The organism is Dyadobacter jejuensis, assembly GCF_003149085.1.
Classification (GTDB): domain Bacteria; phylum Bacteroidota; class Bacteroidia; order Cytophagales; family Spirosomataceae; genus Dyadobacter; species Dyadobacter jejuensis.
In genome coordinates this window covers 57672-115342 of sequence record NZ_QGDT01000003.1, presented here as the reverse complement: position 1 = coordinate 115342, position 57671 = coordinate 57672, and the positions used below count along the sequence as shown (strand labels likewise).

The following is a 57671-nucleotide window of genomic DNA, read 5'->3' as shown; positions in this document are numbered from 1 at the left end:
TGTGGAGCCTTAAACAAGGTCTGAAAATCGTCTACCAGGCCATATCCGAATCGGTCCTTATTGTCGATGACCCATTTGGCCTCGGTATAAGCTTGGGCATAGTCTTGGCGAGTGAGATGAACGGATGCCAAGTAGGCTCCCGCCGTTCCTTTGGTGGCTCGGGCCCTTACCGACGCCGGCTGGTGGTCGGGGAGCCATTGTTTGGCATATTCCAGATCGGCAATTATCCCTGAATACACCGTTGCCTCCGGGGTCTTAGAGATCTCTTTAACAGCACTTGGATTGGTTACGAAATAATCGACATAGGGAATATCGCCGAATAATTGTACCAAATGGAAGTAACTAAAAGCACGTATAAAACGTGCCTCCGCAATTAACGGGTTCACCTCTGCTTCGGAAAGCCCCAGCGACTCGGCACCGGCTATCGAGGCATTGGCCGCGCTAATAACCCGGTACCAATAGGGCCAAAACTTAATGAGCATACCATTATTATCGTCCATATTAAAGTCGTTGACTTGTTGACGCTCGGCAGGCGTCCCTCTGTCACCAATGTCGACCATATCGCTGCGCAACATCAGGGCCGACACATACTGCCTTCCGTAAAGACTTTCGGTGGCGATGAGCCCATAAGCCCCAAATATGGACGTCTCCACGTCGGTGGTGCTCTTAAAAATTGATTCTGGAGCCAACAGTCCTACTGGTTTTTCTTCCAGGTCTTCACATCCTGTAAAAACCAGGGCTGCAGAGGCGATAAGGTATTTGAATATATTAGTGTATTTCATGAGTATCTTCGTTTTGAGTGGCTGATGTATTAGAAACCAATATTAAGACCTACCGTATAGGACTTCGCATTAGGATAACTTCCATAATCCAAGCCAAGATTCGTATTGCTGTTGGTATCACCGGTTGATGAGTAATTAACTTCAGGATCGTAGCCTTCATACTTGGTCATCGTCAGGATGTTTTGGGCACTGAAATAGACCCTTACCTTCCTTATTTTAGACCCTTCAAGTAATGCAGCAGGCAGATTATACCCTAAGGATACATTCTTTAGGCGGACGAAACTACCATCGGACACCCAGCGAGTAGATACCCTTCTGGTACGTCCTAGCTGCGCCTTGGGAACATCTGTATCGGTATTGGTGGGCGTCCAGCGGTCAAGCGCCGCAGTCGTAGCGTTATTGATGCCCGATAGCAAATTAAGCTCCATCAGCGTATAACTAAGCATGTCGTTGCCCTGCGATCCTTGCAAAAAGATATTCAAATCAAAACCCTTATAACTAAAGTCATTATTTAATCCCCAAGTAAATTTCGGATGTGGATTACCAATTATAGTCCGGTCATCGCTATTGAGCTGCCCGTCGGGAACGCCAGTCAGCTGTCCATTACTATCCTTGGTACCATCGATATCCCTGAATTTCTCTCCTCCAGCCTCTGTCTCAAAGCCACCGCCAGGAATAAAGTCGTCTCCTTCCTGATAGACCCCATCATAAATCCAGCCAAAGAAACTCCCTACAGGATAACCTTCACGCAGGATTTGGGTTTGATTCAGCCCCACTAAATGCCCAGGGCCCGAACCGTACATAATATCGGTGCCACCGGGAAGCTCTAAGACCTTGTTACGGTTGATAGACAGGTTAAAATCGGTGTTCCACTTAAAGTTGCCCACCAGATTTCGGGTACCCAATGTAAATTCAAAACCTTTGTTTTCAACAGCACCAATATTTTGCAGCTGGGTCGAAAAACCCGAGTACTGCGGAAGCTGTACGTTAAAAAGGAGATCTCTGGTAACCATCCGGTAATAGTCGGCCGTTACATTCAAGCGGTTATTGAACAAGGAGACATCGGTCCCCACATCAAGCTGAGTGGTGGTTTCCCAGGTCAAGTCATTATTGGCGACGGTGGTAGGCCATATCGCATTCACAGCTGTCCCATTAATAACGGTAAAGATATTTGAAAAACGCGCCATCGTCTGGTAGGGTGCAATGGCCTGATTGCCCGTTAACCCATAACTTACCCGCCATTTCCATTGGCTAACGGCCGTTACATTCTGCATAAACGCTTCATTCGACATTTTCCAAGCGAAGGCTCCAGAGGGGAAAGTGGCCCATTTGTTATTCTTGCTAAAGTTGGATGATCCATCGCGACGGATATTGGCGGTAAACAAATAGCGATCGGCGATAGAATACGTGGCACGAGCATAGTATGAGGCAATTTGCCATTCGGTCAAGCCCGAGGTTGGACTCTTCCATACCGATGAACCCCCAAGATTCCAATAAGAAACGGCATCGGTAATAAACGATTGTCCCGTTCCACCCCAGGACTCATTAGAAGAGTTTTGGATGGAGTACCCGCCAAGAACGTTAAAATCATGCACCCCTATTGTTTTGCTATAAGTCAGGTAATTCTCATTTAACAGCAGGGTGTTTTTAGCTCCCGTCACGGTAGCGGATCCACCCACCGTCCGTCCGGTGTTTAGGGTTGTAGGATCGAAGGTACCCGTCCGGCTGCTATAAGTCGTTGCACCAAAGGTAGTCTTAAACTTCAGGTCATTTACGATATCATATTCAGCGAAAAAATTGGCTTGAAGCCTATCCGACAAAGTGCTGTTCTGTAATTGAGTCGCAATGGCATAGGGATTGTCTATCGGGTCATTTAACCGAGCCACCGTGAAAGCACCCGCTGCGTTCCTAATCGGCTGGTCGGGCTCAAACTTAAAAGCGGAGGCAATTACGCCGGGTGTCAGCCCACCCGAACTCTCCTGGGTTTTCGATTGGTTGCGGTCTACACGCTGAGCGAAGATATTAAGACCCAATTTCAATTTCGACGAAGCCTGAATATCGATATTACTCGTTAATGAATACCGCTTGTAGTCCGAATTGATAATGATCCCCTTTTGGTCATATAAAGATCCTGACACATAATACTTCACCGCCTCGTTACCTCCTGCAATAGAAAGCTGATGATTCTGAATCCCCCCTTTTCGAAGTACTTCGTCCTGCCAATCGGTATCGGCCCCCATAGACTGTACCGTTGGTTTTATTTCTTGAATGTAGTCCAAAAACTGTTCTGAATTGAGCAGATCGAGGCGATTAATTTCTTTTTGAGAAGAAAAGGAGGTATTAAATTCTATCCGTGGTTTTCCCGATTTTCCTCTTTTGGTGGTTACCATCACTACTCCGTTGGCACCCCTAGATCCGTAAATGGCCGTTGCCGAAGCATCTTTTAATATTTCAATAGACTCTATATCCTCGGGAGGAGGCATGGTCCCACCTACAAACCCGTCGACTACATAAATGGGGTCGCTGTTAGCGTTGATAGAAGTCCCTCCACGAATCCGAACTTTATACCCAGCCCCGGGCTCCCCGTTGGTGGCTTGGATCTGCACGCCGGCAGCACGGCCTTGCAGGGCCTGAACGGTCCCCAATGCTGGATAAGCAGTCAGTTCACCCGATTTTACAGACGATACCGATCCCGTTACATCACTTTTCTTGACGGTACCATAGCCTACCACCACCACTTCTTCTAGCGACTTTAGATCTACTGTCAGACTTATATCCAAGCGGTCACCAGAGCCAGCAGGGGCTTCTAGGGACTCGTAGCCTACAAAACTGAATACCAAAATGGAACTAGCACCAGGAACTTCTAATTGGTAATTGCCATCGGCATCGGTAGTCGTACCCGTCTGAGTGCCTTTTATCAAAACATTTACTCCCGGTAAGCCTTCGCCGCTAGCCACATCGCTCACCCTTCCTTTGATGACCCTGTCGACGGCCATGGCTTTTATCGATGCAGAAACCTTTGGTTCGCTGGAACTGGACTCGACCACTTTAGGCCGTATCACGATGTTCTTGCCCGATACCTCGTAGCTAAGCCCCAATGGAACTAGCAGATCGTTGAGCACGTCGGCCAAGGCCCTGTCCGTCTGATCCATAGAGACCTTCCTACCACTCTGTATCAATTTAGAACTAAATACGAATCGTACGTTGGCTTGTTTTTCTAGTCGGTTAAGCAGCGATTTCACATCCTGATTCTCGGCATGTAATGTTATTTTTTTGCGTAGTAATTCCTGAGCACGTACGTCTACCGCTGTAGCTGTACTTATAAAGCACAGGGAAATAAAGAGTTGAATAAGGCTAATGCGCATAAAAAGTAACAGTTGTCGGTTGAACTGTAAGGGTATTTTCATAGTTTTGATTGGTTTTTGTTAATACTACTTGACACAAACTCCCCCACCCATACCCATGGGAACGTTGGTCGCAAAACCTTAGGGGCACTCAGGTCAGTGATGTTGGCGCATCACTGACCTATTATTTTTAGGATTATTTACATCCCTTTCCTTCTATTATTATTTTTCCATCGATGCTCTCATAGCGAACTCCAATGGCCCTACACACCAGGTCTACTTTCTCAAAAAGAGACATACCCGATAAATTGGCCGATAAGGGGCAGTCATAGCTGACCGTCCTATCCGTGATAATCTCTACGCCATAAGCTGAAGAAATAATTGCAAAAACATCTTTTACCGGTATTTCATCGAAATCGAACACTGGAGTCTCCTCGGGTAGGTGGACCATTTCGGGAATAGGAATCAACGATTTTACCATCTTAACAGATTTTCTTTCTACGATAATTTGCTGATTAGGATCCAAGATGGTCCCCGAAAGCCGATTCGCATCTTCCGCATTGCCGTCTTCCGGGTCATTATGTGCAAATACCGCCACCCGTCCTGTTTTGACTCGTACCGACACCTCTTGCTCTTCAGAAAATGACCGTACTACAAAACTCGTCCCAAGGACCTTGGTAACCACCTCATTGGCATATACATAAAATGGTCGTGACGCATCCTTACTGATCTCGAAAAATGCTTCTCCAGAAAGAAATACCTCCCGCTTCCCGCCATCAAATTGCCGAGGATAACTTATTTTACTCTTAGGTTGCAGCTCCACTCGGCTGCCATCGGCCAGCCTAATGCTTATTGCTGTATCGCTAGCATTCTGGCGCTCGAGCAGGGGCTTTGCCGCTTGAGATACCAAAGCCTGATAGTCGATCCCTACTGGGCGTTGATGTAGATTATAGGCCCACAGAATACCAAATCCCAAAACTAGGCAAGCTGCAACGGCCATCGCGATACGGGGGTATATTTTGTGTGGATTAGCAGCTGGCTGATTACCAGACTCCTGACCCACCGAGCTGATAATATTCTTGATGGCCTGCCTCTTTTCAAAAGGTGATAAAGAGCCCTCATCAGGAGTAATATGAAGGACCATGGTGCGTGCTTGACGTACTACCTCCCTCTTTTCGGGATGATCCAGTAGCCACCCTTCCCATAGCTGGTGGTCTTCTCGGGTTGGGCTAAGTACCCAGTTCCGAAAGGAAACGTCCCAAACGAGCTCTTCGACAGTATATTGATTGTAGTGATCCATTAATAAATAGTCCTATTTATATATCATTAGACCGAACCCACCATTAGATACTGTATATATTCAAATTTTTTTTGAAAAAGTTTAATTTAAATCAAGAACACATGGAAGCGCCAATACTAACGGTCTATAAGCGACCGTCGAAGGCCGACAGTAGGTAACCGAAGGTACTGACGACAAACACCCATTTTGTTTTAAGCCATTTAAAAGCCGTTTGGAGGAGATTAGAAACCGATTGAGGGTGTATCTCCATGATTTCAGCTATAGCGTAGCGGTCGAGTCCCTTAAAAAATCGCAAATATATGGCCTCTTGCTGGCGGGAAGGAAGTTGGTGGAGTAGTGCGGTCATTTGAGCGGCTAATAATCGATCCTTCTCCCGCTCTATATGTTGGTATTCTGCACTGAATTCTACCATAAAATCGGACTGGGTATCGGAAGGATCTGTAAAAAGAAGGGGCCAACTCTTCTTTTGCATCCGGTGTAGACGGCGGCGCAGACAAGCCAATAAGTATGCTTTAGGAGGTATACTGGAGTCGATTTTCTGTCGTTTTTCCCATATTTCTAAGAACACATCCTGAATGGCATCCTTGACGAGCTCCCGGTCTGCAACAAACTTCTGCCCATACTGAAACAATAAGTCATAACATGAGGTGATCAAGGCTTCAAAAGCGAGGGCGTCTCCTTGCAATAAGGAGTCCCAAAGCCTAGTTTCCTCGTCACGAAGGTCCTGAAATACCTTTTGAGTTTTCATTGTTTCTGTATTAGTTATAATGTCACAGCTCAAAAATACCTCATATTTTAACCAATAAATACCAATTGCCTACTTGCAATTTAGGACGCTAATTTCATTATCCACCCCTGAAGGCATCTTAATTGAGGAACATCTCATCGACCAATAGGAGTGCTTTATTGCCTTTTCTCCGACTCCAGGACGGAATAGAATAAACAGGCTTGGCTATAATTTTTAAGTAAGCGACCTTGGTCGTATTAAAACGGCCCTCCACCAATCGGATACTGGGGGTCTCTCCTTTGCTTGTTTTGGGTGCTTGGAATCGAGATAGTATCTTCCAGGCTCCCGGTTGTGTAGCACCCCACACCTCTATTTGATCAGGAGGGAAAATCCCCGTATCTTCTTCCACCATATAGTGGACCCCCACCGACGAAAGAGCCACAGGCTTCTTGAATTCGGCATAAAGCTCCAGGTCGGTATCCCTTACTCCAGCCCAATAATTGGCCCAGGCAGGGTTATTAGCCCCAATTTGACCCAATTTACCATCAAAAAAGGTATGTGCCCCAGCGGCCTTATGAACCCTATTGAGCACATAGGACAGTCGAACGCTGTCGGGAATGTAGGTATTCTTAAGGAAATCGAAGCTGGAGGTTTCGCTACCATACCAACCCTTTTTAAATGCTCTAGCCTTTATAAAAGTATTTTTATCGATTACCAGCGTTTTATAAACATCAGACGTAACACTATCGGGCACCGATCCGTCGGTGCTGTATCGAATTTCGGTACCCTTAATGGGATGAAAAAGCTGAACCTCCAAATTATCATTAAACACCATCGAAGCATTGTTTACCTGAATAGGGTTTAACTGTAGGGGGCTTGCGCCATCGTCCTGGAACCCTTTGATAAAAGTGATAGCCACAAACTTTTTCTCCAGATTTTCTAACGCCCCTACATCAAGTCCGGTATCCCAAACGGTGAGCTGCTTCAGCGCCTTTAGTCCAGCCAATTGTTTTTCTAGTGGGCCAATCTCCAGTTGCGTTCCAGAAAGTGAGAGCGTATGCAAATGCCCCAGTGCCTGCAAATGGCTTAACCCAGAGGCAGTAATATCAGTAAAATTCAGATCCAATCTCCGTAAATTTTTCAGTTTGGCCACCGCAGCCAGATCAGCATCTTGGATCGGCAGCTTATTCAGGTTCAGGGCCACCACCTGTTGGGCTATTGGCGCCAACTCTTCTATCTGTTTGACGGTGTATTGACTCTTATTATAGATATTGACCGTCAAGGCTGGAGAGTCACTCGCCAAATGAGCCACTGTTCTATAATCACTATTGAGGTCCTTCACCAAGTCTGGATCGGCCTCATCGAAGTCAAAACGATCCACTTCCACGGCCTTGGGCTTAAGGAAGGCCATGGCCAATATCCTTAATGAATCGGAAAGGGGGAGGTCTACTACCTTCGCTTTAGAGCTACCATAGGTACTCACCCAATGGTAAAGCATCCTGCTCTCGGCTTTTGTAAGCTGCACTTTTCCTGAAGGAGGCATATGTTTCTTTTCTTCCATGGGCATATGAATTCTTTCTAAAAGCAGGCTCATCTGCGGATTTCCTGGAATAAACAGCTTACCAGATTTACCCCCCTTCAATATGGAAGAAAGATCCGTCAACATCAACTCCCCTTTTACCTTGTCTTCGTTATGGCAGCTCACACATTTTTGTTGTAAGATAGGCTGAATAATATGCTCAAAGACCAGAGCCGAATCCAAGGGTACCGTGGATATTTCTTTACCAGTCGTTAAGGGATCCAAAAGGAAATTTTCACCATGGGTCAAAGAGGCCCCAAAATGACCCGTCATCATCAGCAAAGCGACTCCAAGAACAGATACCCCTTTCTGGAGTTTATTCCGAAACAAAGGCCAGTAGTTCAAGAAGTAAAGGACTGTTCCAAAATAATAAATAGCAACTCCAGTCCATTTATGCCAAAAGAGCAACTCCCCTTGATAGCCCTGCTCTTGGGCTAAAAAAATGCCCATTAGGACGGTAATCCCAGAAAGCCCTACTGCGAGGCATAGGATGCTCCGCTGGAACCTATGGTAGTAACTTTGAAATTCAGTAGTATCCTTTGGTTTAAAAATAGCCATCAGAAAGGCCATCAATAATAAAACTATCGGAAAATGTAATAAGAGAGGATGCAACCGTCCCGCAGCCTGAGCCCAAGGAGGTAATACCAACTCTTTTTCGAAAAGGATAATAAAGCTAGTAAAAATCAATTGGGCCAGCAGGATCTGTTCCGCCAGCAACCTGTATTTTTTATTCATAAAAGACAACTAATAATAGGGGCACAAAATAATGTCGCCGAAGTAAAATGCTCATAATTAGCTAAGAATATCCTTTACCACATGCCCCGATATATCGGTGAGGCGATAGCGACGTCCCAAATGCTTGTAGGTTAGCTGCTCATGATTCAAGCCTAACTGATGTAGTAGCGTCGCTTGAAAATCATGGACATGAACTGGATTTTGGGCTATATTATACCCCAATTCGTCGGTTTCGCCATACACCATTCCTGGCTTGATCCCTCCTCCGGCCATCCAAATGGTAAAGCAGCGCGGATGATGGTCACGGCCGTAGTTGTCGGCCGTAAGTGTCCCTTGGGTGTAGCTAGTTCGGCCAAACTCCCCACCCCATATCACGAGTGTTTCATCGAGTAAGCCTCTTTGCTTGAGGTCGGTGACCAGGGCTGCCGAAGCCTGATCCACATCCATGGCTTGTTTGGTAATTTCGAAAGGCAAGTTCCCATGTTGATCCCAACCCTGGTGATACAACTGCACGAAACGCACGCCATTTTCAGAAAGCTTGCGAGCGAGCAGACAATTGGCAGCATAGGTACCAGGGACCAGGCAGTCGGGGCCATAAAGCTTGATGATGTCGTCGGACTCCTTAGACAAGTCCATCACTTCGGGGACAGCCGACTGCATGCGATAAGCCATCTCATATTGCTTTATTTTTGAAGCTATTTCTGGATCACCAAATTCCTGATAGGAAAGGTCGTTGAGTTGCGAGAGCTGATCGAGCATATCGCGGCGCTCTTTCCTATCTAACCCCTCGGGATCGCGCAGATAAAGCACAGGATCTTCTCCTGAACTAAACTGTACGCCTTGATGGACGGAGTCGAGGAAGCCATTGGACCATAACTTAGAATAGACCCCTTGTCCGTTCCCCACTCCACGAGAGAGTAGTACGGTAAAATTGGGCAAGTTCTTGTTTTCGTTACCCAGTCCATAACTTAGCCATGATCCCATACTAGGCCTATTGCCCTGTTGTGAGCCTGTTTGTAGGAAGGTAAGGGCGGGGTCGTGGTTGATAGCCTCGGTGTACATCGACTTTACGATACAGAGTTCGTCAACTATTTTGGCAGTATAAGGCAGCAAATCACTCACCCAGGTGCCATTTTGCCCGTATTGCTTAAACCCGACGAATGAGTCGACTAAGGGAAACGACGACTGATTGGCCGTCATGCCGGTTAGCCGCTGGTTGCCCATAATGGAAGGTGGAATCTCCTGCCCACGTAAATCACGCAACTTGGGCTTGTAGTCGAATAGTTCTTGCTGAGATGGAGCCCCATTTTGAAAAAGGTAGATTACCCTTTTGGCCTTGGGGGCGTAGTGTGGGATACCTGCCGCTAGGCTATCTTCTATCCCCGCTCCGCCTCCTTTCCATAGGTCGGGCATCAACAAAGAACCTAGAGCTGCGCTCCCTATTCCCAAACTTAAGCTGGAGAGGAACCTGCGCCTGTTAAAGCTAAAACCATGTTCTTCTATTTCCTTTTCCATAATTTAATGCTAATATTCTTTCAATGTCTACTCAAATAACCCCAGCTTGTTAAAGGCATATAGGCCATCAATCGGTTAGGATTTTGTTATGGTTTCCTCCAAATTATAAATGGTATTGATCACCCGCATTAAAGATGCTTGCTGGATAAGGTCCACCTGCTTCGTTAATGGAAACTCCCCAATTCGCACCAACTGCTGGGCCTGTGGAGCACGTATCGACTCCAGCTGCTTTTGATAGTAAGTCTGCAATATTCCCAGTTCCTTCTCGGTGGGGGTCCTACAGACAATCGACCGAAAGGCCTTCGTAATCTTCTGCTCGGTGGTCGATTTTTCCTGAAGCAACCTGCCTGCTAGCACCCGGGAGGCTTCTAGCACTGCCGGGTCGTTCATCATCACCAGCGCTTGCAAGGGGGTATTCGTCTTGAGCCGTTTCACCTCGCATAAGTCCCGGTTACTCGCATCGAAAATAGCCATGGTAGGTGGTGGTACCGTCCTTTTAATGAGGGTATACATCCCCCTCCTATACAACTTCGACCCTTTGTCTTGCTCATAAATAGAGAGAAGGCCCCGGCCCGAAGTGGCACCCTCCCATAGCCCAGCAGGCTGATAAGGCTTTACACTAGGCCCTCCAATGGTAGGAACTAACAGTCCACTGCTGGCTAGCACTAGGTCACGAATATGTTCGGCATCGAAATGGTAACGTGCCGAACGAGCTAAATAGAAGTTTTCGGGGTCGGTCTGCAGGGCCTTGGGCGACACCGTAGCCGACTGACGGTAGGTGGCAGATACTACCATTTGCTTCACCAGCCTCTTAATGTCCCAATCGTGCTCCATAAAATCGACCGCTAGCCAATCCAAAAGATGCGGATGAGTGGGCAAATCCCCTTGCATTCCGAAATCTCCAGAGCTCTCCACGAGCCCCTTACCAAAAAACTCCTGCCATAATTGGTTGACATAGACTCTGGCCGTTAAGGGGTTTTTAGAATCGAAAAGCCATTTGGAGAGTCCCAGACGGTTTTTAGGGTAGGCCGGATCGAACGGAAGAATGGTCTTTGGGGTTCCGGGCTGCACCTGTTCCCCATGAGCGTCGTAAACACCCCGGTTGAGCACATAAGTAGCGCGGGTGGAGTCCAACTCACCCATCACCGAAACGATCAGTTGATTGGTGTCAGGTTTATTGACAAATGAGAGGATTTCCTCTAAGTCCTGGTCGGTAATACGCATTAATGGCTTTTTGGCGTAGGTCTCCGGTCCACCTATCACCGACTCTATGCCCACCTCTTTTATGTTATTAAAGAAGGCAAAAAGCTCATAGTATTCTTTTTGAGAAATAGGATCATATTTATGGTCATGACAGTGGGCACATTCTACGGTAAAGCCTAAGAAGGCTTTACCAAATAGATCGTTGCGATCGGTAACGTAAGACACCCTATACTCTTCCTGAATGACGCCCCCTTCTTCCGTAATTTTATGATTCCTATTAAATCCCGTCGCCAGAAGTTGTTCTTTATTGGCGTTAGGAAGCAGGTCGCCAGCCAGCTGCCAGGTAACAAAATCCTTGTAAGAGAGGTTTTTGTTAAATGCATAAATGACCCAATCGCGCCAAGGCCATTGCGTACGGTAGCCATCGTCCTGGTAGCCGTGTGAGTCGGCATATCGCGCCACGTCGAGCCAGTGAATAGCCATTCTTTCACCATAGGTAGGCAAAGCCAGGAACTCATCTACCATTCGCTCGTAAGCATCGGGACGTGAGTCAGCCATAAATTCGTCCATCATTTCGATGGTAGGTGGCAGGCCTGTTACGTCCATCGCTAGTCGTTTTAGCAGGCGTTCCTTATCGGCCTCTGGATTCGGCGTTAGCCCTTTCTCTTTCTGTTTGGCAAAAACGAAACGGTCAATCTCATTATTCCCCCATTCCGAAGCACCCTGACTCGGAACGGGAGCTTTCACCGGAGCCACAAAAGCCCAATGTTTTTCGTACTCAGCCCCCTGCTCGATCCATTTTTCGATCAGTGCTATTTCTCTGCTGCTAAGCTTGAGATTGGACGATACCGGAGGCATCACTAATGCCGTATCCTGGCTAACAATCCTTTTATAAAGTTCGGAAACTTCTGGCTTACCCGCTACCAAAGCGTGTGCCGACGGATTCTCCTTCAGGGCCTTCAGGGCATCTTCCCGAACGTCGAGGCGTAGCCCTGCCTCCCGTTTGTTTTCATCGGGGCCATGGCAGGCGAAACATTTATCGGAGAGAATAGGCCTTATGTCGAAGTTATAACTGATCTGCAAAGGGATCTCGGCTTCCTGCTCTTCCCCTCGACAACTGCTCAGCACTATGGCGCATGCATAGCTGACAATAACGATTATAAAACTTTTAAACTGCATGCTGAATTTTCAAAGATTATGCCTATTTATGTAAATTATAGTAGCTTCATCGCCAATGATAGAACCATGGCTGCTCGCTTCCTCGCTGCAAAACGAGGGGTAGGTACCCTTTCTGGATCAGACAAAATAAGCAAAAAAGTGGCGGCTTCTACTATATATATATTCCGATTTGACTAATAAATATTGATTTTCGCAGGAGACCATTCAGTTTATATCCGATAACCCACCGGGATTTTTACCCGATCCTTAAAACGACAAACCTATCATTCATGATCCAAAATGATGCAAGCATATTAGGCCTCCTCATGGTAGTACTGGCCTTGGTTTTTTATACGGCCTCCCTTTCGGGAATTTTTTGGAAGAAGTTATATAGCGTAATCCCACCACTTCTACTCTGTTATTTTATTCCTGGGTTGCTCAATACCTTTGGCGTTATCGATGGTATCGACTCACAATTATATCCGGTAGTGTCAAAGTATTTTTTACCCGCCTGCTTGGTACTATTCACCATCGGGATGGACTGGCACGCCCTCATCCGACTGGGCCCTAAGGCCATCATCGCCATGCTGGCGGGAACCGTGGGTATCATTATAGGTGGCCCCACGGCCATATGGTTGGTAGGGACGATCAGTCCTGCTACCTTAGTAGGCGAAGGTGCCGACGAAGTATGGCGAGGCATGGCTACTCTGGCAGGCAGCTGGATCGGGGGAGGTGCCAACCAAACGGCACTAAAGGAGGTTTTTCAGCCCAGCGACCGTCTATTTTCGCAGGTCGTGGCGGTAGATGTACTGGTGGCAGAGCTCTGGATGGCCCTATTGATCTATGGTGCTGGGATGGCTAGCAGGCTAGACAAACTGTTAGGAGCCGATGGAACGGCTGTATTGGAGGTACAAAACAAATTGATAGCCCAACAGTCTGGAAATGCAAGAATACCACAAATGAAGGAATACATCTATTTGGCTGCCATCGGGTTTGGGGCCAGTGGGGTGGCACATCTGTTGGCCGACCAAATAGCCCCCTTTATCGGTACAAATTATCCTGACCTTGCCAAATTCAGCCTTACTTCCACGTTTTTCTGGGTAGTGACTATCTCCACGATGATCGGTATTAGCCTTTCGACTACCCCATTAAGAAAACTCGAGTATGTGGGCGCGTCCAAGATCGGGTCGGTATTCCTTTATGTTCTAATCGCCACCATCGGCATGCAGATGGACCTAAAGGCGGTGATGGACAATCCTGGGCTGTTTGCCATTGGGTTTATATGGATGTGCACCCATGCTATCGTACTTCTCGCCGTGTGTAAGTGGTTAAAGATTCCCTTTTTCTTTATGGCTGTAGGTAGCCAAGCCAATATGGGGGGCAGCGCTTCGGCATCTGTAGTGGCAGCGGCTTTTCATCCTTCCTTGGCGCCTGTAGGCGTACTCCTGGCCATCCTTGGCTATGCCGTCGGAACCTATGGGGGCTACATTACTGCCCTTCTGATGCAGTGGATCAGCCATACCCTTTGAACCTTACAGGGTACAAGTAATGTTGCAAGGGGGTGGATATTTTAAAATTCACAAATTTTTATAATCAAATAGCCTTAAAAACTACTATGAATTGGATTACATTAAGCGACGAAGCTCAAATAGAAGAAATTAAAAATAGCGAAGGATACACGATCATTTACAAACATAGCCCGCGCTGTATTGTGAGTATGATGGCACATCGTAGACTGAAATCCGAACTACCTGGTTTTAGCTTCCCCGATACGCCTTTATATATCGTAGATGTTGTCAAAAACAGAAATGAATCATTGGCCATCGCCAGTGAGTTTGCCGTGCATCATGAGTCACCACAATTGTTGCTCCTAAAAAATGGCCAGGCCATATACCATGCCTCCCATGAAGAAGTTGGGTTCGACCCTATTATGAACCTAATGGCTAAAACATCTCAAGAAGCCTGACTGGAATACCATTATCAATGAATAGCACAAGCGCCGTCTTATGGGCGCTTATGTTTCTTTTAAAATTAACTGCATGTAGACCAAGTCGAGCCATTGGTCGAACTTATACCCCACCTCCTTGATATAACCCTTCTCTACAAAACCATATTTTTCGTGAAAACTGATACTCCCCCGGTTGGACGCATCGATGCAGCCAATCATGGTGTGAATTCCTTGTTCCTTGGCGCGTTGTATCAGGCTCTCTAATAGTCGCCCTCCTACCCCCATACCACGGGAAGATTCCTTTAGGTAGATAGAATGCTCTACGCTAAACCGAAACCCTTCCTTGGGCCTGAACCTTTGAAAGGAACCATAGCCAATAACCTCATTTTCAACTTCTGACACCAACACGGGCATACTGTCGAGGATCATCCGCTCAAACCATTCCGTCAGTTGCTCTAAGGTCCTTTCTTCATAGTCATATATGGCCGTCGATGTCCGGATGCTTTGATTTAGTATTTCCAGAATTACAGGCAAATCCAAGGGAGATGCATTTCTAATTTTCACACTCATTAATTATTTCGCTTTTGTCCACCACCGTAACTACCGCGCTCTCAGGCTACAAACTGGCATTTTTTCGATTTTATCATGGCATCAAAGGCCAATTATGGCCCAATATAATTCTCTGACCCGAATGTTACATCAATGCCCGCAAAAATATTTATTTGATCTACCAAGCGTCCTCCAGCTCCTCCACAAAATTCGATTCAAAAAACCTCCGGGTCCTGGTACACTGTAGCCCTTTCGCAACAGTCTCATAGAATGTCTCCACCTTCTTTGGGGACGTATCACCTCATATCCTATACTTCTTCTAATCAATGTTTTATGAGAAAACAAAGAGCATTACTAGAAAATTATTACCACTACTCAATGTTTTATCTAAAATATATACCATTAAAATACGATTAATTTTACTTCTACCTAGTACTAATATCCACACTTTAGGAACGGCAGCATCCCATAAATAGTTATAAGCTCAAAAATTTTGAATATAGCCTTTATCAGTACATACCTTTGCTTTATGAATCCCCTCTCCTCACTTGGCAGAAACCATGCCGCTTTAAAATCTTTATTTAAAAGACTTCTTTCCCTATTCCTCCTATTATTAGCTTGCAACTCCAGCAGCTTCGGCCAAGTGGGTGCTGGCGAATTTAATCCAGGCAACCAGGGTAAAATATTCTTCTATGCATATAGCGGGTTATGGAGTCGATTTGCTGCTGGCGGCAAACATCACTTTTTTCAAACATTTTTTCATTCAAGGGGAGCTAAAGGGAGGGTTTATCAATATGCCCAATGTACTCACTACCAGGTACAAGGACGACCATGCCGCTCACCATTTCTTTTTCTTGCAACGCAATGTCAATTTTGGTTATATGTTTAAGCTCTAATCCCTGCTTAAAAGCCCCCAAAGTAGGTCCGTAGGCCTTCCATAGCCCGAAAACGATCGAAAAAAACTTATCCGTAAGGACCTAAAATGCCCCACACGCAACACCCAAGCCGTGTCGGGCATTTTACATTTCATCCCTTTCTATTTTTTTTCTAGACATTTTCGCAATAGCTTTGCTGCAACTTTGGGGGTGTCCACTATGGTGGTCTGAGATTATACCCTTTGAACCTGATACAGCTCATACTGTCGAAGGGAAAAGCAAGGAACCCCTGTGGGTTCACTACTCTTTTCTGCATGGTCCATTCCCGGAGTTTTAATTTTATAAAACCCGTTATCGAATGGAAATACTACTCAATAATCTCCCAAAGCAAATACCTGAAGATTGCACGGTATCAGCAGTACTCGATCTATTTTTACCTAAGGCCCCAACTGGTTTGGCAGTAGCCGTCAACCAAAGCGTAATTCCGAAATCGGCCTGGGAATCACATCGCCTGAAAGCATCGGACCGGCTCACCATCATCACCGCCACCCAAGGGGGCTGATGCCACCTATCTATTGCAGTTTCCTATCCTACTTTATTAATGTAAGCAACCATGAAGACCGAACAAACCCCTACGGATCAAACCATTACGCGTGAGCCATTCCCTAATTCCAGGAAAGTATATGTAAAGGGAACCCTTCACCCCATCGAGGTAGCGATGCGCGAAGTACGGCTTAGCGACACCCAAATACACGGCATTAATAAGTCGCCAGTCCCTAATGCCCCCGTCACCATATACGACACCAGCGGCCCGTATACCGACCCAAACATCGAAATTGACCTACGCAAGGGGCTAAAAGCCCTAAGAAAAGACTGGATTCTCAATCGCGGGGACGTGGAGGAGCTACCTGCCATAACCTCCGAGTATGGCAACCAACGCCTACAAGACGCTAGCCTTGACCCTCTGCGGTTCGAATATTTGCATCGCCCCATGAGAGCAAAAAAGGGTAGAAATGTAAGTCAGTTGCACTATGCCAAGAAAGGGATTATAACGGCGGAAATGGAATACATCGCCATACGAGAGAACCAACGCATTACAGAGCACAACCAAAGGCTAGCCAATACGGCAGGCTCCTTGGCACACCAGCATCCGGGCGAAAGTTTCGGTGCCAACACGCCCAAGTCCATGATTACGCCAGAGTTTGTCCGGGCAGAAGTGGCCGCAGGCAGGGCGGTGATACCGGTCAATATCAATCACCCCGAAATAGAGCCGATGATTATCGGCCGCAATTTCCTAGTAAAAGTCAATGCCAACATTGGTAACTCGGCCGTTAGCTCTAGCATAGAAGAAGAGGTAGAGAAAGCCGTGTGGGCTTGTCGCTGGGGTGCCGATACCATTATGGACCTGTCGACTGGTAAGAATATCCATGAGACAAGGGAATGGATTATCCGGAATTCGCCAGTTCCCATCGGTACAGTGCCCATTTACCAGGCTTTAGAAAAGGTAAAAGGGAAGGCAGAAAACCTTACCTGGGAGATTTTTAGAGACACACTTATCGAACAAGCCGAACAAGGAGTAGACTATTTCACCATCCATGCTGGAGTACTACTGCGGTACATTCCGCTTACGGCCAAGCGCATTACGGGGATCGTCTCACGGGGTGGATCCATCATGGCCAAATGGTGCCTTGCGCATCATCAAGAAAACTTCCTATACACACACTTCGAAGAGATCTGTGAGATTATGAAGGCTTACGATGTAGCCTTCTCCTTAGGGGACGGCCTTCGCCCTGGCTGCATAGCCGATGCCAACGATGCTGCTCAGTTTTCGGAACTCGAAACCCTAGGTGAGCTCACCAAAATAGCCTGGAAGCACGACGTACAGACCATCATTGAAGGTCCCGGCCATGTGCCCATGCACCTGATCAAACAAAATATGGACAAACAGCTAGCGCATTGCCAAGAGGCTCCCTTTTACACCTTAGGACCCCTCACCACCGACATAGCTCCGGGTTATGACCATATCACATCGGCCATTGGAGCCGCTATGATTGGCTGGTTTGGTACGGCCATGCTTTGTTACGTTACCCCTAAAGAACACCTCGGCCTCCCCAATAAAAAGGATGTAAAAGACGGGGTGATTACCTACAAGATTGCTGCCCATGCCGCCGACTTGGCCAAAGGCCATCCTGGGGCCCAGTATCGAGACAATGCCTTAAGCAAGGCAAGGTTCGAATTCCGTTGGGAGGATCAATTCAACCTCTCCCTGGACCCCGACACGGCCAAGTCGTTCCATGATGAAACATTGCCGGCCGAGGGAGCCAAAATAGCTCATTTCTGCTCGATGTGCGGACCTAATTTCTGTTCGATGAAAATAACCCAAGACGTACGCGACTACGCACAAGAAAACGGACTCATGGAAGAAAGCATACTGGAAGAGGCTATGCAAGCGAAAGCCAAAGAGTTCGTTGAAAAAGGCAGTCAAATTTATTCCTAAGAATATGAAGCTGCTGGTCATCACCTCACCCCACTTTTTTGAAGGAGAAGCTAGGCTAATCAACGCTCTTTTTGAGCGGGGGTTGGCCTGCCTTCACCTACGAAAACCTGAAGCTGAAATGGATACAGTCGCACACCTGATAGGCCAAATAGACACGAAGTTCCACAGCCGACTTACGATCCATCATCACCACGCCTTGTCGGGCAGTTATGCCATAGGCGGGATCCATTTTACCGAACAAGGCCGAAGAGCCTCAAGCGCTATAGAATTGCAGAACTATGTATCCAAAGGCTATCGCATCAGCACATCGGTACATCAAAAAGAAAGCTTAAGCACGATTTCCCCAGCCTTTAATTATAGCTTTTTCGGTCCCGTTTTCGACAGTATTTCCAAACCAGGCTATAGTGCTGCTGTAGACGTAGAACTGCCGGGGACCAGCCCCGTACCCGTCTACGCTTTAGGAGGGGTAACAGCCGAAAACATTATACAGCTCACCCAATGGGGCTTTTCTGGCGCCGCCGTACTCGGTTACATCTGGCAAAATCCTCACGAAGTAGTACAACGTTTCCTAGAACTTTCAGCGAAAGTTCGACTTATGCCCACAACCTCATGATAGACCGATTACATTTTATTTCGAACCAAACCGCCACCATTTCCCATATAGAAGGCATACAGCTGGCACTACAAGCCGGCTGTCGACTGGTACAGTTACGGGTGAAAGATCGCCCCCATCAGGCGGTTTTAGAGCTTGCTAAGGTGGCCAAGGACCTTTGTCACGGCTTTGAAGCTAGGCTGGTGATCAACGACTACCCCACCATAGCACGTGAGGTAGAGGCCTATGGATGTCACCTCGGCCTATCGGACATGGCCATCGCTCAGGCCCGAACCATTGTGGGTGATAAAATGATCCTTGGAGGCACGGCCAATAATCTGCACGACGTATTGAAACGTGTGGATGAAGGGGTAGATTATATAGGGTTAGGGCCATTGCGCTACACTTCCACCAAAAAGTCCTTAAGCCCTATCCTAGGTTTTGAGGGCTACCAAAGTATTCTAAATAGTTTGAAACTATTGGCTAAAACAACCCCCATCATCGCCATAGGGGGAATTGTAACCGACGACATATCTCCTTTAAGGAATATGGGCATCCATGGGGTAGCCCTTTCGTCGACGATCCTATTGGCCCCAGACCGGGCCTCAACCGTTACTAAACTTTATAACGATTTATGTTAACTATCGCCGATAAAACCTTCCATTCTCGCTTGTTTACTGGGACGGGCAAGTTCAGCTCCTCACAGACCATGGCCGCAGCATTGGCCTCGTCGGGTTCCGAACTCGTGACGGTAGCCCTCAAAAGGGTGGACCTTCAGGACCAGTCCGACGACATGCTCCAGCAATTGAAGACCGAAAAGATTCATTTACTTCCCAATACCTCCGGAGTGAGGAATGCCAAAGAAGCGGTATTTGCCGCCCAACTGGCCCGGGAGGCGCTACAGACCAATTGGATTAAGCTGGAGATCCACCCAGACCCTAAGTATTTGCTTCCCGACCCGATAGAAACTTTACTCGCTACCGAAGAGCTAGCCAAGCTAGGCTTTGTGGTGCTCCCCTACATCCACGCCGACCCCGTGCTCTGCAAACGCCTTGAGGACTGCGGTACCGCCGCAGTGATGCCCCTAGGCGCTCCCATTGGCAGCAACTTAGGATTAAAAACTGAGGACTTTTTAAGGATCATCATCGAACAGAGTAGGGTTCCGGTAATTGTCGATGCGGGCATAGGGGCTCCCTCTCATGCCGCCCAGGCTATGGAGATGGGCGCCGATGCTGTTTTGGTAAATACGGCCATTGCAGTGGCCAAAGATCCTATTCAAATGGCCCTTGCTTTCAAAATGGCCGTGGAAGCAGGACGTATGGCCTATTTATCGGGCTTGGGCCAACAGGGCACCTCAGCGGTACCTAGCAGCCCATTAACCTCCTTTCTAGATGTCTAGCTTTTTCGATATTTTTCAGCAATACGCATGGGATTCGGTTCGGGAACAGATCTACGCCAAAACCGACGGCGACGTACAGCGAGCCTTGTCGAGTACCCGTCGAAGCCTCGAAGATTTTAAGGCCCTGATTTCCCCAGCGGCCTTGCCTTATCTGGAACAAATGGCGCAGGCGAGCCACAGGCTGACACAAAAGCGGTTCGGGAAAACCATCCAGATGTATATCCCTTTGTACCTGTCCAACGAGTGTACCAATATATGTACTTACTGCGGATTTAGTCTCGACAATAAAGTAAGGCGCAAAACACTGACTGAAAAAGAACTACTGGAAGAAGTAAAGGTCATCAAAGACTTGGGTTATGAGCATGTGCTGCTGGTAACGGGAGAGGCCAACCAAACGGTACATACCGACTACTTCAAGAAGGTGCTGCGGCTCATCCGCCCCCATTTTGCGCAGATTTCCATGGAAATTCAACCCCTCGATAGACAGGAATATGAAATGTTGATACCCGAGGGACTGCATTCGGTATTGGTATATCAAGAGACTTACCATCAGGAGGATTACAGAAAACACCACCCTAAAGGGAAAAAATCGAACTTCCGATACCGGCTAGAGACCCCCGATCGGGCGGGCCAAGCGGGCGTCCATAAAATTGGCCTGGGTGTTCTTATTGGTCTCGAAGATTGGCGTACCGATAGCTTTTTTACAGCCTTACATTTACGGTACTTGGAAAAAACCTATTGGCAAACCAAATACAGCCTGTCCTTCCCTCGGCTCAGACCATTTTCCGGCGGACTGCCGCCTAAAGTAGAGATGAATGACCGGGAACTGGTGCAGCTCATATGTGCCTATCGCCTGCTCGACGAAGAGCTCGAGCTGAGCCTCTCTACCCGAGAAACGGAAACATTCAGAAACCACTGTATACCACTGGGGATTACCTCGATCAGTGCAGGGTCCAAAACTAACCCAGGGGGCTATACAGCCGCTACCGACTCCTTGGAGCAGTTTGAGATCAGCGACGAACGGAGCCCTCAAGAGATGGCCGAAGTCATATCCAAGCAGGGCTATGAAGCCGTTTGGAAGGACTGGGACAGGGTTTTATAGGACAAACCGACCACTCATCCAATAATATGGCAACCCAGTGAACAACTACGGCCATTCTATTGTTTGATAAAAATCCGATGAATTCGGAAATAGTACCCTACTAAGCGAGCAAAAAATGAATTTCGAACCTCAAGAAAGGAAAAGATATAGTCGACAGATCGTTATGCCCGAATTGGGCCTGTCTGGACAGGAAAAACTCAAAAATGCCAGGGTGCTCGTGGTGGGGGCTGGGGGCTTAGGCTGCCCCGTATTACAGTATCTTACGGCAGCTGGAGTAGGCCATATCGGGATCGTCGACGATGACCGTGTGGCCCTTACCAATCTTCACCGCCAGATCCTCTATGGCCCTGAAGATGTAGGCCTAGGAAAGGCTATAACGGCCAAAGAAAAGCTGGAGAAACAAAATCCTTACGTTACCTTCGAGGTCTTTGAAGAAAGGATTACACAAAAAAATGCATATTATATCCTGCCAGGCTACGATTTGGTCGTAGATGGCTCCGACAATTTTCCTACCCGGTATACCCTCAGCGATGCTTCCTATAAGGTCGGCATCCCGATGGTCTTCGGCTCTATCCTTCGGTTTGAAGGGCAGGTGTCGGTGTTCAACTACCAAGGGGGCCCCACCTATCGCTGTCTCTTTCCCGATGCCAGTGAAGGCGATAGCTGTGCTGAAGCGGGCGTCTTAGGCATATTGCCAGGGATTATTGGCTCGCTAATGGCCAATGAAGTCGTCAAAATCATCTGTGAAATGGGTGAGGTACTTAGCGGCCAGCTACTTATTTATAACGCACTCAACAATAGCACCCACACCTTCCAGTTCAAAAAAGATCCAGCACAACTTCAGCCCATGGAAAGCCAGGCGAAAACAGGCCAGTTGGCGGAGGTAAGCGAGCCTAAGGAAGCCTATAGCCAGCCTATTCTAGCTTCGCAGGACGCACAAGAGTCCCATAGATTCGAAACGCAGATCCCGTTCCACACTTATGAGGAGCGCCTGGCGAGCAATGCAGAACAGCTGTATCTGGTCGATGTACGGGAGGAATATGAGTTTGAGGAGGACCCTATCAATGGAATCAATATCCCACTGCCCGACCTCCCCCAGTCGTTAACGACCATGCCCGCCGATAAGACGATCGTGTTTTATTGTAGAAGTGGACGGCGTAGCCAGATGGCTCAAAAATTGCTGCAACAAAATGGCTACCAAGGCGAAAGCTACTGGATGAAGGAGGAATAAATACATTTGCCCATGCTTATGGGCAAATTTGCTTAGTTTTGTATGCCAAATAAACATCATCTATGCTGACCGACTTCGGAACGATTCTGCTTTTTATCATTGCCGCCATGGTACTTACGGGTGCCATGCTGGGCCTAGCCAAATGGTTACGGCCGAGCCGGCCCAATGAGGAAAAACTAACCACCTATGAGTCGGGAGAAGAGCCCCAGGGAAACGCCGGAGTACAGTTCAATGTACGCTTCTATGTGGTAGCCCTGGTTTTCGTACTCTTCGAAGTAGAATTACTCTTTCTCTTCCCTTGGGCGGTAGTATTTGGCAACGAGGACCTGATCCAACAAACCAACGGACTATGGGGCTGGTTTGCCATGGCCGAAATGACGGCTTTCGTCGGCGTTTTAGCCTTAGGCTTGGCCTATGCGTGGGGAAAGGGATATTTGGATTGGGTGCGGCCAAAACCGCGGATACCCCAAGCACAATCGCCTGTGCCGATGGATTTGTATCGGGATGTCAACAAGCGGTATGAGCGTAAGAAATGACCGCTCAGATTGGGTTTGTTGAGCTTTACCTAAGCCATTTAGCCACTAACCACCTTCAAGCCTTCTGATGCAACATCATGCCCGCTCCATTCGCCCTTTTATCGGCGCTAAAGATTATCAAATTTCTAGACAATTCTACCTAGATTTCGGGTTTAAAGAGACCATTCTTTCTGAGAATCTGTCTTATTTTTCTACTGATAATATGGGGTTCTATTTACAAGATGCCTATATACCCGAATGGATCGACAACACCATGGTGTTCATGGAAGTTGCCGATCTCGACAGATTTTGGGACGATTTGGTAAGCCTTAAGCTAACTACCAAATACAAAAACATACGAATAAAACCCATCCATGACCTCGACTGGGGAAGGGAATGCTTTGTACATGACCCCTCAGGAGTGCTTTGGCATATCGGAGCGTTTTATCGATAGTTACTCGTGCTCCCCCTAAAATTGAAACCCAATATGAAGGCCAGGTTCAAACAAAAAGTAGTTGGACCATTTGTCTTCCTTAGTTTCAAAATCCTCTGGCAAATTAGTATTGATAGGCCAATGGGTAAAAGCGACTGAGGGCTCGATAAAAATTCGATTTTTGGCCAGCTTAAATTGGTACCCTAGGCGCAACACCGTGAATAACTGAAAGCCATTTTGTATTTTCTTCTGTTCGGATGTGTAATACTGCTGGAAGAAAGGCGTAGCATGAACGGTAGTAAACATGCCCTTCCACAGAAAACGCTGATAAGCCAATCCAAGGCCTATAGAACGAACCGATCCAGGATAATTTTCCTCTTTATTTCCGTGAGAAGGCCCATAAGGAATACCTAAGGGCGCATGGTACTTCCAAGTGATGGCCTCTAGTATTAAGGCATCTTTGGGCGTAAAGCGATACCCAAAATTCAGCTGATAGAACGAAGGAGAATCCTCCATGCCGGCCATATTGAAGAGCATAAAGGCTGAACTGGAAACAAAGTGTTTTTTGAGCGTCGTTTCATTTTTATTGGGTTGGGCCCAATTGTCCCCTAAGGAGACGATCGCCAACAAGGCAGCCAGAAAAGTTTTTTGTATCATGGTTTCGTGTTTTATAATTAATAACACAAAACTATCCTGCTGGCATTTTACTCTCGTTGACTTTGGTTAAGAAACACCACCGTTCGTCAATGATGATGTGCCGAAAAGGCCTTCTGCATAATTCTTTTCCGAATTCGGCTCAGGGACTCCGGTTTAATCCCCAAATAACTGGCAATTTGATATTGAGGCACTCGATGGACCAGTCCAGGGTTCGTTTCCATAAGCTGCAGGTACCGTTGCTCGGGACTAGAAGTCTTATAGTTTACCATGGCCGTCTGTTGCTTCAGCAGGAGCTTTTCCGACAAAATACGACAAAGGGATTCAAATCGTGGAAACTTTTGAAACATATCCTCTTCCATGTCCTGAGTACCGACACTCACCAGGCTATCTTCCACGCAATCGATAAAGTACTCGGAAGCCTCATCGGTTTGGCTACATGCGGGCGACACGCCCTCTAGTTCAGTATAGAATTCCGTCGTTATTTCTTCAGCATCGTGGATATAATAGCTTCGCAGGCATCCCTTCAGTACAAAGTAAGTCTCTTTAGAATACGCCCCTTCCTTGAGTAGCACTTCGCCTTTTTTATATTCCCTAAACAAATTCAAGCCTTCCAAGGAACTCTTTTCTTCAGAAGTAAGCGGCATATACTGTTCTATATACTCGATAAGGGCATTTTTCCCACTTTCTTTTGATGTTTCCATGATCGCATTTTTATTTTATCAGAACTTCGTCTATCAACACCCCCGTATCGTCCAAGGTGGTAATACGAATCGTATTGGCTCCTCTTCCTAAATGTACGAGTACTTTGGTTTTCGTCCACTCCCCACCCCAGTGGTTGGTACTCGGCAGAAGCAACTGTTCCTTTACCACCTTTCCGTTGACAGTAAGGCGTACTAATGAGCCAGTGCTCGTCTTACCGCTATGACGAATATACAAATCGGCGTCAAAGGCTCCTCCATCATTTTCTTGATACCATTCTATAAAGGCCCCCTTTTTCTTTTCAAACCGAAGGTATGCCTTCCCGTTAAAGTCTTTGCCATTGGTGGCAATCGTGGCCCCGTCAAATTTGGCATTTTCGGCCTGCTCCCCCTCTACCCGGTGGATGGCCTGGAGGTCATTCCACACGAACCCTTCATCTTCCGCGAACCGCTCCTCCATATATTGCAATTTCTTTCCATCTACCATCACCAAGGCCTTGACCGTGGTCCCTAATTTTACTTCAAATGGGCCCTGGTACTCGTTGGCCTGTGGAGTTGGAATGCTTCCATCGAGGGTATAAAAGACGTTGATATCCATTTCGGGCACTTTACCACGTAACGACAATAACCGGGTATCGATAGATACTCTATTGGAAGTAATTTGCTTTTTTTCACCTAGTATCGCACTGGCTAGCAAGGTAACGGCTCCCCGCTCTTCGGAGGATTCTATATAAGCTCTTGTCAATCCATAGAAAGCATTTCGACTGACCGCCTCAAAATGCTTTTCTACATCAACCGGGCTGCCATTATCCAGAGCCTTCACTTTGGCTGGACCGAATACATGAAAATAAGTCCGAGTCTCCCCATATGGATAAGGGACATCGGCCTCGTCGGTGGTGGTAACCCGCACCTGTACCAAGTCGGCTCCTGAGGGTGCCAACGGGAGGCCGTCGACCGATAGTGCTATCTTTGCCGGGGCTAGGGCAGTCGCTCTCACATCTTCAGAAACCGCTTTACCATTCTTATAACCTACCGCTTTAATTTTCCCCGGATGCCAGGGTACTAGCCATTGGACCTGCATCTGATCCCAGGCTGCACCTGGCTTTTTCTTTCCCAAGGATTTGCCGTCCAAAAACAGTTCTACTTCCTCGCAATTAGAATAAACCCAGACGGGGATCTCGGTACCCTCTACTACCTTGGGGTGGGTCCAGTGTGGCAGTATATGCAGCATGGGCCTATTGGTCCATTGACTCTGATAAAGATAAAACAAATCTTTTTCGAAGTTGGCCATATCGATAGCCCCACCCATAAAGGATTTGAAAGGCCAACCACCATGTACATAGCCTGCCTCTCCGATATAATCGTGCCCGGTCCAGCGAAATGAGCCAGCATATTGAGGGATGTCGCGAATCTGCGCTATGTTATGCCTGGCTGTAAGGCGGACGGTGGCGTTATCGTAGCTCGAATTGAAGATCTGTTTTCGGTTCCCTCTTTCCTCATCCCGAACCCAGTCATGAGAAAAAACCTCCTTTTGGGTTAAATCCGGAATCTCATAAGGCTTTTGTTTATCATTAGGATAACCATCCCGATACCAGGTTTTGGTTCGATAATAACCGCGTACCTGCCAAGTATGGGTATTTTCCGTGCCTATAAATACCCGATCTGTTTCCATAGTATCAAAAAACCCCATTTTTTCACTGTGCCCATTTACCCCTAAAACATCCATAAATTCGGAACCCGAATGTCCTGAAGTGACGGACCTAGTGGCATCCAGCGAATGGCAAAGTGCTACTATATCCTGGCCTACCGCCCCACCGGTTTCATTGCCCACGCTATAGATCACTACCGAGGGGTGGTTGCGGTCCCGTTTGATCCAATCGGTAAGGTCGCGCTTCCACCATTGCTCAAAGAAACGTGCGCCATAATCTTCAGCAGCCTTTTTCTTCCAGCCATCGAACACCTCATCCATGACGAGCATTCCGAGTTCGTCGCAAAGGTCATAAAAAACTGGTGTCTGTGGATTATGCGTCGTTCTAATGGCATTCACGCCCATTCTTTTAAGCTGCTCGATTCGAAAACGAAGTATTTTGTCGGGAACGGCGGCACCTAAAGCCCCAGCATCTTGATGATTACAAACTCCTTGTAGTTTGACATTCTTTCCGTTAAGCCACATCCCCGATTCAGGCTTCCATTCGATGTCACGTATTCCAAATTTGGTTTCCACACGGTCCTTCAGTGTCTTGCCTTCATATACTTCGCTCACTGCCATGTATAAATTGGGCGATTCTAACGACCAGCGTTGTGCTGTAGGCAACACCATGGTTTGAGCAACTGTCTGAGTTTCTTGTGCCACCAGGTTCAGAATATTATCGGTTCTGCTCAACACCTTACCGTCAGGGTCCACTATGGTGGTCCGAACGATCAATTCTTTACTTTGAGTCCCCTTGTTTCTTACGTCGGTGTCCACCATCACCGTCGAGCCAGCGGAAAATCCTTCGCGTGAACCTTGCGTACGAACGAATACACCCCCATCGCGGGGGATATGGATTGGATCAGTAATATCGATCCAGGTATGTGCATATATTCCGCTGCCGGTATACCATCGGGCCGAGGGTTGCTTGTCATTATCGACTCGAACGGCAAAAGTAATGTATTCGGCTTTTTGGGCGATGGCGCTGAGGTCGTACCGGAACGAGGACCATCCGTAGGGTCGGGTACCGAGCTTAACACCGTTGGCCCATACCGTACTATTCATAAACACCCCGTCGAAGGCGATAGAGACTTCTTTTCCTTTCCAAGATTTCGGAACGGGTATGGTCTTGCGGTACCAACCGAACCCAGCCGGAAGATACCCGCATTGTGCACCCATCGGATTGGCTTGGTCGTATTCCCCTTCTATACTCCAATCGTGGGGGACATTCAAGGTTCGCCATGCCCCATCGGCATAGTCTGGACTTTCGGCTCCCGCCACATCACCCAACAAAAACTTCCAATTCTTGTCAAAATTGAGGTGTTGCTGAGCAAAGAGCTGAATGGATAAAAATACGAACCACAGGGTCATGGTCTTTCGGCCATTCCACATATCGACCAATCGCTTAAAATTCATTATTTATTCGAAGTAATATTTTTGAGAGGTTTAGCTTTAACGATACCCTTTTAGGCACCATTCATAAAGTACCCCATAAGCACCCCTTGTCAAGGATATACTATTCTGCAAGTTAACTACTTCTGATTATTTAACTCCATTTTTCAAGTCTCTAACTATAAATATCCTCCCTTAGACGTTATCACGGCTGGTTGGCACTTCTGTTTGAAATAGACTATTGGTAGCCAGGTATTCCCCTACAGCGATTATAGCCCCGGAGGCTCGTGGGTCATTCATATAAACAAAACCATTGGCCTAATTGGATGAATTTTATCCTGCAGAACGGCCAAGTGGATTTCAGAAAAATTAGCTAACCGAAGTTTGAGAGGGTCCTTCCAAAATCGTCCCAGGCATTTGTGGTAGATCTACCATTTAAATAATATATTGGACCTCAAAATAATTGGAGACCGACAATTCTCATCGTTTTATAGATTATTTTAGATATTATTGATGAAAAAAATTGATAACCAATGACCATTCGTACCAGAAATAACGTCAACATTAAAGGCCATGGGACTAAGCCGATGATTTTTGCCCATGGTTTTGGCTGCGGCCAGGCCATGTGGCGTGAAGTATGGCCCGCCTTCGAAAAAGACTATCAGATTATCCTTTTCGACTATGTGGGAAGTGGACACTCCGATATAAATGCCTACAATTCGGAGCGTTATGCTAGCCTAAATGGATATGCTATGGATCTACTGGAAGTCATGCAAGAGCTAAACCTTAAGGATGCCGTATTCGTAGGGCATTCGGTGAGTTGTATGGTTGGCATTCTCGCTTCCATTAAGTATCCAGAATATTTCGAGAGCCTCGTTCTTATCGGCCCTTCGGCCCGGTATATTAACGATGCGGAATATGTAGGTGGCTTCGAAGAGGCAGATATTCAGGAACTATTGACTACCATGGAGAAAAATTATATTGGCTGGGCCAATTACCTAGCACCGGCCATCATGGGCAATCCCGACCAACCCGAGCTGGGCCAGGAACTGACGGAGAGTTTCTGCTCTACAGACCCGGTAGTCGCCCGCCAGTTTGCCGAGGTGACTTTTTTGTCCGACAACCGAGCCGACTTACAAAAAGTCCGCCATCGATCCTTGGTACTTCAATGTGCAGAAGATCTGATTGCCCCCCTTCCGGTAGGCCAATATATTAAGGAACATATAGACCAATGCTCGTTCCAGTTGATGAAGGCCACCGGCCACTGTCCTCATCTAAGCGCCCCGGAAGAGACCATCCGGCTAATGAAAGATTTTTTAGCTTAACTCCTTTGACGTCCTTGCTACTACCTCAACAAATTTTAGACGATCTACCCTCTGGTTGTATTACCTTCGACAAGGATGGGATCATTCATTATGTCAATCCATTTATTTGCCAGCTATTGGAGCAGTCGAGCGACGATTTATGTTCAAAAAACTTAAACTCCATTCTCACCGTGGCCAGTGGCATTTTCTATCAAACTCATTTCTTCCCCTTGCTAAAACTAAAGGGTGAGGTCAATGAAATATTCATGACCTTAAAGGCAAAAAATGGAAGTAGAATCCCGGTTATGGTCAATGCCAAGGCCAGTGGAAACGATAGTCAACTCATTTACATAGGACTATTTTCGACCGTTTGGGAGCGCCAGAAATACGAGCAGGCACTTTTGGATGCTACAAAAGCTCAGAAAAAGGCCATCGAGGAAAATGCTGTTTTGATTCAATTAAAAAAAGAACTCGAAATCAATCAGCAACGACTGGACCGTAACCTAGCCATGGTAAATGATCGGAATGCCGAATACCTCCAAATTGGGAAGGTACTCACCCATGATATGCAGGAGCCCATCCGGAAAATATACTTTTATTTAGAAACTTTAAAAAATAACCTAAGTAGCCATCAGATTCAAGAAAACAATAGTTCTATAGTCATTCTGAACAAATCTGTAACCCGACTACAACGACTTACCAATGCCTTGCTCGACTTCGTCAGTACGGCATCCAAGGAAGAGCCGTATGCTCAGCTAGCCGCCGCCCCACTTTTACAACAGGCCGCTAAGGAGGTACAAGAAGAACTTGGAATCGACGACTTGCTCTTAGAGGTATCCCCTATTCCAGAATTTTGGGGTAAGGCCAGCCAGATAAGAAGGGTGTTTTTTGAAATAATCAAAAACGCAGTCATTCACAACGATCCCACCCTACCATTGGTGATGAAGGTCAATGCGGTTATCATAGCTGAAAACGCTTACCGGGTAACAGCCGGCAAATACCAGTTCACCGACCATGTCCAAATAGAACTTAGGGACGATGGTGTGGGTTTTGACAGTCAATATGAACAGTATGTGTTTGGTTTATTAAACAAACTACGCGTAAATCCAGATGCGCTAGGGATTGGACTCACCCTGTGCCGCCAAATAGTGGCTGCCCACCAGGGACAAATCAAAATACAGTCCACACCTTTAATGGGGAGTAAGGTGACCATTACCATACCTATAAAACCGCCACAGGATTTTTACAACGAAAACTGAAAGAACTCCTTGATTTCCTTAGCAAGTTGTTCTATGCCGGCCATCGAACTCGGTTTAACACAGTATTTTACGGCACCTACCTCGATCACCTTTTGTATGATGTCGGGGCTAGCGGCGGTCGAGAGCACCAAAACTGGTAACTGCGGCCCTACAGGCATCGTATTAAGTTGTGTAAGCACCTCCAAGCCACTCATCCGGGGCATGTTCAAATCCATTAGTACCAGTACCGTCCCTTCGGGTAGGGTCGGATTTTCCATCTTTTTAATAAAATCGTAGCCGTTGGTAAACTCAACGATCTCAACCTGCTCCATTTGACTTTCAACAGCCTCTCGAAGGATCAAACGATCGTCGTCGTCGTCATCAACCAGATATATTAAGTTTTGATTTACCATTTGGCAAAGTTACGCCTTATATTGCATTTTGTACTACATGGGTTATCGATCAATTACTCTATTATATCCTAGGCGGGACCTTCCAGGCGGGACCTTCATTTGTTTTTAATCCCAGGCTTGTATTTCAAAGGCATTGAACCAAATCGCCTTTTTATCTGGAGCAACAAACCGGATAGATATAGGACTATGTCCATCGCTATAAATCATTATTTTTGACATTCCGGGCCATGGACCTTCTATAGTCCCCCCATCGGTAACCCGTATCTGATGAACTTGGATGTTTCTATTCGCATCTGTAAAATGAACTTCCAAATCTTTGGCATAAGCCCAACTAGGCAGCTTCAGGCTTTTTAGTTTCTCCCGGTTGGGATCCATATCGTTGGTATTGGGCTGGGGAGCATGGTGGAAGCTGGTGAACTTATATTGTCCTGTGGGAACTCCCGTAAGTTCAAGCACCAACCCCTGATCATCGATGGCAGCCACTCCCTCTCCAAAAGCATAGCCATATTTACCTTTCACATTCATTTCTCCTAGGCTACGAAGTATTCCATGAGCCGATGCAGGGGCGATTTTGGCTTTAAATCCACCAAAGGTATCAAACTGTTTTTCAGAGGCTCCTTCGTCGTTGGCCACCCAACTCACCCAGTCGAACTGGGGCAACTGTCCTTCTCCGCCTATGTCGACCCGAATACGAGCCAAATCGCGGATTGGCAAGGCACCGTCTAGCTTATCCGTTTTTGGGGCCATGGTATACAACTCCAAAACATTGCTCATCATTCCATTCACCTCCGCCTGTACCGTCACCCTGCCCGGCTCTGTGCCGGCCCTGACGAGGATGGGTGCTTTTCCACTCCAAAGCCCTATCGGAAATGTTTGGAGGGGTAGTTTGGGAATAAATTTCATCCTACAGGGCCCCGCCCCTGTCAATGAAAATGCCAAGGACGCTGTTGCTTCCTCGGAAATATGGTGAGTCCAATTTGCCAATACAGCTGATCGGGCTTGAAAGCCGGCAAGTCCGAGACCCTTACGTCCTGACCTCGCCAATCTCCCTTCCGAAAAAGAGCCAAATGATAATTCGCTTTGGTACTGATATACATCCTATCAGCGAAGCCTTCTTTCAGATAAATCTTATAATCGACCCCTAGCCCAGCATTAATATTGATATTGGCCGAGTAAAGCTTGGCAGGTTGGTAGGAGGAAGCATTCTGGGCAATCTGCCCCAAAGAGGCTTTCTGGTTGTTTTTAACCATCATTCTATAGAGCATCAGATCGTACCCTATAGGGAGCAATACGTTCCATTTTCTCGTATTGAGTAATTTGGGCCCCGCCATCACCCCAATACCTATGCCACCAAAATAGCCCTTCGTATCGTCCCGATCCTTGGTATAATTGGTGCTATTCATCAGGATCAAACGGTTTTCGACAAACCACCGCTCCCCTTCAAACCGCTTGGCCAATACGATGGCGGCCATTAGGGATTCGAAAGGCTTAATACCTTCCTGATTCATTTTGTCGCGAATAGCGCTGAAACTGGAATTAGATAATAGGCCAAACTCACCATAAAGGGTCATGCCCGTATGAATACGTCGGGCAGTGCTGTCGGGATCGGCCATAAGGCCATGAATACTACCGAAAGTTAAAAAAAGTAATAACAGTAAATTTCTCATAATTCCTATCAATTTGGTTGTACGGTTGCGACTCTATTTTATAAATAGACATAAATATCTAAAGATCATGCCTCTCCACAAGGTTTTACTTTACCTCCCTTCAATTTACAAAAATCTTAGGTCAATACCCTAGATATCTAACGGCACCCGCTCCCCCTCTTTCAAGCTATCATGAATGACTCCCCACCCTTCAGTCCTATAGGATGGGAGGGCAACCCAATGGCCCTTTATCCAAATCACTTGGCCCTCCGAAGGACCTTTAGGAGCTTATCATTAAAGTTAAAGCGTTCAAGAAAATTGTAGTTCTGGGTATTAATTTCATGGCTAATGCCCCATTCTGGCAATTGATCTCTATTTTTTTCGTCCGAAAAATCGGCCCTATACATCCCAGCTGCAATGGGAACGGGATCAACCTCTGCCACGACTTTGAAATTAATTCCATCCTTCGACATCTGAATCGTATTGCACTCGGGCCCTTGGGTGACCATTGCAAACACCCCACCATTGTACTGCCATATGATGCACTCATGCCCTCCGATAATGACCGGGTTGCTGGGTGATTTCGTATACGGACCCATCGGATTGTCGGCTATGGCGACACCCCAACCTATGGGAATTCCTCCTTCCTTATTGACCCAATCTTTCAAATCTCCGTCCGAGAATCTACGGTCGTCACCTCGGAAATAGCGACTTTTATAGTACAAATAATACTTTCCATCCCTAACCAATAGGCTAGGATCGTGGCATACCAAGGCATCCCAAGCTCCTTTCTTGATAATAGGACCTTTGGGGTAGTCGCCAGGGTCACCATATGGGCCTGGCGACAATACCGGCTCTGTAACCCTATGCCAAGGCCCGTCGGGAGAGTCGGCATAAGACATGCCAATTTGTGTCCACTTAAAGTCGCCAAGATCTGAGTCCTCTAAGCCTGAGGCCGTTTGGTAAAACAAATAATAACGTCCCTTGTCGACCATGATATTAGGTGTAAAGACACTTCGGGCATCGAAGCTCCCTGGTTTGCCCCTGTCCACGGCCATTCCTATCTCGTTCCAATGAACCCCATCGAGGGAGGTCGCGTGCCAGACCGTCGACAAATCCCAAGGAAAAGCCCTTAGCGTATCATTAGCCTGAGCCAGCCCTACTCTAAGGGGTCCGCCTTCGGCGCGGGTATACCATAAATGATAGCGATCCCCAATTTTAATAATATCGGAAGGGTCGCGACGAATCACGCCAGGGGTGTAGCCTAGTCCCTCGGCCTCTGTGAAGGTAAAGCCGCCGTCGGCATCGGAAGGCTTCTTACTGCTCCACTGAGCACCATGCTGCTTTTCAAATCGTTTCAAGGCCTCACTCTTCTGAGCATGGGCATACCCCAATAAGCCTATCGAGAGCATGGTGACCAGCCCACAAAACCTATATTTTACAAAAAACTGAAGCATATTATATCCAATAAACTGATGATTTAATTTTAGGACACCTTTCTAAGGCATGGGGAGCCCACCGCGTCGGCTCTCTATGTTTCAAAACTTATTGGGGTCTATCTTCAGTACGGATGCTGTGGACTTACCATATTCTCCACCCATGACAGCCAAAAACAAATAAGTTGGTCTTCCATTTTCAATTAAAACTTGTGGTCTTTCAAATCTTTCAATTTTTTCTTCTTGAAAGTAAGCAGTACTCATCCGGTACCCAAGCTTGGGTTTGGACCAGTCGAGCCCATCGGCCGACTCTAGTATAAGCCCTACATGTGGATGCAGAACGCCCATATCCCGCATGACCATATAGTACTTTTCTTGATACCTAAATATAAAGGCATCTTCGACTTGCTTTTTCAAGTCAGCAAAGGTTACAATAGGATTTTTCGCGTACCGCTGGTAGGGCCCCTCAATATTCTTGGCTATGGCCACCCCCATCTTACGCATATTGTCATTGTTTTTGTCCCAGGACTTATAATAAAGCCAGAACTCCCCATTGGGCTGTTGCAATAAGGCAGGGTTAACGGTAATAAAGCTATCCCAATCCTTAGGATCGGCACTGACATCCAAGATGGGCCCTTCCCCTACCCTTTCGAAAGGACCATTAATATCGTCGGCTAGGGCCAGGCCTATCCGCTGGGTAGATGCCCGGGCATCGGTTGTAAGGTCGAGACCATTGAGATTGTTACCTATATAAAATAGAGCGTATTTATCTCCTACCTTTTGGAAAGTAGAATTATGAATGGTATGCGCATCCCAGTGGTCGTCACCACGCCCCTTCAGCACCGTTCCCACCACAGTATAGGGCCCCTCTGGCCTATCAGCCACTGCATGTGCGATTTCACTATCGGTTAACCAATTCTTGTGTTCCCCTCTCCACCTAGAAAAGAAAACATGTATTTTGCCATCTTCTGTTTTAATCGGTGAAGCCCCCCAAACATTCCAATCGGGGTGGCCCAATATCCGTTTCCCTTGGCCCAAAGACTCACTAAACCTAGACTCTACAGCTCCCGCGGGCACACCATTCGGGGTGTTTTGATGCAACGTCGCCCCCTCTTTGGCCGCTCCGCTTTTACTGGCTGTGCCAGCACATCCTTGCAGCCAGTAGGTGGCACCTAAGAAAAGGATTAAAATGATATGTTTCATAGCCTATAACTTTAGGGGTGCTTTAATGGGTCATTATTATTAATCATACGCTGAGACAAGCGTTTGTCAAGCGTTTTTATTTGTGCGATTATCCTTTTGTCTGTCGAATGTATCAAATTGATATGTTCCTGAGGATCGGATTCCAAATCATAAAACTCGTCTCTTTCTGGATTCAAAAAATCACGGATTAGCTTGTACTTATTGGTTCGGTACATGCGCATTTGTGTTTTGGACTGATGCTTGGTGGTATAGACTGCAAAGAGGTCCTCATCCCAACGCTGTCCGGAGCTTTTCCCTAACAAAAACTGGTTAAAACTCTTCCCTCTAATGGTATCTTGAAGGGGGATGGTGACCCCTACCATATCTAAGATAGTCGGATACCAATCGATATTAGCAACGGTATGGTTCAATACAGTGCCGGGTTGAATTTTCCCTGGCCAGCGAATCATTGCCGGTACTCTCAAGGAATTATCGTAAAGATTGGGACGCTGATCGACGGGGATATTGGGGTTAGGAGAGGCTACTGGGTGGTTGAGCAGCCAATGTCCATTCCCCTTATGCCATATTCCATTATGGCCCATGTTATAGCCATGGTCCGACGTAAATATGAGGATGGTATTCTCGGCCAACCCCAAGGAGTCAAGTCTATTTAAGAGCCTTCCCAGGTTCCTATCTACACACTTTACACTAGAGAGATAGTCTCTCATCATGCTTTTGGTCCGTGCGGTATCCAAATCTGGAAAATTCGGTTCTGGGATGGAGATGTTTTTACTTTTGAAAGGTGCGGCATCTTCAGGCCGTACCGGAAGCCAGTTGGTATGCGGAGCCCTAAAATGCAAAGAAAGGGCGAAAGGACTGGATTGGTGATTGTCCACAAATTCTAGAGCCAAGTCGGTCAGTAAATCCTCGGTCAATCCATTCATCTGCTGCGATTCCCCCTTTATTTCGAAAATAGGATTTTCCGTTTTGGTTCCTCCTTCTCTAAAACCCGAAAACTCTTGATAACCCAACACGGTTGGATGTGACTCGTCCAAAGAACCTAAATGCCACTTACCAATAAGTCCTGTATGATATCCGGCCTTTGCAAGGGCCTTGGGCCAGGTCGGCAGGGCTGCATCGATCCCCAACCCAGGTTCTATCCCAGTTAAGGAGCGTCCCTTCTCATTGATCCAGTCGTCTATGCCAAGTTCATAACCATAGCGGGAAGTTAGCAAACTGGCTCGGGAAGGGCTGCATACGGGAGTTACCACGAAAGCATTGGACAGATATACCCCTTCCTGGGCAATGCGATCCATATTGGGCGTGATGGCCTGGGAGCCTTGGTACTGGCCCTGAGCCCACGCGGCTTGGTCGTCGGTAAGGATAAATATAATATTAGGGCGCTTTTGACCGTGGCTCTGTGCCGCCAAAAGCAGGCATAAAACGAGCACTAAATAAACTTTACGCAGAGGCATATTATGGAATAATTTAACAAATTCTTCGAACTGCAATATTACATGGATTTACTTCTTCAGAATGGAATAAATAAGCCAAAACCAATACTATTTATTCATTTTAATAGTTATCACGTCCTAAACCTAGTCAAAAAGGCGTTCTATTAACGCTCATCGCACTATTTGGGAATATTCTGTTGGAAATATTTGAACGATCCATATGCCACCTCGGGATGAACACTTCCAACGTCGTGTAATACCCCCCAGCCGACACTCTTGGAATACCCTTACAACTTCCTCATCGACATCAACAAGCTCCAAGGCCTTATCATGAAAAATTCAATACACAAATTTTCGGCAAGGGTTAACATTAAATTAGGAAGGGAAGCCCTCGACATCCCTACTAATTGGGCCTGTTGGATGGGAAGACCCGTTTTTACCGTTTTGTTTACTAAATTTGCCCTAATGCCCAGCTAGAATTAAAACAACCCGCTATAGATTGACTGATGGCCTCTAAAGGACTTAATCGCCATACGGTTGTACGCTCATCGCGTTATAAGTGGAATTAATTCACTTCGGGGGGAGTTTTGAAAGTCGGCATTTTAAAATTTGGATAAAGGTATTTAGATGACTGAACACATAAAAACAGGTGATGGTGGTATTATTATCACCAATTCGGAGGACCTTATGAACTGGGCACGCCTCTCTTCTTTGTGGCCAATGGGCTTTGGATTGGCTTGTTGTGCCATAGAAATGATGGCAGCCTATGCTTCTAATTATGACCTCGAGCGCTTTGGGATTATGCCTCGGCCCTCTCCAAGGCAGTCCGATGTGATGATCGTTGCCGGGACGGTAACCTTTAAAATGGCCGATAGAATTAGGCGGTTATACGAGCAAATGCCCGAACCACGCTATGTTATTTCTATGGGGAGTTGTTCCAATTGTGGTGGCCCCTATTGGGAACATGGCTACCATGTAGTAAAAGGGGTGGACCGCATTATCCCCGTCGATGTGTATGTTCCGGGCTGTCCGCCAAGGCCAGAGGCATTAATTGGAGGTTTTATGAAGCTTCAAGAAAAAATACGTACCGAACACCCCCTGGCCCCTGAAGTATTTATGGAAATGCAAGCCGCCCACCAAGAAATAGGCATTCAAGCGTAATAATATGAGTATGGTTTTTGAAGAGATTAAAAAAGTAATATCCGAAGCATTTTCAGAGGAAATCGTAACCTTTAGCGAAGAAGGCCTACAACCTGCTATCCTGGTCGACCCCCGCTCCATCGTAAGGGTATGCGAATTCTTATTTACGGATTCGAGATTGTATTTCGATTTTCTGGCCTGTTTAACCGGAATTGACAATGGTCCGGTCAAAGGCACCATGGAGGTCGTATACCATCTAGTCTCCATCCCTTATGGCCATAAGCTCGTCATAAAAACTACCCTCGATAGGCTACCCACCGATGCGTCGTTGCCTACCATCCCTTCAGTCAGCGAAATATGGAAGACGGCCGATTGGCATGAAAGGGAGGCCTATGACTTATTGGGGATTTATTTCAGCGGACACCCCGACCTTCGTCGTATCCTATTGCCAGAAGATTGGGAAGGCCATCCGCTGCGCAAAGACTATCAGGCTCAAGACAAATACCATGGCATTTCGGTTCGCTATGAAGATGGCAATAAGCTATCGTAGATCCCCAAAGCTGGGCTTGGCATGACTCTTTAATAACCCTAGTACAGCTACAGAACTGACTAATAATACACTTCATATAGCAATTCCTGTTATATTTAAAGCGAATATTAACATACCACTCGCATGAAATATCAATTCTTAATTTCACTGTGTTTCCTTTTTTCTAGCCACTTACCAGTCCAATCTCAGCCCGATAGCGTTTATATCGAAGGGCAAATAAAGAATCTGAACGGTAGGCTTTACCGACAAAACTCTGCAGTTACCTTTTTTAGAAATAATATATTACAACCCTCTACCGAACTGATCAGTAGGGCGCCTCTAGAAGCCGATGGTAGCTTCAAAGTGGCCCTTCCATTAAATTTTCCAACAGAAGAGTTCTATTTGGAATATGGTCCCCTTGCCAATACTACGTTTTTGGGTACCAAAGGAAAGTTAAACGTCACCTTTGATGCCGACTCAATGGGCCTGTCAGATAAGCTCTTCTACTTTGGTGGCTCCTTGGCTGCAGCCAATAATTCGCTAAAGGCTTATCTGGTCGCCGAAGGAAAGGCCTTTGAGAAAAATAAGTCCTTAGGAGCGGATTTCTTCGATAACTTTTGGTACAAATCCATGCCTCAAGCTACGGCTGCGCTTGACGCCCGTCAACAATTCCGCATGGAAGTACTGGCCGAATATAGTCGTCATAACTTGATGGACCCTAACCTACGGCAGTGGATTACGACCAAGGCCCAGGTCGAAAAGGAGGTGATCTGGATGGATTATTTACGGTCCAACGACCTTGATATTGGCTTGAGCACGATTAATCAAAACACGATTAATGAAGCGCCTTTGACCGCTGAAAAGGTAACATTAGCGGGGAAATATTCCCTTTACGCTCATTTGAAAATGGAATATCTGGCTTACCAAAACCCGGGATCCAGAGCCTCCTTACCCGTTAAGACCATGGCCGAGCTCATCAAAAACTATAATACCGATTTGAATTCAGAGGAAAATCAGCGACTTTCTGGAATCATCCAAGGGGGAGTAACCGACCAGAGGGAGATCAACTTCCTAAGTCAGCTGTTTGCCCGTAACGAGGTGGCCCTAAACACCCTTTTCGATTACGAACGTGAGAGCCGTTTATATTCTGAAAACTTACCGGAGAATATGACCGATTTTTTGAAAGCCAATTACCTTACCAACCGTTTTACCGGTTTTTCACTAAGCCAAAAACGGCTACTTGGCCAGCATATACTGCAGGACCTTAAACAAGACAAATTCAAAAACTCCCTAAGAGAACTGCTCGCCCTCGAGCTACATGACAGCCTTAACATTCGCAAATTTACAGACTACCGGTCCAATCAAATCAAACCTGCTGAAGTGGTACCAGGTTTTTGGATGAGCCGTTCACAGGAAGGAGGAGCCTCCTGGATGAAAAAACTACTAGCCGAACTTAAAGGAGAAACAATCTACCTGGCCAAATGGAACATCACCGATTCGAAGAGCTTGGAAGAATTGTCCTATATGACGAACCTAGAAAACAACTTACCCGAAAATACGGTAATCCTGTATGTTCACCTGAGCGATATGGAGCCCGAAACGGACCGAAGTGCTTTGGCCAAGCAATATGTGATCCGTCATAACTTAAAGGGTATTCATGTATTTATTGACAACAACCAAATGATTGACCTCCTGCTAAAGTTCAATCCACTTGAGCCAGGCACTTTCGCCATCATTAATCCTAAGGGCAAATATCAAACCCGAAACGCCCCGTCCCCACAACGGCTCGATGAACTGCTAAAGATGCTTCAGGCAGCTAACCGGTAATGAATCAGCCAACCGGCTTGTGGCTCCACACGAACCCCACCCGTATTTCCGTTAATATCGGGTACTTTATTCCTTCGTTCTACAGCCTATGATCCGATACGTATTTTTTCTTGTGATGTACACTTCCTTGGCCATGGCGCAGGTTACCGACACCCTGCCGGAACGCGCTATAAACAAGGATAGTATACGTTACACGAATTTAAAAATGCGTATGTCCAAAACTAAATTTTCGCGGGCCGTTTATCGGTTACTATTTAGGGATGTATACAACCAAGGCCAGGTATCGGAGGTTAAAGAAATAGAGACCAATCCCTTTACCCCGTATGAAGGGATGATCATCAATCATATTATTGTCAAACAACTCAATATACTGGGGCAGTCGGTGTATGATACCGCTCGAACGGGCAATCAGCTAGAACGTTTCCTAAGCAAAAGCATGCATACCAATACCCGAGAAGGTATTATCCGCCGCTCGTTATTGTTATTTGAAGAGGGAGACGAAATTAGAGCCCAAGTTTTTAAAGACAATGAGCGACTTTTACGCGCCAACAAGCTCATAGTCGATGCCAGGATCGAGGTAATACCCCGTAAAGACGTGACCTGGCAGGCCGATGTGATGGTCATTATCCAAGATGCCTGGTCGCTGAATTTTTCGGGGTCATTTAGCAATTTCAATAAATTTGGCGTAGGTCTCGATAATATTAACGTGAGTGGTACTACCCATTCGCAGCTGACGGCCATCCGCTGGAATGGCCTCGACACCCTCAATAAGTTTCAGTTTAGGACCATATATACGGTACCTTATATTGGGAAGACGTTTATCACCGGCCAGGCCCGTTTTATCTATGAAAATGACCTCAAGGAAAAGTCCATCCGTTTTAACCGATCATTTTTAACCAACGAAACAAAATATGCAGGTGCCCTAGAAGCTGGAATTATTAAAAATCGCCAGTATAAAAGGGAGGTCGATGACCCCAGTAAGGAGATCCGATTTAGTACCTCCTACAATTATTATGATTTCTGGATAGGCCGCTCTTTTCGTTTTCCTTTCGAAAACAAAATATTCAACAAAAACTCTCGATTTATTACCGCCTTTAGGTACAATAAGTATGATTACATAGAGCGGCCTGAAGTTGGTCCTAACCTCAACAGAATCTATTGGGATAAGAGCGCCACCCTACTGAGTTTGGGATACTCCAACCGTAATTATAAGCGGGACGTTTTAATCTATGGTTTTGGACGTACGGAAGATGTACCCGTCGGAAACCTGCTTTCGATTACCTTCGGAAGAGAGTCGACCGAATTTGGGGATCGGGGCTACAGTGGGATACAATTTGCCAAAGGACTCTACTTACCTCAGAAAATGGGTTACCTATATGGATTATTCAATTATGGCAGCTATTACAAGAGCGGTCTGGCCCAGCAAGGAGTGATTAGCGGGCAAGTAAATTACTTTAGCCCACTAATTCCCTTTAAATACAGCTTCTTTAGACAATTCATCACCATGAAATACACCAATGGCTATCACCGCGACCCGCTCGACTATATTAATATCAGTGGAAATCAGGGCATACGGGGTATCAACAGTGATGAGTTGATAGGGACGAAAAAATTCACCCTAGGCCTTGAAACGGTATTTTTCTCCGATAAAAGTATTCTTGGCTTTAGGATAGCCTATTTCGTTTTTGCCGATCTAGGCCTGGTAGATGGCCCCAAGTCTTTATGGAACGGTCCTTTATACCAAGGCTATGGTTTGGGCTTCCGCTTTAAGAATGAAAATCTTACCTTTAATACCTTTCAGCTTCGAATTGGTTATTATCCTAATATTCCGAATAATACCACCTTATGGCGATTTGCAGCCGACGGAAACACCCCCCTTCGGCTTCGCGACTTCGACATCTCCGCTCCTTCTATTGTTCCATTTCAATAAAAAAGGAAGCACACTACCGAGGTGAGTAGTCCTGCCTGCCATGGGCAGCCCTCAGAGAAAGTCAAGATTAACGACCTGGCTTCCCAACACCGGACCTAAGCGCCGACATCTATCGAAAAAGAACGCCTATTATTCAAGGCTTTACAAATTAAAACTTCAAAATCCGATAAAAACAGTTCCATTTTCGATAATGTAAATTAACTTTGTGGAATTTTTGGACCTAACCCTAAAATCGCCCATTGATATAGGAAGGAATAGGCCAAAAAATAAATAAAATCATAATTCTTCAAAAATTAAATTACTGTGCCCAAAAATCCGAATATCAAATCCGTTCTCATTATCGGTTCAGGTCCCATCATCATTGGTCAGGCATGTGAATTTGACTATTCAGGTTCGCAGGCGGCCCGATCATTGCGAGAAGAGGGTATTGAAGTGGTGTTGATTAACTCCAACCCGGCGACGATCATGACCGACCCCATCAGTGCGGATCATGTGTATCTAAAACCCTTGGAGAAAAAATCCATCGTAGAAATCCTTGAAAAGCATAGGGAAATGGGTAGGCCCATCGATGCGGTATTACCGACCATGGGCGGCCAGACGGCGCTGAATCTTGCCATCGATGCAGACAAGGCAGGAATTTGGAAAAAATACAATGTCGACATCATTGGGGTCGACATCAAGGCGATAGAAACCACCGAAGATCGGGAGAAATTTAGGTTAAAGATGATCGAATTGGGCGTGAATGTATGCAAAGGCCGTACAGCACGCTCTTTTTTGGAAGGAAAAGAGATAGCACAGGAAATAGGATTTCCTTTGGTGATACGCCCCTCCTTTACCCTTGGTGGAACGGGTGGTGGATTCGTACATACCGAAGCAGAATTTGACAAGGCCCTAAATAATGGTCTACACGCCTCCCCAGTTCATGAGGTATTGGTAGAACAAAGTGCCTTGGGTTGGAAAGAATACGAATTAGAATTACTTCGCGACAGCAAGGGTAACTTTATCATCATTTGTTCTATCGAAAACTTCGATCCCATGGGCGTGCACACGGGCGATAGTATCACGGTAGCACCAGCGATGACCTTGCCCGACACCCTCTACCAGCAAATGCGTGACCTTTCCCGCAAAATGATGGATGGTATCGGCCAGTTTGCAGGAGGATGTAATGTTCAATTCTCAGTCAACCCGGCTGACGATCAGATCATTGCCATTGAGATTAACCCCCGGGTGTCACGATCGTCGGCTTTGGCCTCGAAGGCTACCGGTTACCCTATCGCCAAGATAGCCGCCAAAATGGCCATCGGGTACGATTTGGATGAGTTAATGAACCCCATTACCGGCACTACTTCGGCATTTTTTGAGCCAAGTATCGACTACGTGATTGTAAAAGTACCTCGCTGGAACTTCGATAAATTCCAAGGATCGGATCGTTCTCTAGGCTTACAAATGAAGTCGGTTGGTGAGGCCATGGGAATCGGAAGAAACTTCCAAGAAGCCCTCCAAAAGGCCTGCCAGTCACTTGAAATCAGGAGAAATGGCCTCGGTGCCGACGGCCGGGAACTAAGAGACCAAGAGCAACTCAAATACAGCCTAGAGCACCCGAGCTGGGATAGACTCTTCCATATCTATGACGCTTTCAAGATTGGACTTTCCTTTAAGACCATACAAACCCTGACGAAAATAGACCCCTGGTTCCTTCGTCAGATAGAGGAACTCATTGAGCTTGAACATCAGATTGAGAAATTTGAACTCGACGAACTTCCCAAGGAACTTCTATTAAGTGCCAAACAGAAAGGGTATGCCGACCGTCAGATTGCACACCTTTTAGGCACCAAAGAGAGCAAGGTATATGACCGTCGGAAAGCTTTAGGAATTAAGCGGGTCTACAAATGTGTAGATACTTGTGCCGCCGAATTCGAAGCCAAGACCCCCTATTACTACTCTACCTTTAATTCGTCGCAGGAAACCCCTGATAACGAGTCGATCGTATCGGACAAAAAGAAAGTGGTGGTGCTCGGCTCAGGGCCCAACCGGATTGGCCAAGGGATAGAATTTGACTATTCCTGTGTTCATGGGGTACTTGCAGCCAAAGAGTCTGGCTACGAAACCATCATGATCAACTGTAACCCTGAGACGGTCTCTACCGATCCTGATATTTCGGACAAGCTTTATTTTGAGCCTGTATTCTGGGAGCATGTGTTCGATATTATCGAACATGAAAAGCCAGAAGGGGTTATTGTACAGCTGGGTGGCCAAACCGCCTTGAAAATGGCCGAAAAGCTGGTAAAATACGGTATTAAAATTATAGGTACCAGCTACGACTCCCTCGACTGGGCCGAAGACCGGGGTCGCTTCTCTTCTCTACTCGAGGAGCTGGGCATTCCCTACCCTAAGTTTGGTACCGTAAGGACTTCGGATGCCGCCGTCGAATTGTCGCGCAGCCTTGGCTTCCCCTTGCTCGTTCGCCCGAGCTACGTACTGGGTGGGCAAAGCATGAAGATTGTCATTAACGAGAAGGAACTCGAGCAACATGTGGTTAAGATCCTTCACGATATTCCTGACAATAACATCCTTCTCGATCACTTCCTCGAAGGGGCCTTAGAAGCAGAGGCCGATGCCATTTGTGACGGGGAAGATTCCTACATCATAGGGGTAATGGAACATATCGAACCTGCCGGTATTCACTCTGGGGACTCTCATGCGGCGCTACCCCACTTCGACCTCACCGACGACGAAGTAAGGCAAATTGAGGAGCATACCAAAAAAATTGCCAAAGCCATGAGTGTTAAAGGGCTTATCAATGTGCAGTTTGCGGTTAAAAACGGAGTGGTGTACGTCATCGAAGCTAACCCTAGAGCCTCTAGAACGGTACCTTTCATTTGTAAAGCATACCAAGAACCGTATGTCAATTACGCGACCAAATTGATGCTAGGAGCTAAAAAGGTATCCGACTTTAACTTTAAACCAGTTAAAAAGGGATGGGCTATCAAAATACCCGTATTCTCTTTCAATAAATTCCCGAATGTCAATAAGGAACTTGGACCAGAGATGAAGTCTACCGGAGAGGCTATTTACTTTATAGACGATCTGCAAGACGATTTCTTCCAGAAAATTTATGGAGAAAGGAATCTGTATCTTAGCCGTTAGGCCCTATTGAAAGCAATTTACGTCGAAAACCCGGGTCATAAGCCCGGGTTTTCAGCGTTTATAAGCTACCCATCAGCTTTCCAGTGTGGGGCATAATGGTACTGGGCAGTTACTTTTGGAGGGGAGGTCGACTCGCACCAAAATAATTTACCATTTCTACAGACTAGTAAATATCCATAATTTGCTTATTATTGTTATAATTACACGACATTAATAAGCCTATGACTTCTCTAACCGACGATTTAAAGTTATACTTGGGTGTATTAAAAAGAGTGACCACCATCATGACGGTAGGGTTGCTCTCCCCCCACAGCCGGGAAAGACTACTGGCTATTTACAACCTGGAACAGGCGAAAAACGGACTTCCAGAGACTCCCCAAGACCCCTATATTATTCCTAAAACCGACGTTTTTGAAATCCTCCATTTGGGAAATGCCGAATATGAAGGGGTGTATGAATGCGGATTTGGCCATACCACCGAGTTTGAGCTGAAGGTGATCAGTAATTTGGTAAAAGAGCGAAACCCGCAACGAATTTTTGAATTAGGGACTTTCCTGGGCCGAACCACCCTCAATATGGCCTTGAACTCCAGCCATGACACGCAGATCATCACCCTGGACTTACCCGCCAATCAGGTAGACTCCACTGAAATGGAAATCGAACTTGGTGAAATCAGGTATGTAAAAAAAGAGGTATCTGGTGAAAGATTCCTGGGCCATCCAGCTCAATCCAAGATTACTCAGCTGTATGGGGACTCGGCCACTTTCGATTTTTCAGACCTAGAGCATTCCATAGACTTTGCCTTTATAGATGGCTCTCACGCCTACGACTATGTGCTCAACGACAGCCAAAAAGTACTTTCCTTAATGCGGCCTGGAGGGCTGATCCTTTGGCACGACTATACCAATTGGGCAGGGGTAAGATCGGCTCTTAACCTATTGTATGAAAGTGACCCCAATTTCAAGAATATCAAACATATTGGAGGTACCAGTATTGCCATGCTAGAAGTATAGCTCGCACACCCTCATGATGGCAACAAAGTTAGCCCCTAGGCCTGTGACCAAAGTTAACCGCACAGGACATCGAGACAGACTGGCTCGGTTAACTATCTACTGTAATTTTTAAAAAATAAACGGCTATGTGACAAATGTTACCATTTGCCTCTTTTCCTATGAGGATCTTTGTACTATATCAATAACAGTACAATGGAAATTTTAGGTTATATCGCTTCTTTATTTATAGGTATTTCTCTAGGGCTTATCGGTGGTGGTGGTTCCATCCTTACCGTACCTGTCTTGGTTTACCTATTGGGGGTTGGGCCGGTTCAGGCCACCGCCTATTCTTTATTTATCGTGGGTCTTACCAGTTTGGTAGGTGCATTTCCAAAATACCGGCAGGGGTTAGTAGATCTTAAAACGGCCGTTATTTTCGGATTACCGGCTATTGCTTCGGTCTATGCCACCCGCAAATTTATCGTTCCCGCCATACCACATCATCTTTTTTCTCTGGGCAATCTCGAAATCACCAAATCCGTATTTATTATGGTACTTTTTGCCTTGCTCATGCTGGCGGCATCTATATCGATGATCCGGGAGAAAAAAGAGGAAACCGGAATCAGCGAACAAAAAATGACCTACAACTTCCCCCTCATCCTTTTAGAAGGGGCTTTAGTGGGGGTACTCACGGGCTTGGTCGGTGCTGGAGGAGGATTTCTTATTATTCCAGCCCTGGTATTACTCAGCAAGTTGCCTATAAAAATGGCCGTAGGCACCTCCTTACTTATCATTGGGGCCAAATCCCTTATTGGCTTCACCGGCGACTTAGCCAATTCGAATATGAACTGGACTTTGCTGGCCGTTGTTACTTCACTCGCTATGATAGGATTTTTCCTTGGCAATGGGCTCTCAAAAAGAGTCTCTGCTCAGAAGCTAAAAGGTGGGTTTGGATGGTTTGTACTGGCCATGGCCGTGTATATATTAATCAACGAGATCTTTTTGCAATAAACCTCTCAGGCATCGCCCATAAATGGTAAAAAAATAAAGGGTCTTGTGACTAAAATCACCAACCCTGTCCTGATTCTTTAGGACCTTTGAACTGAAATTAAGTACAACTCGAAATAAAAAAGATAAGTCATGCAAATAGAACAAATATATACCGGTTGTCTGGCACAAGGTGCCTACTATATCGAAAGCAATGGAGAAGCCGTAGTAATTGATCCCCTTAGAGAAGTGGAGCCCTATATTCAGCGGGCAGAAAAAGATGGTGCTAAAATAAAATATGTGTTAGAAACTCATTTTCACGCCGATTTCGTTTCGGGTCATATAGACCTAGCCGATAAAACCGGCGCCCAGATCGTTTTTGGGCCTACCGCCCAGCCTGGATTTGAGGCCTTGGTTGCAACCGATGGTCAAAAGCTACAGGTAGGTGAGCTAACCTTTGAAGTGGTGCACACCCCTGGGCATACCATGGAAAGTACTTGTTATTTGCTTAGAGACGCCTCCCAAAAAGAACTGGCTATTTTTACGGGTGACACCCTATTTATAGGCGACGTAGGACGGCCTGATCTGGCCCAAAAGCTGGTGAAGGACCTAACACAAGAAATACTCGCCAGCCATCTTTACGAGTCATTAAGAAACAAAATTATGCCACTTCCCAACGATGTAATCGTATATCCGGCTCATGGAGCGGGCAGTGCTTGTGGAAAGAATATGAGCAAAGAAACTTCCGACACCCTCGGCCACCAAAAGGAAACCAATTATGCCCTAAGAGCCGACATGACTAAGGAAGAGTTTATTAAGGAGGTAACAGACGGCCTGGCTCCACCACCGGCTTACTTCCCCGAAAACGTGATGATGAATATACAGGGCTACGAAAGCATCGACACCGTCTTGGATCGAGGAAGTAGAGCCTTGACCCCTGAGGCCTTCGAAAAAATGGCCAACGAAACCGATGCCCTATTGCTCGACACCCGAGACGCCCAAACCTTTGCCGCTGGCTTTATCCCCAACTCCATCAATATAGGTATCGATGGTAGCTTCGCTCCTTGGGTGGGTGCTTTGATCCCCGACATCAAACAAAAAATACTGCTGATTACCGACCCTGACCGGGAAGAAGAAGTAGTGACCCGTTTGGCTCGGGTAGGCTATGACCATACCATTGGATACCTAAAAGGTGGATTTGACGCCTGGGTGGCAGATGGTAAAGAACAAGACACCATCGAGTCCATTGAAGCGACGGAATTGGCCGCTCGATTAAAAGATGAACCAGACGCCCAACTACTCGATGTACGTAAAGCCAGCGAACATTTTTCTGAACATGTGTTAGACTCCAATAATATTCCATTGGATTATCTAAACGACCACCTTGCAGAATTAGATAAAAACAACACCTATTATGTGCATTGTGCCGGGGGATACCGGTCCATGATCTTCAACTCTATACTCAAGGCCAGGGGGTTCGATCACCTCGTAGACATACAAGGGGGCTTTGCGGCCATCAAAAACGCGGAAGAATTGCCCGTAAGTGCTTACGTTTGTCCTAGCACGATGTTGTAAAAAACTCCTTGGAGAGGGACGGTGGTGGATCATAACGAGCCACCGTTCCAGTAATAAAACCATACTTCTCACCTTAAATGAATAAAATAATGGGATTTTTCAGTTCCCTTTTCAGTAAGGACACGACCGACTATGCCGCGTTAGTAGCCCAGCAAGCCCTAATCATCGATGTCCGGTCGCCTCAAGAGTTTGCTACAGGACATATTCCAGGCAGTGAAAACATGCCTTTGAACAGACTTTCCACGTATATCGCCGGACTAAAAGCCAAAAATAAGGTCGTTATCACCTGTTGCGCCAGCGGAACAAGGAGCGGAATGGCTACAAAAGTATTAGCGAAAGCCGGCATAGACGTCTATAACGGAGGCTCTTGGAAGACTTTACAACGGAAAATTAACTAATAATCATGCTTGAATTCTTAAAACAACCCTGGCCGTGGTACGTGGCCGGACCAATTATAGGACTTACCGTCCCCGCTTTACTTTTATTAGGAAATAAGTCTTTCGGCATATCTTCTTCTTTAAGGCATGTATGCGCCATGTGCGTCCCCGCCAATATTCCATTTTTTAATTATAACTGGAAAAAAGAGGTTTGGAATCTATTTTTTGTCTTTGGCATCTTTTTAGGAGGCATTATTGCGGCCACTCTTTTGGCCAACCCCGAACCTGTGGCTGTTCATCCGGAGCTGGCTAAGGAGCTCGCCACCTATGGGATTACCAATTACGATTCTCTTATCCCGACTCAAATCATGAATTGGGGGCAGCTTTTTACCCTTAAAGGGTTCCTACTGATCGTAGTAGGTGGATTTATGGTGGGTTTTGGAACCCGTTATGCTGGTGGCTGTACGAGTGGTCATGCTATTATGGGAATCTCTAATCTTCAATTGCCATCCCTTATCGCAACTATTTGCTTTATGCTGGGAGGCTTCGTGATGTCCAACTGGCTATTGCCCATCATCCTATCCTTATAATGGGGGTGGCTAGGTTTAATAAAACGACTTATCAATAGAAAATTATTTTTGAATGAATACCAATTTCACCACTACGCCCGAGCAAGACGTCCGTGCCATGGACGCCATCTGTGTCAATCAAAGTGAAAAGACACATCCGCTCTATTATAATCTAAAATACATGGCTGTCGGCCTTATTTTCGGCATCATTTTCGTAAAATCTGAAGTAATTAGTTGGTTCCGAATACAGGAGATGTTCCATTTGCAATCCTTTCATATGTACGGGATCATAGGCAGCGCCATTGCCGTGGGCATGATTTCTATATTTTTAATCAAAAAGTTGAATATCAAAACCATCTACGGGGAGAAGATATCCATTGCCGACAAGAAATTCAACAAGGGTCAAATATATGGTGGACTGATCTTTGGCCTCGGCTGGGGTGTAACGGGTGCCTGTCCTGGCCCACTTTTCGCCCAGATAGGAATTGGTGCAACCGTAATCGGCGTGACCTTATTGAGCGCCATAGCGGGAACCTGGGTATATGGTCGATTCCGTGACCGCCTACCCCATTAAGTTATAAATGAATATGAATTACCGTTTTGCAATCGTATTAACAAACCTTCTGCTATTCTCTACCTCCTTGCTGGCACAGTCGACCCGAAGAAACAGCTGGTTTCGCCTGACGGTCAACCATCGTATTGGACAAAATTTTTCTTTGGATAATGAGTTTCAACATCGGCGGCAAAACAATTTTGATGACAAGAACTATCTATCGAAGGCCTTATTAGTATCCTACCGGAGTTGGGTCCATTATAAGCCTAAGAAAGACGTACAAGTAAGTCTTTCCCCTTTTGCCATCATGCATCAGAACCCAGTATATGAGCAGCCTATTGATACCCTCAAGGATATGGGACGAGAAATTCGCTTTGCAGGTATGGCCCAGGTTCAGCGAAGCCTTTTCGATATGCTCTATGTATATGGTAAGGGTGGAATGGAATACCGCAGTTTTAAGCATAAAAAAGCCAAACTACGCATGCGACAACGTATTGGCCTCACCTATTCGTGGCAAATCTGCCAGTTGAACGTGTATGAAGAATTGATGCTGCATGTGGCCGGAGTCGAACCTACGCAGTTGCTGGACCAAAACCGACTCGGCGCTTCCATAAGTTTGAAACCGAACCAGCCCTGGGCACTTGAATTGGGCTATATCCATACCGACAAGCTGTCCACTAGCTCCAACACCCTTGGTACTGAAAAGAACTTGTTTCTGAATGTAAGTTATCAGCTTGGTAAAAATTAATTGGATCAGGTTTTAATAAAAGGGACATTTTACTGTATTACGGTAGAATGTCCTTTTAATATTCCCCCTCTAACTACCATCTTAAACGGCACTGGTATCCCGTCACTTCATGATTAATTAACATGAAAATAACCTTATATTTTTCTATGAGGCGAGTCACAATATCCGTAATATCCAATTTTCCAGAAGATTAATAACATATTACAACCAAAGTCCTCTGGAGTACCATTTCCAACATTTACACCAAGTTTATGGCCTTAATGGCCTAGTTTTAACCATTAATTGGTTTACCAAAAGATAATGTTTTGGTAATTCTGATACGGGGTATAGGCTGATACATTCCTATACTTTTGTCGTTTTATTTTGCATAGCCCCATTCAAATGAAACTAATCCTATTCCTTTCTATCCTGATTATATCCAGTCTGCCAGTATTGGCCCAGCCTACCGATACCCTAAGGACCGAATTATTGAATCAGATCAACGTTACGGCACATCGTACCCAAGAAACCGCCCTCTCCACTTCCGCTTCCATATCCAGTATCAACAGCACGACTCTAAAAAGCCAACAAGGAAGCACTACACCCGATGCGCTCATGGGAAGCACGGGGGTATTTGTTCAAAAAACGACACAAGGAGGCGGGTCACCTTTTGTAAGAGGACTTACCGGCAATCAGACCCTCACGCTGATAGACGGCATTCGCCTTAATAACAGTACCTTTAGATACGGACCCAACCAATACCTGAACACGGTAGACCCATGGAGCCTTCAAAGAGTAGAGGTGTTGCGCGGTGGCGGATCGGTCGCTTATGGTACCGATGCGCTAGGAGGCACCATCCAGTTGTTCACCCACCAGTTATCATTTAGCGACTCCCGCCAATATACTGGACTCTTGCGGGCGCGTGTGGCCACTTCCGGAATGGAAAAGAGCCTCCGAGCCCAGGCAGGGATGAGCCACCAACGTGTAGCCCTGATGGCGGGTCTTAGCTTAAAAAACTTCGGAGACCTAGTAGGAGGTGATAGCACCGGTCGACAGTCCCCTAGTGGCTACAAAGACTTGGCTTTCGATATTAAAGGAAAAATCTATTTGACCCCACGGTGGAACCTTACCCTGGCCCATCAGACGGTCCAGCAAAAACATGTTCCCGTATTTTATAAGTACCAGCTCGACAACTACAAAATCAACGAATTTCATCCTCAGAACAGGAGCCTGAGCTATCTGAAACTGCAAGGAACGCATGCTTCCAAATGGATTCGGAATATCGCCTTTACAAGTTCGTTCCAGTCGACTAAAGAAGGACGAAGCAGCCAGAGAAACGGAAGCAGTCTACTCAGCCAAGACGAGGATAAAATTAATACCCTCGGACTCACCCTGAATATCCATTCGGAATTTACTAAAAATTGGACTGCTAGTTCTGGAATCGAAGTATATCAGGATTGGGTAAATAGCAAGGGAAACACGGTAGATCTAGAAAAGGGTAGTAGAACGGACAAACGTGGCTTATATCCCAACGGAAGTACCAATCTCAACTATGGAGTCTATTCCTTGCATCAGTTTATAAGCAATAAATGGAAATTTGACATTGGTGGAAGAATCAACGGCTTTAGGATCAAACTTACCGACGAGGCCATTGGAAAGGTGAGCATCAGCCCAACTGCTGTAGTCGCGAATGCCGCTATTGCCTATCAGGCCAGCCCTCGTTCCAATATATATACTTCGTTTCACTCAGGCTTTAGGGCACCAAATATCGACGATATGGGCACCCTTGGGATCGTGGACTTCCGCTACGAGCTCCCCGCTTACGGATTAAAACCCGAAAAATCATACAATTATGAGCTAGGCTATAAGCTACAGACAGGAGGCCTGCATTTGAATATGGCGCTGTTCCAGAACTACCTTAACAATCTTATCACCCGGGAACGCGTAGCCGGAGAACAAATAGACGGTGTAGATGTATACCGCAAGGAAAACACCGAAAAAGCACAGATCAGAGGGGCCGAAATTGAAATAGATTATCTCTTTCAAGCGCATTGGAAGATTTTTGGAGCAGGAACTTACACTTATGGCAAGAGTATCAGCAACCAGGAACCACTTCGGCGCATTCCCCCGCTCAACGGCCGCCTGGGAATCGAGTACCGTCCTGGGAACCTGTTTTTAAGACCCGAATTGCTTTGGGCCTATAAACAAACCAGGCTGTCGGCAGGAGATAAAAGTGACAACAGAATCCCCGTTGGGGGCACACCAGGATGGACGACCGTCAACCTTCGTATGGGATATGACTGGAAAGTGTTGAGTCTCCAGGCTATGGCTCAAAACCTATTTAATACCGACTATCGAACCCACGGATCGGGTATCAACGGAGCGGGACGTAGCCTTTGGGTTACCGTATCGGCTCAATTTTAAGAAAACTACAAGCAAATCTCGACTCACCTAATATAAAAATGAAAAGAATATTCACTATTCCCCTGACCTTTATAGCACTTTCCCTAATATGGCTCGGCTGTAAACGAAACGCTACGACTCAAATCAGCGACCCTTTATATACTCAGTTAAAGGGTAAATCGGTACATTTACCCAATGGGTGGTCCTTAACACCGGTAGGCCGCAGCCTGGACTTAGACGATTTGCCGCTTAATCTGGTGGTATCTCCATCACAAAAATACCTGGCGGTTACCAATAACGGTCAGGCCATACAAAGCATCACCTTAATTGATGCCAAAAACGAAACCATTCTCGATTCACAACCAATTGCGAAGGCGTATGTGGGCCTTAGTTTCAACCACGACGATACCAGGCTTTACGCTTCTGGTGGCAACGATAACCGCATCATCGTCTATTCGGTAGCGGATAAGAAACTCCAAAAAACCGATTCGATCGTATTAGGAAAACCTTGGCCAAACAAAATCTCTCCTACGGGGCTGGTCGTCGATGAAGGCCAAGAGCGACTATACGTGGTAACCAAGGAAGACAGCAGCCTCTATATCTGCAGTACCACTACCAAAAAAGTCCTTAAGAAAGTAAAGCTAAAAGCCGAAGCTTATGGCTGTGTGTTGTCGCCCACGCAGCAGGAGCTCTATATTTCGCTGTGGGGCGGCGCTGCCATAGCGGTATACGACCTAAAATCGGGTAGGTTGAGCCACCATATCCCTACTGACAAAAACCCTAACGATATGGTAGTAACTAAGGATGGCAAGTACCTATACGTAGCACACGGAAACGATAACACGGTGTCGGTAATAGACCTTCACCATAAAAAGATTGCAGAGACACTAACCACCTCCCTTTACCCAGAGGCCCCGGTGGGAAGCACGCCTAATGCAGTAGCGCTCAATGCTGAAGAAGATGTCCTGTATATAGCCAACGCCGACAATAACTGTCTGGCAGTATTCGATATTAGTGAGAAAGGCCGAAGCCGATCCATCGGTTTTATCCCTACAGGCTGGTATCCCACCGCCGTCAAAACCATCGGAAACAGGCTTTTTGTAACCAATGGCAAGGGTTTCTCTTCCAAAGCCAATCCCAAGGGGCCTAATCCATCTTTGGCGAAGGTTCCCATGGACAAGGGGCCAAACCCGCAGGCATACACTGGCCGGGAAGAATACATCGGTGGGCTTTTTAAAGGTACCCTGTCCATAATCGACCGACCCGACCAAGCCACCATGGACACCTACTCCAGATTAGTATACAGCAACACCCCCTATACCAAAAGCAAGGAACTCAAAGCAGAGGGAGAGAAAGGAAATCCTATCCCTATGGAGGTAGGTGCCTCCTCTCCTATAAAACATGTATTTTATATTGTAAAAGAAAACAGGACCTACGACCAGGTACTTGGCGACATGAAAGAAGGCAATGGAGATCCTAGCCTATGCCTTTTCCCCGAAAAAGTAACCCCCAACCAGCACGCTTTGGCCAGGGAGTTTGTGCTCCTCGACAATTTCTATGTAGACGCCGAGGTAAGTGCCGACGGCCATAACTGGTCCTCGGCGGCCTATGCCAACGACTATGTCGAAAAAAGCTGGGTAACGAGCTATGGAGGCCGAGGAGGCACCTACGACTACGAGGGTAGCCGCGAAATAGCTCATCCTCGCGATGGCTTCATCTGGGATCATTGCAAGCGGGCTGGGATAAGCTACCGCACCTATGGCTGGTTTGTTGCCGGAGAAAAAGCGACCATAGCGTCGTTAAACGAACATTATGCGCCTTCCTTTAAGGGGTACAACTTAGGCTATATGGACATAGACCGACAAAAGGCCTGGGAGGCCGATTTCGATTCTCTACTGGCCGTTGGAGCCGTTCCAGCACTAACGACCGTACGTTTCGGAAACGACCATACCTCTGGAGCCAGTGTAGGCAAGCCTACCCCCTATGCTGCCGTAGCCGACAACGACCTGGCGGTTGGCCGCTTCGTAGAACATCTGTCAAAGAGTAAGATTTGGAAGGAATCCGTGGTGTTTATTCTAGAAGATGACGCTCAGAATGGCCCCGATCATGTGGACGCCCATCGCTCCATAGCCTTCGTGGCGGGGGGCTATGTAAAGCGCAATTTCGTGGATCATACCATGTATTCAACCTCCGGAATGTTGCGTACCATAGAGCTTATTTTAGGACTAAAACCGATGAGCCAATACGACGCCGCCGCCAGGCCCATGTGGCGTTGTTTTCAGGCCACCCCCAATACCACTCCTTTCGAGGCCAAGGAACCGGGTGTGGATCTGTATCAAAAGAATGTGGCTGTCAATAAAAATTCTAAGCGATCCGACTCCTTCGACCTTAGCCAGCCCGACGCTATAGACGACTATGTATTCAGTGAGATCGTCTGGCAAACGGTGAAAGGTGAAAACAGCGTAATGCCCGCCCCAAGGCGTGGTGCATTCGTAAGGCTCGAACAAAAAGATGAAGAAGACGACGACTAAGCCAAAACCAACTCAACCATGAAGCATCTATTAATCATAACCGCCCTGCTGGCCGCTCCACTGGCCCAGGCTCAGAAATGGGTGGCCGACTCCCCAGCCGGAAAAGCATACATTTCGAAAAATAAAAATGGGGTTACCACCATTCCAAATGGCCGATTCCTAACCCCCTATGGCCAACAACATACCGTTGCCCCTCACCCCTACGGATTGACTGTTAGTGCCGATGGGAAACTGGCCGTAACGGCCAATTCGGGTACCAGCCCTTTGTCTATTTCTATCCTTTCGCAGGTGCTGGAGCAGCAGGCGAGTATCCGACAAATCCCCGAAGGGAACAGTACCGATAAAGGTATTTTGGAGGCTTGTTTTATGGGCTTAGCCATTGCCCCCGACAACCAGACCATGTATGTGGCGGGAGGGCAAGCCAATAAAATATTCCTTTTCGATCCTCAAACTGGCGACAGTAAGGGGTCCATTGCCTGTGAGGCCCAAGATAACGGCCTCGACTATAGCCATGGCTATATAGGCGACATGACGCTTTCTAAAGACGGAAGTACCCTGTATGCGGTCGATCAAATTGGTTTCAGATTATTGGTGATCGACACCAAAACAAAAAAAATACTTCACAATGTCCCCACGGGTCGCTACCCGTTCGGGGTTTGTTTATCGCCCAATGAAAAACGGATCTATGTAGCGAATGTCGGCGTGTTTGAATATAAACCCTTTACCGACCTAGACAAAAAGAATCTTAAAGAGACCGGGCATAAATGGCCCTCTACCCGTTATGGATCTAAGGAAATGATAGAGGGAATCCCTTCTGAAGGGGTTCCACCCTTAGGCGACCCCAATGCACCGGAGGCTTTTTCAGTTTGGAGTTATGACCTAAATGGCCCTAAACCTCAAATCAAGTCCAAGATTAAGACCGGAATACTGGTGGGGCAGCTCGTAGAAGACTTCCCGGCGGTAGGAGGCAGCAGCCCCAACTCCCTGGCCGCCACCGACGACTACGTATTCGTAAGCAATGGAAATAATGATTGCGTGTCGGTTATCGACATGAAGAAGGATACCATCGTCGAAAATATTTTTTTAAATCCCGAACCACGGCTAGGCCAGTTAAGGGGCATTATCCCTTTCGGACTCACCGTATCGCCCGACCAAAATCGACTTTATGTAGCCGAATCGGGAATAAATGCCGTAGCGGTGATCGATATCCCAACCAAGCAGGTGGTAGGACACATTCCGGTTGGCTGGTTCCCCTCCAAGGTAAAAACTAGCCCCGATGGGACAAAACTCATAGTCACCAATGCCAAAGGCTTAGGCAGTGGACCCAATGGTGGCCGCGATCATACCCTTGGGCCTGAAGGTAGCTACATTGGTAGCCTAATGAAAGGAACAGTGTCGGTAATGGACATCCCGACCGATCGGGAACTCAAAGAATTGACGCTAAAGGTTAAGGATAATAATTTTCGATTCACGGATGTAGCGCTCAAAAAGTCCGAACATCCTATCCCGCTCTATCCCGGCGCATCGGAAAGCCCTATCAAGCACATTGTGTTTATCTCTAAAGAAAACAGGACCTACGATGAAGTCTTTGGACAACATGAGGGCGGAAACGGAGACTCCACCATCGCCAGGTACGGGCTACGAAAAGACTTTAGCAATAAAGCCAACACCCTGTCCTTAAAAGGCGTGGATGTAATGCCCAACCATGCAGCATTGGCGAGGCAGTTTGCGATATCCGACAACTTCTATTGCGACTCAGACGTGTCGGCCGACGGGCACCGCTGGCTCGT

Annotated in this window: 46 protein-coding genes and 1 riboswitch (2 of these 47 cut by a window edge); of the genes, 29 read left to right on the top strand and 17 right to left on the bottom strand. The window is 46.6% G+C overall.

Features of this window, described 5'->3' with window-relative positions:
- The 7 genes from CLV98_RS07275 to CLV98_RS07245 all read right to left on the bottom strand — a co-directional run.
- Positions 1–782: the 5' portion of a RagB/SusD family nutrient uptake outer membrane protein gene (locus tag CLV98_RS07275; RefSeq protein WP_109673664.1), read on the bottom strand. The gene continues 739 nt to the left of window position 1, outside the view; 782 of the gene's 1521 nt are visible here — the first part of the coding sequence; its start codon is at positions 780–782; the stop codon falls past the left edge of the window.
- Between the two features lie 29 nt (positions 783–811).
- A complete protein-coding gene (locus CLV98_RS07270; protein WP_229203255.1) occupies positions 812–4189 on the bottom strand; it encodes a TonB-dependent receptor in 3378 nt (1125 codons plus the stop codon).
- A 133-nt stretch (positions 4190–4322) separates the two neighbouring features.
- Positions 4323–5426 (bottom strand): FecR family protein, encoded by a 1104-nt coding sequence (locus CLV98_RS07265; protein ID WP_109673663.1) that lies wholly within the window; start codon positions 5424–5426, stop codon positions 4323–4325.
- Positions 5427–5550: 124 nt separating this feature from the next.
- Entirely contained in the window at positions 5551–6174 is a 624-nt protein-coding gene (locus tag CLV98_RS07260; protein ID WP_109673662.1) for an RNA polymerase sigma factor, read from the bottom strand.
- 118 nt (positions 6175–6292) lie between these two features.
- Positions 6293–8467 carry a c-type cytochrome domain-containing protein gene (locus CLV98_RS07255; RefSeq protein ID WP_109673661.1) on the bottom strand — a complete coding sequence of 725 codons (2175 nt, stop codon included), beginning with the start codon at positions 8465–8467 and terminating at the stop codon, positions 6293–6295.
- A 57-nt stretch (positions 8468–8524) separates the two neighbouring features.
- Positions 8525–9982, bottom strand: coding sequence for a DUF1501 domain-containing protein (locus CLV98_RS07250; protein WP_109673660.1), 1458 nt, complete (start codon positions 9980–9982; stop codon positions 8525–8527).
- A 75-nt stretch (positions 9983–10057) separates the two neighbouring features.
- On the bottom strand, positions 10058–12364 hold the full coding sequence (locus CLV98_RS07245; protein ID WP_109673659.1) for a PSD1 and planctomycete cytochrome C domain-containing protein: 2307 nt from the start codon (positions 12362–12364) through the stop codon (positions 10058–10060).
- A gap of 269 nt (positions 12365–12633) precedes the next feature.
- Here CLV98_RS07245 and CLV98_RS07240 point away from each other — a divergent pair, with 269 nt between their 5' ends.
- Together CLV98_RS07240 and ytxJ are read left to right on the top strand one after the other, a co-directional pair.
- Entirely contained in the window at positions 12634–13872 is a 1239-nt protein-coding gene (locus tag CLV98_RS07240) for a DUF819 family protein (RefSeq protein ID WP_109673658.1), read from the top strand.
- An 86-nt stretch (positions 13873–13958) separates the two neighbouring features.
- Entirely contained in the window at positions 13959–14309 is a 351-nt protein-coding gene (gene ytxJ, locus CLV98_RS07235) for a bacillithiol system redox-active protein YtxJ (protein ID WP_109674005.1), read from the top strand.
- A 48-nt stretch (positions 14310–14357) separates the two neighbouring features.
- Here the strand turns inward: ytxJ and CLV98_RS07230 are convergent, their stop codons facing one another.
- Positions 14358–14861: a GNAT family N-acetyltransferase gene (locus CLV98_RS07230; protein ID WP_109673657.1), complete on the bottom strand. Its 504-nt coding sequence runs from the start codon at positions 14859–14861 to the stop codon at positions 14358–14360.
- Between the two features lie 671 nt (positions 14862–15532).
- On the opposite strand from CLV98_RS07230, the gene CLV98_RS07220 reads away from it, so the two are divergent.
- The 10 genes from CLV98_RS07220 (at position 15533) to CLV98_RS07175 (ending at position 23505) form a co-directional block, all read left to right on the top strand.
- Positions 15533–15736 (top strand): hypothetical protein, encoded by a 204-nt coding sequence (locus CLV98_RS07220; RefSeq protein WP_109673655.1) that lies wholly within the window; start codon positions 15533–15535, stop codon positions 15734–15736.
- Between the two features lie 175 nt (positions 15737–15911).
- Positions 15912–16007: riboswitch (TPP riboswitch) on the top strand.
- A gap of 66 nt (positions 16008–16073) precedes the next feature.
- Positions 16074–16277 (top strand): sulfur carrier protein ThiS, encoded by a 204-nt coding sequence (thiS, locus tag CLV98_RS07215; protein ID WP_109673654.1) that lies wholly within the window; start codon positions 16074–16076, stop codon positions 16275–16277.
- Positions 16278–16328: 51 nt separating this feature from the next.
- Positions 16329–18212, top strand: a complete 1884-nt coding sequence (gene thiC, locus CLV98_RS07210; RefSeq protein ID WP_109673653.1) for a phosphomethylpyrimidine synthase ThiC — start codon at positions 16329–16331, stop codon at positions 18210–18212.
- A complete protein-coding gene (locus CLV98_RS07205; protein ID WP_109673652.1) occupies positions 18184–18825 on the top strand; it encodes a thiamine phosphate synthase in 642 nt (213 codons plus the stop codon). The genes thiC and CLV98_RS07205 overlap by 29 nt, the downstream gene beginning before the upstream one ends.
- Complete coding sequence (locus tag CLV98_RS07200; RefSeq protein WP_158281214.1) at positions 18822–19445, top strand: thiamine phosphate synthase; 624 nt, start codon at positions 18822–18824, stop codon at positions 19443–19445. The genes CLV98_RS07205 and CLV98_RS07200 overlap by 4 nt, the downstream gene beginning before the upstream one ends.
- Entirely contained in the window at positions 19439–20203 is a 765-nt protein-coding gene (locus tag CLV98_RS07195) for a thiazole synthase (RefSeq protein WP_109673650.1), read from the top strand. The genes CLV98_RS07200 and CLV98_RS07195 overlap by 7 nt, the downstream gene beginning before the upstream one ends.
- The gene (gene thiH, locus CLV98_RS07190) at positions 20196–21305 is read left to right on the top strand and encodes a 2-iminoacetate synthase ThiH (RefSeq protein WP_109673649.1); all 1110 of its coding nucleotides are present in this window, start codon (positions 20196–20198) and stop codon (positions 21303–21305) included. The genes CLV98_RS07195 and thiH overlap by 8 nt, the downstream gene beginning before the upstream one ends.
- A gap of 115 nt (positions 21306–21420) precedes the next feature.
- Positions 21421–22536, top strand: a complete 1116-nt coding sequence (moeB, locus tag CLV98_RS07185) for a HesA/MoeB/ThiF family protein (protein WP_109673648.1) — start codon at positions 21421–21423, stop codon at positions 22534–22536.
- A 62-nt stretch (positions 22537–22598) separates the two neighbouring features.
- Positions 22599–23072 (top strand): NADH-quinone oxidoreductase subunit A, encoded by a 474-nt coding sequence (locus tag CLV98_RS07180; RefSeq protein WP_109673647.1) that lies wholly within the window; start codon positions 22599–22601, stop codon positions 23070–23072.
- A gap of 67 nt (positions 23073–23139) precedes the next feature.
- The gene (locus CLV98_RS07175; protein WP_109673646.1) at positions 23140–23505 is read left to right on the top strand and encodes a VOC family protein; all 366 of its coding nucleotides are present in this window, start codon (positions 23140–23142) and stop codon (positions 23503–23505) included.
- Positions 23506–23520: 15 nt separating this feature from the next.
- Here CLV98_RS07175 and CLV98_RS07170 read toward each other — a convergent pair whose 3' ends face one another.
- The 3 genes from CLV98_RS07170 to CLV98_RS07160 form a co-directional block, all read right to left on the bottom strand.
- Positions 23521–24141, bottom strand: coding sequence for a hypothetical protein (locus tag CLV98_RS07170; protein WP_109673645.1), 621 nt, complete (start codon positions 24139–24141; stop codon positions 23521–23523).
- A gap of 86 nt (positions 24142–24227) precedes the next feature.
- Entirely contained in the window at positions 24228–24842 is a 615-nt protein-coding gene (locus CLV98_RS07165; RefSeq protein ID WP_109673644.1) for a Crp/Fnr family transcriptional regulator, read from the bottom strand.
- A 10-nt stretch (positions 24843–24852) separates the two neighbouring features.
- Positions 24853–27945, bottom strand: a complete 3093-nt coding sequence (locus CLV98_RS07160; RefSeq protein ID WP_211319993.1) for a glycoside hydrolase family 2 TIM barrel-domain containing protein — start codon at positions 27943–27945, stop codon at positions 24853–24855.
- Between the two features lie 509 nt (positions 27946–28454).
- Here CLV98_RS07160 and CLV98_RS07155 point away from each other — a divergent pair.
- Positions 28455–29246 carry an alpha/beta fold hydrolase gene (locus tag CLV98_RS07155; protein WP_109673643.1) on the top strand — a complete coding sequence of 264 codons (792 nt, stop codon included), beginning with the start codon at positions 28455–28457 and terminating at the stop codon, positions 29244–29246.
- A gap of 14 nt (positions 29247–29260) precedes the next feature.
- Positions 29261–30484, top strand: coding sequence for a PAS domain-containing sensor histidine kinase (locus CLV98_RS07150; protein WP_158281213.1), 1224 nt, complete (start codon positions 29261–29263; stop codon positions 30482–30484).
- On the opposite strand, the gene CLV98_RS07145 is transcribed toward CLV98_RS07150, so the two are convergent.
- From CLV98_RS07145 to CLV98_RS07120, 6 genes are all read right to left on the bottom strand, one after another.
- Positions 30469–30876: a response regulator gene (locus CLV98_RS07145; RefSeq protein ID WP_109673641.1), complete on the bottom strand. Its 408-nt coding sequence runs from the start codon at positions 30874–30876 to the stop codon at positions 30469–30471. The two genes, CLV98_RS07150 and CLV98_RS07145, sit on opposite strands and share 16 nt — an antisense overlap.
- A gap of 105 nt (positions 30877–30981) precedes the next feature.
- The gene (locus tag CLV98_RS07140) at positions 30982–31779 is read right to left on the bottom strand and encodes a hypothetical protein (protein ID WP_109673640.1); all 798 of its coding nucleotides are present in this window, start codon (positions 31777–31779) and stop codon (positions 30982–30984) included.
- A gap of 20 nt (positions 31780–31799) precedes the next feature.
- Positions 31800–32543, bottom strand: a complete 744-nt coding sequence (locus CLV98_RS07135) for a hypothetical protein (protein WP_109673639.1) — start codon at positions 32541–32543, stop codon at positions 31800–31802.
- 236 nt (positions 32544–32779) lie between these two features.
- A complete protein-coding gene (locus CLV98_RS07130; RefSeq protein WP_109673638.1) occupies positions 32780–33979 on the bottom strand; it encodes a glycoside hydrolase family 117 protein in 1200 nt (399 codons plus the stop codon).
- Positions 33980–34060: 81 nt separating this feature from the next.
- Positions 34061–35161 carry a glycoside hydrolase family protein gene (locus tag CLV98_RS07125; protein WP_109673637.1) on the bottom strand — a complete coding sequence of 367 codons (1101 nt, stop codon included), beginning with the start codon at positions 35159–35161 and terminating at the stop codon, positions 34061–34063.
- A gap of 11 nt (positions 35162–35172) precedes the next feature.
- Entirely contained in the window at positions 35173–36615 is a 1443-nt protein-coding gene (locus CLV98_RS07120) for a sulfatase family protein (RefSeq protein WP_146202241.1), read from the bottom strand.
- Between the two features lie 606 nt (positions 36616–37221).
- On the opposite strand from CLV98_RS07120, the gene nuoB reads away from it, so the two are divergent.
- From nuoB to CLV98_RS07040, 15 genes are all read left to right on the top strand, one after another.
- Positions 37222–37755 carry an NADH-quinone oxidoreductase subunit NuoB gene (gene nuoB / locus CLV98_RS07110; RefSeq protein WP_109673634.1) on the top strand — a complete coding sequence of 178 codons (534 nt, stop codon included), beginning with the start codon at positions 37222–37224 and terminating at the stop codon, positions 37753–37755.
- Between the two features lie 4 nt (positions 37756–37759).
- Positions 37760–38284, top strand: coding sequence for an NADH-quinone oxidoreductase subunit C (locus CLV98_RS07105; RefSeq protein WP_310588705.1), 525 nt, complete (start codon positions 37760–37762; stop codon positions 38282–38284).
- Positions 38285–38407: 123 nt separating this feature from the next.
- Positions 38408–40090 carry a hypothetical protein gene (locus CLV98_RS07100; RefSeq protein ID WP_109673633.1) on the top strand — a complete coding sequence of 561 codons (1683 nt, stop codon included), beginning with the start codon at positions 38408–38410 and terminating at the stop codon, positions 40088–40090.
- 88 nt (positions 40091–40178) lie between these two features.
- Positions 40179–42020 carry a BamA/TamA family outer membrane protein gene (locus tag CLV98_RS07095; RefSeq protein ID WP_109673632.1) on the top strand — a complete coding sequence of 614 codons (1842 nt, stop codon included), beginning with the start codon at positions 40179–40181 and terminating at the stop codon, positions 42018–42020.
- Between the two features lie 303 nt (positions 42021–42323).
- Positions 42324–45167 carry a carbamoyl-phosphate synthase large subunit gene (carB, locus tag CLV98_RS07090; protein WP_109673631.1) on the top strand — a complete coding sequence of 948 codons (2844 nt, stop codon included), beginning with the start codon at positions 42324–42326 and terminating at the stop codon, positions 45165–45167.
- Between the two features lie 221 nt (positions 45168–45388).
- Complete coding sequence (locus CLV98_RS07085; protein ID WP_109673630.1) at positions 45389–46180, top strand: class I SAM-dependent methyltransferase; 792 nt, start codon at positions 45389–45391, stop codon at positions 46178–46180.
- Positions 46181–46372: 192 nt separating this feature from the next.
- A complete protein-coding gene (locus tag CLV98_RS07080; protein ID WP_109673629.1) occupies positions 46373–47170 on the top strand; it encodes a sulfite exporter TauE/SafE family protein in 798 nt (265 codons plus the stop codon).
- Between the two features lie 129 nt (positions 47171–47299).
- A complete protein-coding gene (locus CLV98_RS07075) occupies positions 47300–48721 on the top strand; it encodes an MBL fold metallo-hydrolase (RefSeq protein ID WP_109673628.1) in 1422 nt (473 codons plus the stop codon).
- Positions 48722–48810: 89 nt separating this feature from the next.
- On the top strand, positions 48811–49119 hold the full coding sequence (locus tag CLV98_RS07070) for a rhodanese-like domain-containing protein (protein ID WP_109674002.1): 309 nt from the start codon (positions 48811–48813) through the stop codon (positions 49117–49119).
- Positions 49120–49124: 5 nt separating this feature from the next.
- Positions 49125–49688, top strand: a complete 564-nt coding sequence (locus tag CLV98_RS07065; protein WP_109673627.1) for a YeeE/YedE family protein — start codon at positions 49125–49127, stop codon at positions 49686–49688.
- A gap of 97 nt (positions 49689–49785) precedes the next feature.
- Positions 49786–50241, top strand: coding sequence for a DUF6691 family protein (locus CLV98_RS07060; protein ID WP_229203283.1), 456 nt, complete (start codon positions 49786–49788; stop codon positions 50239–50241).
- A gap of 13 nt (positions 50242–50254) precedes the next feature.
- Positions 50255–50968 (top strand): DUF2490 domain-containing protein, encoded by a 714-nt coding sequence (locus CLV98_RS07055; protein WP_158281212.1) that lies wholly within the window; start codon positions 50255–50257, stop codon positions 50966–50968.
- A gap of 381 nt (positions 50969–51349) precedes the next feature.
- The gene (locus tag CLV98_RS07050; RefSeq protein WP_109673624.1) at positions 51350–53371 is read left to right on the top strand and encodes a TonB-dependent receptor; all 2022 of its coding nucleotides are present in this window, start codon (positions 51350–51352) and stop codon (positions 53369–53371) included.
- Positions 53372–53409: 38 nt separating this feature from the next.
- Positions 53410–55881 (top strand): bifunctional YncE family protein/alkaline phosphatase family protein, encoded by a 2472-nt coding sequence (locus tag CLV98_RS07045; RefSeq protein ID WP_109673623.1) that lies wholly within the window; start codon positions 53410–53412, stop codon positions 55879–55881.
- Positions 55882–55899: 18 nt separating this feature from the next.
- Positions 55900–57671, top strand: partial view of a bifunctional YncE family protein/alkaline phosphatase family protein gene (locus CLV98_RS07040; RefSeq protein ID WP_109673622.1) — the 5' portion only. The gene runs 1000 nt beyond the window's last position; 1772 of the gene's 2772 nt are visible here — the first part of the coding sequence; it begins with the start codon at positions 55900–55902; the stop codon falls past the right edge of the window.

Coding starts and splice junctions, on each gene's coding strand:
- CLV98_RS07270 (WP_229203255.1), bottom strand. CDS start 4,189: ATGAAAATACCCTTACAGTTCAACCGACAACTGTTACTTTTTATGCGC.
- CLV98_RS07265 (WP_109673663.1), bottom strand. CDS start 5,426: ATGGATCACTACAATCAATATACTGTCGAAGAGCTCGTTTGGGACGTT.
- CLV98_RS07260 (WP_109673662.1), bottom strand. CDS start 6,174: ATGAAAACTCAAAAGGTATTTCAGGACCTTCGTGACGAGGAAACTAGG.
- CLV98_RS07255 (WP_109673661.1), bottom strand. CDS start 8,467: ATGAATAAAAAATACAGGTTGCTGGCGGAACAGATCCTGCTGGCCCAA.
- CLV98_RS07250 (WP_109673660.1), bottom strand. CDS start 9,982: ATGGAAAAGGAAATAGAAGAACATGGTTTTAGCTTTAACAGGCGCAGG.
- CLV98_RS07245 (WP_109673659.1), bottom strand. CDS start 12,364: ATGCAGTTTAAAAGTTTTATAATCGTTATTGTCAGCTATGCATGCGCC.
- CLV98_RS07240 (WP_109673658.1), top strand. CDS start 12,634: ATGATCCAAAATGATGCAAGCATATTAGGCCTCCTCATGGTAGTACTG.
- ytxJ (WP_109674005.1), top strand. CDS start 13,959: ATGAATTGGATTACATTAAGCGACGAAGCTCAAATAGAAGAAATTAAA.
- CLV98_RS07230 (WP_109673657.1), bottom strand. CDS start 14,861: ATGAGTGTGAAAATTAGAAATGCATCTCCCTTGGATTTGCCTGTAATT.
- CLV98_RS07220 (WP_109673655.1), top strand. CDS start 15,533: ATGCATATAGCGGGTTATGGAGTCGATTTGCTGCTGGCGGCAAACATC.
- thiS (WP_109673654.1), top strand. CDS start 16,074: ATGGAAATACTACTCAATAATCTCCCAAAGCAAATACCTGAAGATTGC.
- thiC (WP_109673653.1), top strand. CDS start 16,329: ATGAAGACCGAACAAACCCCTACGGATCAAACCATTACGCGTGAGCCA.
- CLV98_RS07200 (WP_158281214.1), top strand. CDS start 18,822: ATGATAGACCGATTACATTTTATTTCGAACCAAACCGCCACCATTTCC.
- CLV98_RS07195 (WP_109673650.1), top strand. CDS start 19,439: ATGTTAACTATCGCCGATAAAACCTTCCATTCTCGCTTGTTTACTGGG.
- thiH (WP_109673649.1), top strand. CDS start 20,196: ATGTCTAGCTTTTTCGATATTTTTCAGCAATACGCATGGGATTCGGTT.
- moeB (WP_109673648.1), top strand. CDS start 21,421: ATGAATTTCGAACCTCAAGAAAGGAAAAGATATAGTCGACAGATCGTT.
- CLV98_RS07180 (WP_109673647.1), top strand. CDS start 22,599: ATGCTGACCGACTTCGGAACGATTCTGCTTTTTATCATTGCCGCCATG.
- CLV98_RS07175 (WP_109673646.1), top strand. CDS start 23,140: ATGCAACATCATGCCCGCTCCATTCGCCCTTTTATCGGCGCTAAAGAT.
- CLV98_RS07170 (WP_109673645.1), bottom strand. CDS start 24,141: ATGATACAAAAAACTTTTCTGGCTGCCTTGTTGGCGATCGTCTCCTTA.
- CLV98_RS07165 (WP_109673644.1), bottom strand. CDS start 24,842: ATGGAAACATCAAAAGAAAGTGGGAAAAATGCCCTTATCGAGTATATA.
- CLV98_RS07160 (WP_211319993.1), bottom strand. CDS start 27,945: ATGAATTTTAAGCGATTGGTCGATATGTGGAATGGCCGAAAGACCATG.
- CLV98_RS07155 (WP_109673643.1), top strand. CDS start 28,455: ATGACCATTCGTACCAGAAATAACGTCAACATTAAAGGCCATGGGACT.
- CLV98_RS07145 (WP_109673641.1), bottom strand. CDS start 30,876: ATGGTAAATCAAAACTTAATATATCTGGTTGATGACGACGACGACGAT.
- CLV98_RS07140 (WP_109673640.1), bottom strand. CDS start 31,779: ATGAAATTTATTCCCAAACTACCCCTCCAAACATTTCCGATAGGGCTT.
- CLV98_RS07135 (WP_109673639.1), bottom strand. CDS start 32,543: ATGAGAAATTTACTGTTATTACTTTTTTTAACTTTCGGTAGTATTCAT.
- CLV98_RS07130 (WP_109673638.1), bottom strand. CDS start 33,979: ATGCTTCAGTTTTTTGTAAAATATAGGTTTTGTGGGCTGGTCACCATG.
- CLV98_RS07125 (WP_109673637.1), bottom strand. CDS start 35,161: ATGAAACATATCATTTTAATCCTTTTCTTAGGTGCCACCTACTGGCTG.
- CLV98_RS07120 (WP_146202241.1), bottom strand. CDS start 36,615: ATGCCTCTGCGTAAAGTTTATTTAGTGCTCGTTTTATGCCTGCTTTTG.
- nuoB (WP_109673634.1), top strand. CDS start 37,222: ATGACTGAACACATAAAAACAGGTGATGGTGGTATTATTATCACCAAT.
- CLV98_RS07105 (WP_310588705.1), top strand. CDS start 37,760: ATGAGTATGGTTTTTGAAGAGATTAAAAAAGTAATATCCGAAGCATTT.
- CLV98_RS07100 (WP_109673633.1), top strand. CDS start 38,408: ATGAAATATCAATTCTTAATTTCACTGTGTTTCCTTTTTTCTAGCCAC.
- CLV98_RS07095 (WP_109673632.1), top strand. CDS start 40,179: ATGATCCGATACGTATTTTTTCTTGTGATGTACACTTCCTTGGCCATG.
- CLV98_RS07085 (WP_109673630.1), top strand. CDS start 45,389: ATGACTTCTCTAACCGACGATTTAAAGTTATACTTGGGTGTATTAAAA.
- CLV98_RS07080 (WP_109673629.1), top strand. CDS start 46,373: ATGGAAATTTTAGGTTATATCGCTTCTTTATTTATAGGTATTTCTCTA.
- CLV98_RS07075 (WP_109673628.1), top strand. CDS start 47,300: ATGCAAATAGAACAAATATATACCGGTTGTCTGGCACAAGGTGCCTAC.
- CLV98_RS07070 (WP_109674002.1), top strand. CDS start 48,811: ATGGGATTTTTCAGTTCCCTTTTCAGTAAGGACACGACCGACTATGCC.
- CLV98_RS07065 (WP_109673627.1), top strand. CDS start 49,125: ATGCTTGAATTCTTAAAACAACCCTGGCCGTGGTACGTGGCCGGACCA.
- CLV98_RS07060 (WP_229203283.1), top strand. CDS start 49,786: ATGGACGCCATCTGTGTCAATCAAAGTGAAAAGACACATCCGCTCTAT.
- CLV98_RS07055 (WP_158281212.1), top strand. CDS start 50,255: ATGAATTACCGTTTTGCAATCGTATTAACAAACCTTCTGCTATTCTCT.
- CLV98_RS07050 (WP_109673624.1), top strand. CDS start 51,350: ATGAAACTAATCCTATTCCTTTCTATCCTGATTATATCCAGTCTGCCA.
- CLV98_RS07045 (WP_109673623.1), top strand. CDS start 53,410: ATGAAAAGAATATTCACTATTCCCCTGACCTTTATAGCACTTTCCCTA.